This window comes from Loktanella sp. IMCC34160 (genome assembly GCF_004145845.1).
GTDB lineage: Bacteria > Pseudomonadota > Alphaproteobacteria > Rhodobacterales > Rhodobacteraceae > SELP01.
Genome location: NZ_SELP01000009.1, coordinates 55735 through 96463, shown reverse-complemented (window position 1 = coordinate 96463; position 40729 = coordinate 55735). Strand labels below are relative to the sequence as shown.

General features: G+C 64.4%; 48 protein-coding genes and 1 tRNA gene (1 of these 49 cut by a window edge). 16 read left to right on the top strand and 33 right to left on the bottom strand.

Translation table 11 applies throughout. The annotated features are described in order from the left end of the window. Positions 1–226 precede the first annotated feature (226 nt). Entirely contained in the window at positions 227–571 is a 345-nt protein-coding gene (locus EU803_RS18080) for a hypothetical protein (RefSeq protein WP_129685490.1), read from the bottom strand. A gap of 106 nt (positions 572–677) precedes the next feature. Between EU803_RS18080 and EU803_RS18075 the strand changes: the two genes are divergently transcribed. Then, positions 678–1424: an alpha/beta fold hydrolase gene (locus tag EU803_RS18075; protein WP_129685488.1), complete on the top strand. Its 747-nt coding sequence runs from the start codon at positions 678–680 to the stop codon at positions 1422–1424. A gap of 7 nt (positions 1425–1431) precedes the next feature. On the opposite strand, the gene hemA is transcribed toward EU803_RS18075, so the two are convergent. The 10 genes from hemA to EU803_RS18025 form a co-directional block, all read right to left on the bottom strand. Then, positions 1432–2655 carry a 5-aminolevulinate synthase gene (gene hemA / locus EU803_RS18070; RefSeq protein ID WP_129685486.1) on the bottom strand — a complete coding sequence of 408 codons (1224 nt, stop codon included), beginning with the start codon at positions 2653–2655 and terminating at the stop codon, positions 1432–1434. 6 nt (positions 2656–2661) lie between these two features. Next, the gene (locus EU803_RS18065) at positions 2662–3096 is read right to left on the bottom strand and encodes a DUF302 domain-containing protein (protein ID WP_129685484.1); all 435 of its coding nucleotides are present in this window, start codon (positions 3094–3096) and stop codon (positions 2662–2664) included. An 84-nt stretch (positions 3097–3180) separates the two neighbouring features. After that, positions 3181–4452, bottom strand: a complete 1272-nt coding sequence (locus EU803_RS18060; protein WP_129685482.1) for a c-type cytochrome — start codon at positions 4450–4452, stop codon at positions 3181–3183. Then, positions 4436–5707, bottom strand: coding sequence for a sulfite dehydrogenase (gene soxC / locus EU803_RS18055; protein WP_207209241.1), 1272 nt, complete (start codon positions 5705–5707; stop codon positions 4436–4438). Before soxC ends, EU803_RS18060 begins: the two co-directional genes overlap by 17 nt. A gap of 128 nt (positions 5708–5835) precedes the next feature. Next, on the bottom strand, positions 5836–6693 hold the full coding sequence (gene soxA, locus EU803_RS18050) for a sulfur oxidation c-type cytochrome SoxA (protein ID WP_129685480.1): 858 nt from the start codon (positions 6691–6693) through the stop codon (positions 5836–5838). 27 nt (positions 6694–6720) lie between these two features. Further along, positions 6721–7050 carry a thiosulfate oxidation carrier complex protein SoxZ gene (soxZ, locus tag EU803_RS18045; RefSeq protein WP_129685478.1) on the bottom strand — a complete coding sequence of 110 codons (330 nt, stop codon included), beginning with the start codon at positions 7048–7050 and terminating at the stop codon, positions 6721–6723. Positions 7051–7073: 23 nt separating this feature from the next. Beyond that, the gene (gene soxY / locus EU803_RS18040) at positions 7074–7490 is read right to left on the bottom strand and encodes a thiosulfate oxidation carrier protein SoxY (protein ID WP_129685476.1); all 417 of its coding nucleotides are present in this window, start codon (positions 7488–7490) and stop codon (positions 7074–7076) included. Positions 7491–7520: 30 nt separating this feature from the next. Next, positions 7521–7994, bottom strand: coding sequence for a sulfur oxidation c-type cytochrome SoxX (gene soxX / locus EU803_RS18035; RefSeq protein ID WP_129685474.1), 474 nt, complete (start codon positions 7992–7994; stop codon positions 7521–7523). Between the two features lie 136 nt (positions 7995–8130). Then, complete coding sequence (locus EU803_RS18030) at positions 8131–8718, bottom strand: thioredoxin family protein (protein ID WP_129685473.1); 588 nt, start codon at positions 8716–8718, stop codon at positions 8131–8133. A 40-nt stretch (positions 8719–8758) separates the two neighbouring features. Continuing rightward, a complete protein-coding gene (locus EU803_RS18025; protein ID WP_129685471.1) occupies positions 8759–9496 on the bottom strand; it encodes a cytochrome c biogenesis protein CcdA in 738 nt (245 codons plus the stop codon). Between the two features lie 81 nt (positions 9497–9577). On the opposite strand from EU803_RS18025, the gene EU803_RS18020 reads away from it, so the two are divergent. From EU803_RS18020 to EU803_RS18010, 3 genes are all read left to right on the top strand, one after another. Further along, positions 9578–9973 carry a hypothetical protein gene (locus EU803_RS18020; protein ID WP_129685469.1) on the top strand — a complete coding sequence of 132 codons (396 nt, stop codon included), beginning with the start codon at positions 9578–9580 and terminating at the stop codon, positions 9971–9973. Between the two features lie 110 nt (positions 9974–10083). Further along, positions 10084–10419, top strand: coding sequence for a metalloregulator ArsR/SmtB family transcription factor (locus EU803_RS18015; RefSeq protein ID WP_129685468.1), 336 nt, complete (start codon positions 10084–10086; stop codon positions 10417–10419). Between the two features lie 45 nt (positions 10420–10464). Beyond that, entirely contained in the window at positions 10465–11520 is a 1056-nt protein-coding gene (locus EU803_RS18010; protein WP_129685466.1) for a YeeE/YedE family protein, read from the top strand. A 192-nt stretch (positions 11521–11712) separates the two neighbouring features. Here the strand turns inward: EU803_RS18010 and EU803_RS18005 are convergent, their stop codons facing one another. The 4 genes from EU803_RS18005 to EU803_RS17990 form a co-directional block, all read right to left on the bottom strand. After that, positions 11713–15129 carry an efflux RND transporter permease subunit gene (locus EU803_RS18005; RefSeq protein WP_129685464.1) on the bottom strand — a complete coding sequence of 1139 codons (3417 nt, stop codon included), beginning with the start codon at positions 15127–15129 and terminating at the stop codon, positions 11713–11715. Positions 15130–15132: 3 nt separating this feature from the next. Further along, positions 15133–16545: an HlyD family efflux transporter periplasmic adaptor subunit gene (locus EU803_RS18000; protein ID WP_347400090.1), complete on the bottom strand. Its 1413-nt coding sequence runs from the start codon at positions 16543–16545 to the stop codon at positions 15133–15135. A 155-nt stretch (positions 16546–16700) separates the two neighbouring features. Further along, a complete protein-coding gene (locus EU803_RS17995) occupies positions 16701–17399 on the bottom strand; it encodes a tyrosine-protein phosphatase (protein ID WP_129685460.1) in 699 nt (232 codons plus the stop codon). 66 nt (positions 17400–17465) lie between these two features. Then, positions 17466–17744 carry a DUF3572 domain-containing protein gene (locus EU803_RS17990; protein ID WP_129685458.1) on the bottom strand — a complete coding sequence of 93 codons (279 nt, stop codon included), beginning with the start codon at positions 17742–17744 and terminating at the stop codon, positions 17466–17468. A 94-nt stretch (positions 17745–17838) separates the two neighbouring features. Here EU803_RS17990 and EU803_RS17985 point away from each other — a divergent pair, with 94 nt between their 5' ends. Beyond that, on the top strand, positions 17839–19239 hold the full coding sequence (locus EU803_RS17985; protein WP_129685456.1) for a diguanylate cyclase: 1401 nt from the start codon (positions 17839–17841) through the stop codon (positions 19237–19239). A 2-nt stretch (positions 19240–19241) separates the two neighbouring features. Here EU803_RS17985 and EU803_RS17980 read toward each other — a convergent pair whose 3' ends face one another. From EU803_RS17980 to EU803_RS17965, 4 genes are read right to left on the bottom strand one after another with little or no spacing between them, the layout of a single operon-like run. Then, positions 19242–19736: a periplasmic heavy metal sensor gene (locus EU803_RS17980; protein WP_129685454.1), complete on the bottom strand. Its 495-nt coding sequence runs from the start codon at positions 19734–19736 to the stop codon at positions 19242–19244. A gap of 2 nt (positions 19737–19738) precedes the next feature. Further along, the gene (locus EU803_RS17975) at positions 19739–20107 is read right to left on the bottom strand and encodes a hypothetical protein (protein ID WP_129685452.1); all 369 of its coding nucleotides are present in this window, start codon (positions 20105–20107) and stop codon (positions 19739–19741) included. Further along, positions 20100–20705: an RNA polymerase sigma factor gene (locus EU803_RS17970; RefSeq protein WP_129685450.1), complete on the bottom strand. Its 606-nt coding sequence runs from the start codon at positions 20703–20705 to the stop codon at positions 20100–20102. Before EU803_RS17970 ends, EU803_RS17975 begins: the two co-directional genes overlap by 8 nt. A gap of 59 nt (positions 20706–20764) precedes the next feature. Beyond that, on the bottom strand, positions 20765–21301 hold the full coding sequence (locus EU803_RS17965) for an EF-hand domain-containing protein (protein ID WP_129685449.1): 537 nt from the start codon (positions 21299–21301) through the stop codon (positions 20765–20767). Between the two features lie 210 nt (positions 21302–21511). Between EU803_RS17965 and EU803_RS17960 the strand changes: the two genes are divergently transcribed. Together EU803_RS17960 and EU803_RS17955 are read left to right on the top strand one after the other, a co-directional pair. Then, positions 21512–21931: a DUF983 domain-containing protein gene (locus EU803_RS17960; RefSeq protein WP_129685447.1), complete on the top strand. Its 420-nt coding sequence runs from the start codon at positions 21512–21514 to the stop codon at positions 21929–21931. A 15-nt stretch (positions 21932–21946) separates the two neighbouring features. Continuing rightward, a complete protein-coding gene (locus tag EU803_RS17955) occupies positions 21947–22639 on the top strand; it encodes an NUDIX hydrolase (protein WP_129685445.1) in 693 nt (230 codons plus the stop codon). 204 nt (positions 22640–22843) lie between these two features. Here EU803_RS17955 and EU803_RS17950 read toward each other — a convergent pair whose 3' ends face one another. Together EU803_RS17950 and EU803_RS17945 are read right to left on the bottom strand one after the other, a co-directional pair. Then, positions 22844–23749 (bottom strand): DMT family transporter, encoded by a 906-nt coding sequence (locus tag EU803_RS17950; RefSeq protein WP_129685444.1) that lies wholly within the window; start codon positions 23747–23749, stop codon positions 22844–22846. Between the two features lie 21 nt (positions 23750–23770). After that, positions 23771–24709: a fatty acid desaturase gene (locus tag EU803_RS17945; RefSeq protein ID WP_129685442.1), complete on the bottom strand. Its 939-nt coding sequence runs from the start codon at positions 24707–24709 to the stop codon at positions 23771–23773. Between the two features lie 105 nt (positions 24710–24814). On the opposite strand from EU803_RS17945, the gene EU803_RS17940 reads away from it, so the two are divergent. After that, positions 24815–25675, top strand: a complete 861-nt coding sequence (locus EU803_RS17940; protein ID WP_129685494.1) for a helix-turn-helix transcriptional regulator — start codon at positions 24815–24817, stop codon at positions 25673–25675. A 24-nt stretch (positions 25676–25699) separates the two neighbouring features. Here the strand turns inward: EU803_RS17940 and EU803_RS17935 are convergent, their stop codons facing one another. The 5 genes from EU803_RS17935 to EU803_RS17915 form a co-directional block, all read right to left on the bottom strand. Beyond that, on the bottom strand, positions 25700–26455 hold the full coding sequence (locus EU803_RS17935) for an SDR family oxidoreductase (RefSeq protein ID WP_129685440.1): 756 nt from the start codon (positions 26453–26455) through the stop codon (positions 25700–25702). Beyond that, positions 26455–27933 (bottom strand): carnitine 3-dehydrogenase, encoded by a 1479-nt coding sequence (locus tag EU803_RS17930; RefSeq protein ID WP_129685438.1) that lies wholly within the window; start codon positions 27931–27933, stop codon positions 26455–26457. The genes EU803_RS17935 and EU803_RS17930 overlap by 1 nt, the downstream gene beginning before the upstream one ends. A 132-nt stretch (positions 27934–28065) precedes the next feature. Further along, on the bottom strand, positions 28066–28332 hold the full coding sequence (locus EU803_RS17925) for a hypothetical protein (protein WP_129685436.1): 267 nt from the start codon (positions 28330–28332) through the stop codon (positions 28066–28068). A 2-nt stretch (positions 28333–28334) separates the two neighbouring features. After that, positions 28335–28865 (bottom strand): lipocalin family protein, encoded by a 531-nt coding sequence (locus tag EU803_RS17920; protein ID WP_129685434.1) that lies wholly within the window; start codon positions 28863–28865, stop codon positions 28335–28337. Between the two features lie 83 nt (positions 28866–28948). Then, entirely contained in the window at positions 28949–29857 is a 909-nt protein-coding gene (locus EU803_RS17915; protein WP_129685433.1) for a 3-keto-5-aminohexanoate cleavage protein, read from the bottom strand. A gap of 81 nt (positions 29858–29938) precedes the next feature. Between EU803_RS17915 and EU803_RS17910 the strand changes: the two genes are divergently transcribed. Further along, a complete protein-coding gene (locus tag EU803_RS17910; RefSeq protein ID WP_129685431.1) occupies positions 29939–30922 on the top strand; it encodes a GlxA family transcriptional regulator in 984 nt (327 codons plus the stop codon). 192 nt (positions 30923–31114) lie between these two features. On the opposite strand, the gene EU803_RS17905 is transcribed toward EU803_RS17910, so the two are convergent. Both EU803_RS17905 and EU803_RS17900 read right to left on the bottom strand, forming a co-directional pair. Further along, complete coding sequence (locus EU803_RS17905; protein WP_129685429.1) at positions 31115–32155, bottom strand: aldo/keto reductase; 1041 nt, start codon at positions 32153–32155, stop codon at positions 31115–31117. Between the two features lie 66 nt (positions 32156–32221). Beyond that, complete coding sequence (locus EU803_RS17900; protein WP_165352898.1) at positions 32222–32656, bottom strand: DsrE family protein; 435 nt, start codon at positions 32654–32656, stop codon at positions 32222–32224. Positions 32657–32810: 154 nt separating this feature from the next. Between EU803_RS17900 and EU803_RS17895 the strand changes: the two genes are divergently transcribed. After that, on the top strand, positions 32811–34040 hold the full coding sequence (locus EU803_RS17895; protein ID WP_129685427.1) for an MFS transporter: 1230 nt from the start codon (positions 32811–32813) through the stop codon (positions 34038–34040). Here the strand turns inward: EU803_RS17895 and EU803_RS17890 are convergent. Next, positions 34037–35071: an RluA family pseudouridine synthase gene (locus EU803_RS17890; RefSeq protein ID WP_129685425.1), complete on the bottom strand. Its 1035-nt coding sequence runs from the start codon at positions 35069–35071 to the stop codon at positions 34037–34039. The genes EU803_RS17895 and EU803_RS17890 overlap by 4 nt on opposite strands. Between EU803_RS17890 and EU803_RS17885 the strand changes: the two genes are divergently transcribed. Then, complete coding sequence (locus EU803_RS17885) at positions 35071–35370, top strand: DUF6476 family protein (protein WP_129685424.1); 300 nt, start codon at positions 35071–35073, stop codon at positions 35368–35370. The genes EU803_RS17890 and EU803_RS17885 overlap by 1 nt on opposite strands. Before the next feature lie 220 nt (positions 35371–35590). Here EU803_RS17885 and EU803_RS17880 read toward each other — a convergent pair. Continuing rightward, a tRNA-His gene (locus tag EU803_RS17880) sits at positions 35591–35667 on the bottom strand. A 146-nt stretch (positions 35668–35813) separates the two neighbouring features. Between EU803_RS17880 and EU803_RS17875 the strand changes: the two genes are divergently transcribed. Then, positions 35814–35999 (top strand): DUF6324 family protein, encoded by a 186-nt coding sequence (locus EU803_RS17875; protein WP_129685422.1) that lies wholly within the window; start codon positions 35814–35816, stop codon positions 35997–35999. A gap of 70 nt (positions 36000–36069) precedes the next feature. Further along, complete coding sequence (locus EU803_RS17870; RefSeq protein WP_129685420.1) at positions 36070–38139, top strand: hypothetical protein; 2070 nt, start codon at positions 36070–36072, stop codon at positions 38137–38139. Here the strand turns inward: EU803_RS17870 and EU803_RS17865 are convergent. Beyond that, positions 38125–38583, bottom strand: coding sequence for an MmcB family DNA repair protein (locus tag EU803_RS17865; protein WP_129685418.1), 459 nt, complete (start codon positions 38581–38583; stop codon positions 38125–38127). The genes EU803_RS17870 and EU803_RS17865 overlap by 15 nt on opposite strands. A 162-nt stretch (positions 38584–38745) precedes the next feature. Between EU803_RS17865 and EU803_RS18680 the strand changes: the two genes are divergently transcribed. Then, positions 38746–38901, top strand: a complete 156-nt coding sequence (locus EU803_RS18680; RefSeq protein WP_165352897.1) for a hypothetical protein — start codon at positions 38746–38748, stop codon at positions 38899–38901. A gap of 213 nt (positions 38902–39114) precedes the next feature. Here the strand turns inward: EU803_RS18680 and EU803_RS17860 are convergent, their stop codons facing one another. Beyond that, positions 39115–39669: an HdeD family acid-resistance protein gene (locus EU803_RS17860; RefSeq protein ID WP_129685417.1), complete on the bottom strand. Its 555-nt coding sequence runs from the start codon at positions 39667–39669 to the stop codon at positions 39115–39117. Positions 39670–39687: 18 nt separating this feature from the next. Then, positions 39688–40017: a hypothetical protein gene (locus EU803_RS17855; protein WP_129685415.1), complete on the bottom strand. Its 330-nt coding sequence runs from the start codon at positions 40015–40017 to the stop codon at positions 39688–39690. 150 nt (positions 40018–40167) lie between these two features. Here EU803_RS17855 and EU803_RS17850 point away from each other — a divergent pair, with 150 nt between their 5' ends. Both EU803_RS17850 and EU803_RS17845 read left to right on the top strand, forming a co-directional pair. Further along, positions 40168–40617 carry a VOC family protein gene (locus EU803_RS17850; RefSeq protein WP_129685413.1) on the top strand — a complete coding sequence of 150 codons (450 nt, stop codon included), beginning with the start codon at positions 40168–40170 and terminating at the stop codon, positions 40615–40617. Between the two features lie 61 nt (positions 40618–40678). Beyond that, positions 40679–40729: the beginning of an NAD(P)-dependent oxidoreductase gene (locus tag EU803_RS17845; RefSeq protein ID WP_129685411.1), read on the top strand. 792 nt of this gene lie beyond the right edge of the window; 51 of the gene's 843 nt are visible here — the first part of the coding sequence; it begins with the start codon at positions 40679–40681; the stop codon falls past the right edge of the window.

The window sequence follows — 40729 nt, the reverse complement described above, 5'->3', positions numbered from 1 at the left end:
AGACACTTCGCTGTAGGGCAGTGTGTAGTCCTGTTTTGCAGGACAAATCGGCCGGGAATTGGACTGATGTTGCCTGAAGCAGGCCAATCGGCCAAAGCCTCCAATCTCTATCGAACACCTTCTGCGCCCCAAAGCTTTGCAAATACAACAGCTTGACGTGCAAACCCTTAAAAACACATTCCCGCCGGGTTGGCGAGGCCTGTGTGCTCGGCGCCCTTTGGCGGCCCTAGACCAGCCCGCGGGCCCAGAGCGCCCAGATGACCCCGCCCCCGGCCACGAGGACCACCAGTCCGACGAAGGCTGCCCAGTTCAGCAGGGCATCGCGCCGCCGTTGGGACGGGTCGATCTGGCGCAGGTGATCGACGACCACGCGTCGCGCCCGCGCCACATGGTCCATGTCCACCATCCGTGCCAGTTTCCGGTTCCCGATCAACTGGCTGGACTGCTCCAAGAATGTCGCCTCGCGCCGGACCGCGCGCGGCAGAAGCCGCCGGGCCTTGCGCAACTGCGCTTCGAGCGTCTTGCCGCGCACGCGCAACCGTTCGGCCAAGAGGCCGCGGATTTCATCCACTACGGGGTCAAGCGCATTCGGGTCCATAGGCCAGCCATAACCATGAGTCGGCCCTCCCGCTCAATCCCGCTGGCATCCCCGGCCCAAGGCCGCTAATCGTTGTGCCATGTTGAACACGATCCGGCATGGCGCCCCGACCGATAAACCCACCCTGCTGATCGCCCATGGGCTGTTTGGATCGGCCCGGAATTGGGGCGTGATTTCCAAACGGCTGTCCGACGAACGCGAGGTCGTCGCGGCCGATATGCGCAATCACGGGCAAAGCCCCCAGATGGCAACCCATTCCTACCCCGAGCTGGGCGATGACCTTGCGCAGGTGATCGACGGGCGCTGGGACGTTTTGGGGCATTCAATGGGTGGCAAGGCGGCGATGCTGCTGGCCCTGACCCACCCCGAAAAGGTGGGCAAGCTGGTGGTGGCCGATATTGCGCCGGTTCCCTATCAGCACACCCAGACGCACAATATCGACGCCATGCGCGCCGTCGACCTGTCCCGCGTCGGCAGCCGTGCCGATGCCCTTGCCCAGTTGGAAGGGCTGGAACCGGGACTGGCCGAATTCTTCTTGCAATCTCTGGATCTGAAGGAAAGGCGCTGGCGCCTGAACCTTGATGTGCTTGAGGCGGAAATGCCCAAGATCGTGGGCTTCCCCGAGATTGATCTGCCCCCGTTCGAAGGGGATACCCTGTTCCTGTCAGGGGCGAAGTCGGATTATGTGCGGCGGGAATACCGGGACCGGATCAAGGAATTGTTCCCCAACGCCCGCTTTGCCAAGCTGCCCGATGCGGGTCATTGGCTCCACGCCGAAAAACCGCGCGAATTCGAAGCCGCCGTGCGGACCTTCCTGAATATGTAACCCGGCGCTACTGCGCCGCCATCGGCATCCGCGCCAGTTGGCACTGGGTCCACAGCTCGCTTAGCGCGCCGACCAGATGGTCGATATCGGCCTGCGTGTGCACCGGCGACGGGGTGATCCGCAGCCGCTCGGTTCCCTTTGGCACGGTCGGGTAGTTGATCGGCTGGATGTAGATGCCAAAGCGGTCCATCAACACATCCGACAGGTATTTGCACTTCACCGGATCGCCGACCATCACCGGGATGATGTGGCTGGGGTTCGGGATATGCGGGATGCCGATCTCGTCCAGACGGGCGCGCAGATGGGCCACGCGGTCCTGCTGGGTCTCGCGTTCGGTGCGGCTGTCCTTCAGATGCCGGATCGAGGCGCAGGCCCCGGCTGCTACGGCAGGCGGCAGCGCGGTGGTAAAGATGAACCCGCTGGCGAAGGACCGGATGAAATCGCAGAGGTCAGCGGAGGCTGCGATATAGCCGCCGACCACGCCAAAGGCCTTGCCCAGCGTGCCTTCGATGATCGTGACGCGGTCCATCAGCCCTTCGCGTTCGGCGATACCGCCGCCGCGCGGGCCATACATGCCGACCGCATGCACCTCGTCCAGATAGGTCATGGCGTTGTACCTGTCGGCCAGATCGCAGATTTCGCGGATCGGGGCGATATCGCCATCCATCGAATAGACGGATTCAAAGGCGATCATCTTCGGCTGCTCGGCGGGCAGGCTGGCAAGATGCCGCTCCAGGTCTTCCAGATCATTGTGTTTCCAGATGATCCGCTGCGCCTTGGAATGGCGGATGCCTTCAATCATCGAGGCGTGGTTCAGCGCATCCGACAGGATCACGAGACCGGGGATCTTTGCCCCCAGCGTGCCCAGCGTTGCCCAGTTCGACACATAGCCGGAGGTGAACAGAAGCGCCGCTTCCTTGCCGTGCAGATCGGCCAGTTCCCGCTCCAGCAGCACGTGGTGGTGGGTGGTGCCGGAAATATTGCGGGTGCCGCCCGCGCCCGCGCCCACGGTATCCAGCGCATCATGCATGGCGGACAGCACCGCGGGGTGCTGCCCCATGCCAAGGTAGTCGTTGGAACACCAGATCGTGACCGGCCGGACCGCCCCGTCCTTGTGGTTGACCGCTTTCGGAAAGGCCCCGCGTTCCCGTTCAAGATCGGCGAAGACGCGGTAGTTGCCTTCATCCTTCAGCCGGGTCAGCGCCGACCGGAAAAAATTCTGGTAGTCCATCAGTCTTTAGTTCCCCACTGCGTCCTGAACGATGCCGTCCAGCAGGTTCTGGATGACCTGCATGTCGCCTTCGGGCATGTCGCGGAAGCCCATGGTCACCGCCCCGTCCCGTTCAAACACGAAGATCGAATAGGGGCAGTGCATGATGTTCATGAAATCCGCCTCCATCACCTCGCGCGAGAGTTGGGCCGAGCAGAATTGATACACATCGGCATTGTCAAACAGGACCACGTCCGAGCCGACATCTTCGCCGGTGCGGGCCAGCATGTCGCCGGTGTGGCTGACCCAGTCGATGACCAGCCCCCGTTCGATGATCGCGTTTTCCAGCGCGAAGGTGGCATCGTCAAAGCTGCCATCGAAGGGATAGGTCGTTGCCGTGTCGGCAAGGGCCGGTGCGGCAAGGGCGAGGGAAACAACTGCGGCAGATGCAAAAGTCTTCATGGTTGGGATCCTCCCTTTGTCATCCTGCAACTATGCCAAGGCGACGGGGCGCCGCCTTGACATGGATCATGCTGTCCGCGCCGGTTACATCCCGCCTTCCGATTGGATGTAAGCCAAGACCGCGTCGATGTCGGCCTGATCGCGCAGACCGGCAAAGGACATCTTTGTGCCTGCGCGGGCCTGACGCGGGTTGGTCAGGAATTCGGCCAGCGATTCCGCTGTCCAGACCTCGCCTGCCGCGGCGGCATCGGCGAACCCGTTCGAGTAGTTGAAGCCGTCAACACTGCCCACAACCCGGCCCATCAGGCCATTGAGTTCCGGACCGACGCGGTTGGTCGCGCCGTCGCCAACCTGGTGGCAGGCCTGACACTTGCGGAAGACGCCCGCGCCTTCCTCGACCAGCGCCGGATCAAGGGCTGCGGTTTCTTCCGCGGGTTCAGCGGCGGGGGCGGCCTCTTCGGTTGCAGCCTCTTCAACCAGGGCTTCCTCGGCGGCGGGGGCTTCGGCGGCAGGGGCCTCTGCCCCGTCGCCTTCGACCACGCCGGATTCTTCCGGGGTCACGTCCAGCACGCTGGCGCGCATGGTGATCTCTACCGTCTCCTTGCAGTTCTCCATGCAGATTTCCGGGCGCACGAAGGCCGGGAATTCGGTCTCAAGCCGGTCATCCATAAAGAACCCGCCCTCGTTCGGCAGCCGGACTTCGGCGAAGTTTTCATGCGACAGTTCGAAATCGTCTTCGACAAGGTTATTCACGTAAAGAAGATAGGCGGTGATCGCATAGGTTTCATCCGCCGTCAGGCTTTCGGCCTCGCCAAAGGGCATCGCCCGGTGGACATAGTCGAAGACCGTCGACAGATAGGGCCAATACGACCCGATGGTTTTCACCGGATCCTTGTTTTCCAGCGTGTCCCAGCCCCCGGCCAGAACCGGCCAGCGGCCCACGGCCTCGCCAAAGTCGCCGTGGCACATGGAGCATTTCTCGACAAAAACCTCCTCGCCGGTCCAGACATCGCCGGACCCTTCCGGCAGGCCCAGCCCATCGGGGCGCACGTCGAAATCCCATGCGGCCACTTCTTCCGGCAGCGCCTCGCGGCCCAACCCATAACCGCCTTCACGCGATGGCGCGGCGGGTTCGACGATGGCGGCGGCCATTTCAACCGGCGCTTCCATCGGGGCCTCGGCGGTCGCTGTCTCTTCCACGGGGGCCTCTTGCGCCTGTGCCGGCTGCACCGCGATCACGGTGCGCAGCGGCGCGGGGATGTCGACGACGAACTGGTCGGCCATCACATAGGCAAGCGTCAGGATCGAGGCAGCGCCGGCCCCGGCGGGGGCGAAGATCTTAAGAAATTTCGACATTTTCGGCGATCCCTTGTTCGTTCACGTACCAGGTCTGGATACCGTTGTTGTGGTAGATCGAGTTTTCGCCCCGGATGGCACGAAGCTCGTTCTTGGTGGGCTGGACATAGCCGGTGCTGTCATGCGCACGGCTTTGCAGCAGCAGCGGTGTCCCGTCCCAATCGAATTCAAAGTAGAAACGGTGCATCGACTTGTTCAGCGAGGGACCGGACATGCGGGCCTGATACCAGTTCTTGCCGCCGTCGATGGTCACGTCCACGCGCGGGATCGTGCCACGGCCGGACCACGCCACGCCGGTCAGGACGGTCGGTCCGGGGCCATGGGTGATAGGGGCCTGTGGGCTGGGGTTGGTGATGACCGATTTGGCATCCATTTCCCAGGTGAACCGGCGGGCCGTCCCGTTTTCCAGCAGGTCGGTGTATTTCGAGGTCTCTTCACGGGCGTGCCAGGGCTGGTCGCCCACTTCGATACGGCGCAGCCATTTGACCCACATGTTGCCTTCCCAGCCGGGAACGACCAGACGGACCGGGTAGCCCTGTTCGGGGCGCAGCGCCTCGCCATTCATCTTGAAGGCGATCAGGCAGTCGTCCATCGCCTTTTCGATCGGGATCGACCGGTTCATGCCTGCCGCATCCGCGCCTTCGACCATGATCCATTTGCCGTTGGTCTTGACCCCGGCCTCTTCCAGCAGCAGGCGCAGCGGGATGCCGGTATACATGACGTTGTGGATCATACCGTGGGTGAACTGGCAGCCGTTCAGCTGCGCACCGGCCCATTCCATGCCCGAGTTGGCCGCGCATTCGAGGAAGTAGACGTGGTTTTCACGCGGGAACCGCTTCAGGTCTTCCATGGTGAAGACCATCTGCTTGTCCACAAGCCCGTTGATCATCAGCCGGTGTTCGACCGGGTCCACCTCGGCGATGCCGCCGTGGTGCCGTTCAAAGCACAACCCGTTGGGGGTGATGATCCCATCCAACTCGTGCAGCGGCGTGAAGTTGACAGAGGAAATCGGATCGGCGGTCAGCCAGGGCACGGAGCGGCGGATGACATGGGCCTCGTGCTCGGACGGCATCCCATAGGGGTAGGCATCAACACCTTCGCCAAGGAAGGTCCGCCAGGGCTGCTGTTCCACGATGGCCGGGTCGGGCGCGCCCTGCCCCTTGGCAACCGTCGCAACGGCCCCTGCCCCGGCAGCCGCGGCCCCGGTCAGGAACGACCGGCGGGACGGCTTCATACCTTTGAAGATCTTGTCCATCTGTCTTCCCTCTTTGACATGATCGCCGCCCGTCGCCGGATCGGCCTGTCAGCGCAACGTATGCGCATTATTGAATGTTTTCAGGTAAGGAAAGGCCCGCCCAACGCACGTCGGGCGGGCCAGACCGATTAGTTACGAACCGACGGACCTTCGACCGCAAGCCCGTTGCCGCGCGACGCGACATAAAGCTCCAGCGCCATGAACTCCGGGCTGCCGACCGCATAGGTCTCGGCACGGGTGTCACGGACACAACCACGGAAGCGGCCCTGCACACCGTTCAGCTTGGCATTCTTCAGACGGTAGGTCGGGAAACCGTTGATCTGACCCTGGCTAAGGTGATCGGCGCGGATGTAGTTACCGTAGTTGTCTTCGTGACAGTTGGCGCAGGACAATTCCAGCTGACCGGTGCGGGTGTAGTAAAGCTCGCGCCCCTGTTCCCACATATCGGCAACCGGACCGTCGATAGCCACGTTCACGATTGTGCCACGGCCGACCGACGAAATCAGCGCCTCCATGTTCAGCATCGGGGTCTTGTCGAGCCCCCATGCCTCGGCGCCCATCTGTTCGGTGCGGCAGGCGTCGATCTGCATTTGCAGGTTGCGAAGTTCGCCCGCTTCCTCGTTCCAGCGCGGATAGACGGCACGGACGTTAGTCATGGATTCAGCCGCGTCGCCGTGGCAATCCGCACAGGATTTGCCCTCGGTTCCCTCGGCGGTGTTCCAGGCCACCATGGCATCTTCTACGGCCAGCATGCCGGGGTTGTCGAAATCGTCCATTTCCATGGCCTGGGTCTCGTCGGACCGGAACCGCCAACCCGAATAGACCGTCCGCAGCGCCCCATCCAGGTGCGCCGCAGCCGGGGCTTCGGTCACGATGTCGATCTCGCCGTTGATGGTGAGGCTGTCGGCGTCCTGTGCAAGTGCACCCTGTGCCCCCACGATCATGGCCGCCGCCGCGATAGCCCCCCGTAGCATTGTTTTTTTCATGTTGCTCCTCCCTGTGGTGGCCCGGCCTTAGCCGATCGCGATTTCCTTCGTATCGGTGTAGACCGACCCGTCATCGTCAAACCAGGTGAAGGTGAAGGTCCCGGCTTCGGGCACCAGCGACTGGAATTCGAAATAGGGGTTGGTCGAGATCGCGGGCTCCAGGGTCACGTCGATGACGTTCTGACCGTTGAAGTCGCAGGTGAAGCGGTTGATGATCGACCGGGGGATCGGGTTCCCGTCGCCGTCTTTCCGCTGGCCCGATTCCATCGTGTGCGAAATCAGGGTCTTGATGGTGATCGTCTCGCCTGCCGCCGCCGAGCGGGGGACGCGGACGCGGGGTGTAACGTTTTCTGCCATGTCTCTAACTCCCTCTTCTCAGCTCAGCCGCCGCAGCCGCCGATGGTGACTTTCACTTCGGCGCTTGCCTGAACAAAGCTGCCGTCGGCCATCTTGGCAATCGCGATCACGTCCTGCGTGCCGGCCAGACGAATGCGGGTCGACGCCTGCTGTGCCCCGGCCAGCGGGCCGAAGGTGAAGGTGGCGACCGGCGGGGTCGGGTTGCCGGCGGCCAGCACCATGATCGACACGGCGCCGGGGGCGTTGACTTCGATCGGAACGGTGTTGCCGTTTTCGGCGATTTCCGGCGCGGTCAGGGTGATGCCACCCTCGCCCACGGCCGCGCCACCGGTGAAGGCGGCGATGTTGTCTTCAACGGCAGCCGAGGCACGGAACGGCAGCATCGCCGCCGCGGTTGCGCTCATCGCCATCAAGAGCGTGTCTCTACGCGTAAAGGTCATGGTTTCTCCTCTTGCGAAACGTCTTGTCGCTTAGTCCTGAAGGGTCATCAGGTAGGCGACAACATCCTCGATCTGTTGTGCGGTCAAAAGCGGGGTGGTCGGGTCCGACCCGGCCTTGCCGGTAAAGGCGTCGCCGATGCGGATGAAGCCGGTCGACTTGTAGAAGCTTGGCATCATGCTGTCGGGGAAGGTGTTCTTCGCCCCGGCGACGATACCGCGCAGCTGTGCCTCGTCCCAGCGGGACCCGGCACCGTCCAGCGACGGGCCAACCTCGCCGTGGAACGGGTAGTCTTCAAGTGCGGTCACCTGGTGGCAGGCGATGCAATTGCCCAGCCCGCGGCTGGTCATCACTTTTTCGCCTTCCGCCGGATCGCCCGCCACGCCGGTCAGCGATTCGGCGATCTCGCCGTATTCGCCAAAGACGACATCCTCGGGGGCGGTTTCCGCCGTGACCATGCCCGCTGCGATAACCGCTGCGGCCGTAAATGGAATGATGCGCTTCATGGGCCCTCCCTGATCCTCCCTGTGTGCGTCATATCTTGCTTTTGGCATACCGTAGCGCACCGGACTTCAGATTAGCAATCACAAATTCATTTATTTGAATATTGCTGCACTGCGGCGCACTGGCGGATGGCCATGGTTACCCGTCCGACCCGTAGAGTCCACCACCTTCTGTCAGGATACGCGCATGATATTTCTGGAAATTCTCGTCCGTCTCGTATCCATGCTCCAGAACCCAGGTCAGCATGTTGAAGAACATCCCCTTTGACAGGGCACCCGGCACATAGGCCACGGCGACCCGGTTCGCGGGCAGTTCTTCGGTCACCTCTTCAGGGAAGAACAGAATCGTCGGGGTGAACATCAGCCCCCACTTCTGGACCGCCTCTTTCTCGGTCAGAACCTCGCCGTCAAAGTCGGTCACTTCGACGTCGCCGAACATGTTGATCTGGACGAAAAAGAATTCGTCGTTCAGCAGCGCGTCAATCTCGGGCGTGGGATACACCTCTTCGTGCATCTTGGTGCAGTAGATACAGCCACGCTGTTCGATGATGATGGCAAGGCGCTTGCCCTCGACATTGGCCTCGTCCAGATCCTCGCGCAGGTCACGAAAGGTGTCATGCATCCAACCGGTCTTGTGCAGGCCATCGTCGCCCATCGTCGCTTCGGCAGCGCCCTGCCCGGCAAGACCAAGCGCGGCAATCGCCGCAAGGAACGTCCGTCTGAACATCGGGTCTCTCCTCTCCGTTCTGCTGCCCGGCCCGGTGGGATTACCCCAAGCTCCGGAAAACCGGGAAAACTTCGATCAGCCAGTTGCTGATCACATTGACGCTGTTGGTGGCGATCAGGATCGCGAAGACGATCAGCAAAACCCCCATCACTTTCTCAACATAGCCCATCTTGGCGCGATGCCGGGCCATAAATGACAGGAACGGACGCGCGAACAGCGAGGCGATGACGAACGGCAGGGTCATCCCGATGCCGAAGACCGCCAAAAGAAGCGCCCCTTGCGTCAGATCGCCCATCCCCGAGGCCATCATCAGGATCGTCGACAAGACCGGCCCCACGCAAGCCGTCCAGCCAAACCCGAAAGCAAGGCCCATGACGTAGGCCCCCAGAACGGTCGAGGGGTCCGATTTGCTTTCCATCCGCGCCTCGCGCATCAGGAAGCCGATGCGGATAATCCCAAGGAAATGGAGGCCGAACACAAAGATCACCGCCGCGGCCACATAGGACAGCGGCTCTTTCCAGGCCGAAAACGCCTGCCCCAGCGCCGTCGCCCCAAGGCCTAGCAACATGAAAATGGTGGTTACGCCCAGGGCGAACATGACGGCCGAAACGAACAGGCGCCGCTGCGCCCCCGGCGCGATGTCGCCATCGCCACGCAACTCTGCCATGGAAATCCCGGCCATATAGGAAAAGTAGAACGGCACCATGGGCAGGATGCAGGGGGTCAAAAAGGCCAAAAGCCCGGCGACGAAAGCCCCGATGAAGGTCACATCCATGATGCGGCTTGCCCCTTGAGAAATTCACATATTCAAATTATGATAAGTGAAACTGTCCACGTCAATCGAACTTGGGGCCACGCAATGCGAAATGTGATCCGACTGCTTGGGATCGGTCTGGCCCTGTCCGCGGGCGCGGCATGGGCCGAGGTTCGTCTGGTCATGGCCGAACAGGTCGGCTGCGCCTATTGCGAGCGCTGGGATGACGAGATTGCAGAGATCTATCCCAAGACCGGCGAGGGACAGGCGGCCCCGCTTCTGCGCTATGACATTCATTCCGGAACGCCCGCCAGCTTCGAACTGGCCCGCCCGGTCAACTTTACCCCGACCTTCATTCTGGTGGTGGACGGGCAGGAAGTGAACCGGATCGAGGGCTACCCGGGCGAGGATTTCTTCTGGGGGCTTCTGGGGATGATGCTGGAACGGGCCGAGGTGCCCGTTGTTCCGGCCCAGCCCGCAGGTGCAGAGGCCAACGGGTAACAGGCGGTCACAGATGCGCATGGATCGAAACAAAACGCTTCAATCCTGCACAAAGCTGGGGCAAAAGCCCCGCCAAAGTCCCGACCGCCGCACATTGGAGAGGATCTGACATGGGGATCCCGATCATTGATGACCGCATCTGCGAGGAAGACCTCGACAAGATGATGGAAAACGCCACCGAGGCGTCCAACTTCCTCAAGGCGATCAGCCATGAGGGGCGGTTGATGATCCTGTGCCATCTGGCGACCGGCGAGAAGTCGGTGACCGAGTTGGAAGACCTGTTGTCTGCGCGGCAGGCCGCCGTGTCGCAGCAACTCGCCCGGTTGCGGCTGGAGGGGCTGGTGACGCCGCGGCGCGACGGCAAGGCGATCTACTACCGCTTGACCGACAATCGCCCCCGTCAAATAATCGACCTCGTCTACGATCTGTTCTGCGCGGCCGACTGACCATTCGGGTCCGGTGGCGGACGGCATGACCGCGGGGAGGACTGAATGCTCGACATGATTGGTGAAGGGAACGCCGCGGCCCTCGTGGGCCTGCTCGGCGGGGTGATGCTTGGGCTTGCGGCCCGGCTTGGGCGGTTCTGCACCCTTGGCGCGATCGAGGACTATTACTACGGCGACAACGACCTGCGCCTGCGGATGTGGGGCGTGGCCATTGGTGTCGCGGTTCTGGGCAGTTTCGGATTGATGGGCGCGGGGCTTCTGGACGCGGGCGACACCATCTACCTTGGCTTTGCCTTCGCGCCGATCGGGTCCATCGTGGGCGGGCTGATGTTCGGCTATGGCATGGCGCTGGCAGGGAACTGCGGCTATGGCGCGCTGGCCCGGCTGGGCGGCGGCGACCTGCGCAATTTCGTGATCGTTCTGGTCATGGGGATCAGCGCCTATGCCACGATTTCCGGCCCGCTGGCCTGGGTGCGGGTGCAACTGTTCGACCAATCCCCGGCCACGGGCAACCTGCCGGGCATTGCGCATTCGCTGGGCGGCCTGACCGGCCTGTCGCCGGTACTGGTCGGTTGCTCAATCGGGGCGGCGATCCTTGTCTTTGCCGTGGCCCCGGCCCGGATGCGGGACAAGCCCGCCTATATCGGCTGGGGCGCGGTTGTCGGGGCTTCGGTCGTGATCAGCTGGGCCGGAACCCAGTGGATCGCCCGAAATGGGTTCGACGGGCTGCCGGTGGTGTCGCACACCTTTTCCGCCCCGCTGGGCGAGGCGATCTTCTGGACCATGACCGCCAGCGCGCAACCGCTGTCCTTCGGGATCGGGTCCGTGGCCGGGGTCTGGATCGGGGCCTTTGCCGGGTCGCTGATCAAAGGGCATTTCCGCTGGGAGGCCTGCGAAGACCCGCGCGAATTGCGCCGGCAGATTTTTGGCGGCGGGATCATGGGGGTCGGCGCAGTGATCGCGCTTGGCTGTTCCATCGGTCAGGGGCTATCGGCCTTTTCGGTGCTGGCCTGGTCGGCCCCGCTGACCCTTGCGGCAATCCTTGCCGGCGCGGCCATCGGGCTGCGGCACCTGATCGCCGGATTTGCCCCGGCGGATTAGGGATGGTGGGTCAAGACCCACCTTACCCGGGGGCGCTTCGCCCCTCACCTGAAAGCTCATGGCCCCCAGAGGATATTTGGAACCCAAAGAAGAATGGACCGTGAGTCCAGTCCCCTTCTTTGGGTCTGAAATATCCCGGGGTGAATGGCCCGCAAGGGCCAGAGGGGCAGAGCCCCTGATGTAAGGTGGGTTTTAACCCACCGCCCCCTGCCGCCTGCGCATACGCTGCAAGAGTGATACGGTTCCAAGGGTTCTCAGAAGGATCAGGACCATCCCCCCTGCCAGCGCTGCGCCAAACAGCCCCAGCGCCATACCGATCCCCTGCCCCGCCGATGGCAGCAGCGCCAGAACCCATCCCCAGCCAGACTGCCCCATCAGGTAGGGCAGGATCAGGGCCGCCATGAGGGCCGCCGACAGGATCACCGCCAAGACCGCAGGCACCCGGATTGCCCCGCGCGGTGCCCGCAGGGCCCGCCGCGCCGCCTGCCGCAGCCGCTTCACATCCTCCTGACAGGCCAGCAACAGCGGCACCACCAGCAGCACGATCACCATGCCAAAGCCGAGACCATAGACCAGCGTCACGACCGTGGGTTTCAGAAACTCCGCCTGACTGGAGGGTTCGAACAACAGCGGCGCCAGCCCCAGAACCGTGGTCGCGGTTGTCAGGAACACGGCGCGCAGGCGGTCCGATGTCCCTTCGACGATCGCCTGCGCCATCCCCTTGGATCGGGCATATTCGTCAATCGTCGTGACCAGCACGATGCTGTCGTTGATGATGATCCCGACCATCCCCAGCAGGCCGACCACGGAAAACAGGCTCATCGGAATTCCCCAAGCCCCATGTCCATAGATCGCGCCGACAAGGCCAAAGGGGATCACGGCCATGACCACCAGTGGCCGGGTCCAGCTTGCGAAGATCCAGGCCAGCACCAGGTAGATCGCGGTCAGCACGATCACCAGCGAGGATTGCGCGTCGCCAAGGAAATCCCGTTCCTGCTGGCGCAGCCCGCCGGTCGCGCTTTCGACGCCAAATCGGGTTTCCAGCGCGGGCAGGATTTCCTGTTCCAGCGCCTCTTGCACGGCGGCGGCCCGGTCGGCGTCGTCTTCGGAGATTGACCCGTTGACGGTGATCTGCAGGATGCCATTTTCCCGACGGATCGTCGAAAACCCGGTTTCGCGGGTCACGGTCACGATGTCCGCGACGGGCACATAGACCCCGCTGGGCGACCGGACCATGGCCCGTTCAAGGAAGTCGGCGGTGATCTCGCCCTCCGGCAGTTCCACGCGGATCGTCGCCGATCGCGCCCCGTCGGGGTAGGTTGCCGCCTCGATCCCGCCCAGCATGTTGCGCAGCGTCCGGCCAAGGTCTTCGATCCCGAAGCCCAGCGCCTGCCCGCGCGGCGTCAGTTCCAGCACCAGTTCGGCCTTGTCGTAGGCAAGGTTGTCTTCCAGCCCCGACACCTCGGGGAAACGGGCAAGGTCGGTCTTCAGCGCCTCTGCCGCGGCCTTCAACGTGCGGGTGTCCGAGCCGAACAGGCTCACCTCGATCCCGTCGCCTCCCGGCCCCGCACCCCAACTACGGAAGCTGACCGTTTCGGCCATCGGATGCTGGACGATCTCGTCCTGAATCGCCGCGACAAAGGCCGAGGACGCATAGGGCCGCAGGTCCGCGTCGATCAGGTCGATGGATATGGCCCCAAGCTGATAGCTTTCCTTCGTGTCCGCGCCCGACAGCGCCCGGCCGCTGTTTCCGCCGATCTGGGTCGTGACATAGGCCAGCGGGCTGGCACCGTGCTCCGCCTCGAACCGGGCGGCGACGGTCTCTGCCGCGCGCTGCAATTCAACCATCATCGCCACGCTGTCGTCGCGGGTCGCGCCGGGCAGCATGGCGAAATTGCCCGTGACCTGACCCTGTTCGGGGGCCGAGAAGAACCGCCATTGCACGTCACCGCGGATCAGCTGCGACACCTGCAGCGCCAACACCAGAACCACCCCCGCCAGCACCGGATAGCGGGCCCGGATCGCCAGCGTCAGAAGGGGCCGGAACAGGACCCGCCGCACCCAGTCAAAGCCCCGGTTCACCAGCCGCGAGGGCCAGTCGTACCAGGCGGTCTTGCCCCCGCGTACCACGGAATGGGCAAGGTGATTGGGAAGGATGATGAAACATTCCACAAGGCTCGCGGCCAGAACCGCGATCACGGTGAAGGGAATGTCGGAAATCAGGTCGCCGAACCGCCCACCGACCAGCGCCAGTCCGTAGAAGGCTATGATCGTGGTCAGCGTCGCCGAGAGAACCGGGCTGAACATCCGGGCGGCGGCGGTTTCGGCAGCGACCTCGGGGGGCTCGCCCAGCCTGCGTGCCCTGTGGTCGGCGTGTTCACCCACCACAATGGCATCGTCCACCACGATCCCCAGCGTGATGATCAGCGCAAAAAGCGAGATCATGTTGAAGGTCAGCCCGCCCAGATACATCAGCGACACGGCGGTCATCATCGCCACCGGTATACCCGCCGCCACCCAAAGCGCCGTGCGGGCGTTCAGAAAGAAGAACATCAGCGCCAGAACCAGCGCCAGACCCTGCGCCCCGTTTTCCAGAAGGATCCGAAGCCGGGCGGAAATCTGTTCGGCCCGCGCGCTGACAAGGTCGATCGTGACCCCATCGGGCAGGTTGGCCTGCACCTCGGCCGCGACCTTTTCGACGCTGGCCTGAATGCCGATGGCATCGCCCTGCGCCGACCGGTCCACCCGGATCGAAATGGCCGGGTTGTCGCCCACGTAAATGGCAATATCCCGGTCCGCGCCCTCTACCCGCACGCGGGCCACATCGCCCACGGTCAGGGCCGATCCGTCAGGGTTTGTGCGCAGCACGATCCCGGCAATCTCGTCGGCGGATTGCTTGGCCACCCCGGTGCGCAGCCGGGCGTCGGCGGAAACATCCCCCGCAGGGCTGGCCCCGGCCTCCGCGGCGATGGCCGTGGCGATCTGGGCCATGGTCACATCGTGTTCCATAAGCGCCAGCATCGGCACTTCAACCACGGTCGAGGGCGCGGCATAGCCGCTGATCGAGGTCCGGTTGACGCCTTCGTTGAACAGCCGCGCGATCATCTCGTCGCCGAACCGGGCCAGCTGATCCAGCCCCACAGGGCCGGTGATCACCACGTCGGTCACCCGGTCGCGGAACCCGCCCGACCGTTGCACCGGGTCTTCGGCGTCTTCCGGCAGGGTGGACAGCCCATCCAGAACGTCCTGAACGTCCTTTGTGGCCTGATCCATGTCGTAGCCCGGCTCGAAATCAAGGCTGACGCTGGCCCGCCCTTCGGTAGAGCGCGCAGAAGATGACGCAACCCCTTCGACGGTCAGAAGCGCGGGTTCGAGGATCTGGATGATCGCGGCGTCGACGTCGCTAGCCCCGGCCCCGTCCCACGCGACGCTGACGGAAATGCTGTCGGTCACGACGTCCGGGAAGAATTGGGCCCGCATCTTCGGATAGGTCAAAAGCCCCGCCGCGATCAGCAACACCATCAACAGGTTGGCCGCCGTGCCGTGGCGCACGAAATAGCGGAAAATGCCGCCCGCCGCGCCGCCGATGATTCCCTCGGGCCCGCGCATGGGTCAGCCCCCCATCCGGGATTCGATCCGGGCCACGACCTCGGCCGGGACCTCGTCGCCTTCAAGCTGGGACAGAATCCGCGCCTTGGCGTCCTCGGGCATCCGGCTGTCGGTGACAAAGGCCACGATCCGGGCCTTGCGGTCCGGGTCCAGCGCGATCATCTCCGGAGGCGCCGGTTCTTCGCGCGCGGCGCCGGGGCGGTTCGGCGCAACCTTGATCCCCTCGCCCAGAAGCGGCGACAGTTCGGCCACGACCTCGCGCCCGGCAATCGCCCGCGCCTCGACGATCACATGATCGCCCTGGGTCCGCAAAACAGCGGCAGGCAGCCGTTCCAGCCGGTCCTCTGGCCCAAGGACAAGGACGGTTCCATCGGCGGCAACTGCCGTCGCGGGCAAGAGGGCGACGCCGGGCAGCGGGTCCTCGGTCACCGAGACGGTCACGAAATCGCCGGGGCGAAACCCGCGCGGCCGGTCGAGCGAGGCAAACAGCAACCGACCGGTCTGCCCCTCGCCCACCTCTGCGCTTTCGCGGGTGATGGTGCCGCTGGCCGTCAGGTCCACCCCATCGGCGTCCAGTGTGACGGTCAGGGCGGCATTACGCAGTTGCCCGCCGTCATCGATCAGGCGCGCGTATTGGCGGGTCGAGACGCGAAACGCCACCTCCAGCGCGTCGGGATCGACCAGCTGCGCGATCTGTTCATTGGCATTCAAACGCCCGCCAAGGCCCACGTTCACCCCCGACAGGGTGCCGGAAAACGGCGCGAAGATCTCGGTCTCGGCAAGGGTCCGTTCGGCCTCGTCCAGTGCGATGCCGGCACGGTCCAGCCGGGTGGCGGCAAGATCGACACGGCTTTCGGCCTGGGCAATGCTTTGCCTGCGCGACAGGACCGCCGCATTTGCCGAAGACACTGCCAGTTCTGCCGTTTCGACAGCCGCCGCCGTGCCGGTGCCGCGATCCAACAGATCCCGCGACCGCACCAGCGCCTGTTGCCGCAGCTCTGCCTGTTCCTCTGCCGCGGCCAGTTCATCTGCCCCCAGCGCCAGCGCACGGTCGGCATCGCGCAGTTCAGCCTCGGCATCGGCCAGATCCGCCTGCGCCCGCGACAGGGCCGCCTGCGCATCGGTCGGGTCAATCGACAGGATCAGGTCGCCGCTGGCCACGCGCCCGCCATCGGCCAATGCCGGATGGGCGGTCTCGACCGTTCCGCCCACGGCCGCCCGCAGATCCAGCACCCGCTCGCTGCGTAAGGTACCAAAGACTTGCATCTGCGGGGTGATCACAGAAGGCTCCACCGCGATGACATTGACAGCCACAACCCGTTCCCGCCGGGGGAAAGACCGCCCGTCGTCTGCCATCCGCGCCTCGACCGCGGTGCGCACGGTATTCACCGCCACCGCAAGGATCGCGATTGTCATCGACAACAAGAAGATGCCCAGAAGGCTCCGGCCCAGAAAACGCATATCAATCTCGCACGTATGCTTGGGGGCAGTTCGCGCACCCATCCTCGGTTATATGGGCCGACAACGGGATTCCGTCGAATTTTTTCTGTGATCAGGCGTTTGACCTGTGATCAGAAACGCATCCGCTCGCGGATCGTGGTCTTGTCGAACGCGGCCTGCATGGCGGCCCCGTCATATTCCGTCTCGACCCACTCACGGAAGGGGATCGGCCCCTTTGCCAGACGCTCGCCATAACAGTGCAGAATGTAATCCAGCGTCCCGGTCTTGGTCAGTTTGATGTGAAGGAACCGAAACGACAGCTGTTTGCGGGCTTCCTCCAGCGGCGCCTTCATCACATGAAGCAGGTAGACGGCGGCGGCCAGCCCGGTCCGGTCCGCCCCGGACTTGCAGTGGATCAGGGTCGGCGTGTCGAGTGTGTCGAACAGGTCGATCAGCTCCAGAAACCGCTCGCGCGTCGGCGCCCTGCGGGCGGCCATCGGCAGGTCGATCAGGCGCAGGCCCAGCGCGGCGCAGCTTTCGACCTCGAAATGATAGAAGGCTTTGTCGGTCTTGCCCCGCAGGTTCAGGACCGTTGTAATCCCAAGTTCGGCATAGGCGCGAAACCTGTCGTCGTTGGGGTGGTTCGAGCGCCAGAGCAGCGGCGCGACCCGTTCGAAATTATGCCACTTATACCGCAGGATTCCGTGATCGACCCAATCGGCATAGAATTGGGACTTCTTCCGTTCTTCCGGGTCGGTGATGTCGTGCGTGAACTTGGCCCGATAGGAGTCCTCCCACCGTTCAAGCCTGTTCCACAATTTCCGCAACATTGCCGTCCGTCCGTAAAGCCCCCGCCCCAATTGGCGGTTCAGCGGGTGGATTGCAACCGCTTTGCCTCAGGTCCAGTGCATGCCGGCCTCGCCCGCGATGACGTGGCGGGCCCGAAGCGGTGTGTCATAAGGCAATCCGGCGGCATCGCAAAACGCAACCACCCAGGCGTCGTCCATCGTCAGGAAGTCCAGAACCGACCCAAGAAAGGCCGGGTCAGCGGCCTGCGCCCTAAGGTCATCCGCCGACGCCCCGGTCGATCCCAGAAAGACGGGAAAAAGATCATCGTTCGCCGCCAGCCAGCCCAGGGCCTGGATCGCGATTGTCTCGGCACGTTCAGGATTCATTTGCCTTCCTTACGAAAACGGAAACCGTTTCTTAACCATTCAGCAGGACTCTTGGACAAAGGGCAAGCAAGACGCCCGTTGTGAGGATTTTAGGATGTCGGGCCGTATCCTGATAGTTGATGGTGTTGCAACCAATCGTATCGTGCTGAAGGTAAAGCTTCTTGCGGCACAATACGCGGTTGTGCCCCGGTCAGATCCCCAATCCGCGATGCAGGCAGTGCAAACCGACCGGCCCGACCTGATTCTCATCGAAACCAGCCGCCTTTCGGACGAAGTCCGTGGTTTTGTCCAATCCGTGCGCACCGCCCCGTCCACCCGCGCCATCCCAATCATCGCCATGGGGCATTTCAATGGGCCGGCGGACCGGCTGGCCGCGCTTCAGGCCGGGGCCGATGACGTTCTGGAAAAGCCGCTGTCGGACACGCTTCTGCTGGCCCGCATCCGGTCCCTGTTGCGCGCGCATGACGCGGATGCGGAACTGCGCCTGCGCGAGGACACGGAGCGGGCCCTTGGATTTTGCGAAGATCCTGCGGGCTTCGATGGGATTGCCCCCGGCAAGATCGTCCTGATCGCCGATCCGGTGGCCCGGGCCGTGGGCCTGTCGCAGGCGCTTGGCGCAGGGGCGCGGGACCGGGTGCGCGCGCTGGACCCGGACCGGGTCCTGTCCCCCGGCGGGCTGGATGACGTGCCGGATGTCTTTGTCATCGACGCCCGCAACGGTGCCGGGCTGATCGACAGCGGGCGGGTGTTCAGTCTGCTTGCGGATCTGCGCAGCCGCGTGGAAACCCGCCATTGTTCGCAGTTCGTGCTGACTCCGGATGGCGACGACGAAACAGCGGCCATGGTTCTGGACCTTGGGGCCAATGATGTCGCCGGTGCCTCTGTCGGGCTCGAGGAGATCGGCTGGCGCATCGCCCAACTGGCGCAGCGCAAGGCCCGCACCGATCGTCTGCGTGACACCGTGCGCCACGGGTTGCAGGCGGCAGTGACGGACCCGCTGACCGGCCTTTATAACCGGCGCTATGCCCTGCCCCACATCGACCGGATGGCCGACCGCGCCCGCGAAACCGGACAGGACATCGCGGTCATGGTTCTGGACATCGACCATTTCAAGCGGATCAACGACACCCATGGCCACGCTGTGGGCGACGCTGTCCTTGTCGGCGTCGCCGAACGGCTGCGGTCGAACCTGCGGGCGGTCGATCTGGTGGCCCGGATCGGCGGCGAGGAATTTCTGGTGGCCATGCCCGATTGCGACAAGGCCACGGCCCGGATCGCGGCAGAGCGGTTGCGCCGCGCGGTCGAGGCAGAACCCTTTCAACTGAGCAGTGGCGCGACGATCAACGTGACCCTCTCTGCCGGGGTCGCCGTGGCCCATGGCATGTCAGCCGACCTGCCCGACATGACCCGCGTGGTGAATGCCGCCGATCACGCGCTCTTTGCGGCCAAATCGGCCGGGCGCAACACGGTCAGCATCAGCCAATCGGCGGCCTGAACCTAGTCCCGGTCCCGGTCGCCGCCCCGAAACTCCCGCAGTTCCTGTTCCAGCCGGTCGGCGAATGCCGCGCGTTCCGCCGCGGTCATGGACTGCAACTGACCCAGCAGCGCATCCTGTCCGGCCCGCATCCCGGCCGTGGCCCGGTCCCGCTGTCCGGCGAAAATCGCATCAACCGCCGCCGGGTCGAACGGGTCGGCCCGCAGCGCGGCCATGAAATCGCGCATCGCTTCGGCGCGGTCGCGGCGGCTTGGCGGGCGAAGGCCCTCTTGTCCGCGCAGATGGTCCCGCAGTTCGCGGCGATGATGATCGTCCAAGGCGCGGGCGAAGGGCCCCAGCGTCATGTCAAAGCCGCCAAACGGACCGGGCGCGCGGCCCTTGGCAATGCCCCCCACGATGACCCCGGCCACCATCAGGTTCAGCGCCAGTGACACGATCAGCAGGGTCCGCAGGGACCGGCGCATCGGCGGCTTCGGTGTCTTGTCATCCTCGGCCATGATCAGCCCTCCAATCCCAGAATATCGTCCGCCGAAAAGATCGACACGGATACGGATTCGCCCCAGATCGCCGTGCTGAGCCCGTCCAGACCGGCGGGGGGCGCGACGCCGAACCAGACACCGACCGCCGCCGCCGTGGCAAGGCCCGACACGCCGGCCACCCCGCCCAGCGCGGCCCAGAGCCCGGCAAGAAACCCGGGACGGGCCGCCGCGACCGGAACAGGGCGGGACGCTTCAAGTGCTTCGGCCGCATCGCCAAGGATCGCCTGCATCAGCGCCTCGGAAGGGTCGGCCACGCGGGCAGATCGCGCCTCTGCGAACAGCGCCTCGAGCATCCGGTCTTCGGTTTGGGAAAGGTCCTTGTCAGTCATGTCCATACCCCAGTTCATCCTTGCGCCCGGCAAGCAATGCCGCAAGCGCCCGTTTTCCCCGCGCGGTCAGGCTTTCCACGGCCTCCACGCTGATTTCCATCACCTCTGCGATCTCGGGGTTTGACAACCCTTCAAGATGGCGCAGCGCCACTGCCTGTGCCTGCCGGTCCGGCAGCGCGGCCAAGGCATCGCGAAGGGCGGTCATCCGCGCGCCCTCTTGCATCTGCTCTGCCGGGCCGGGACGGCCGTCCTCCGGCTCGGCCACGGCGTCGAAATCCACGGTGCGGCGACGGCGGCGGAGCCGGTCGGTGCACAGGTTGGCAACGACCCGATACAGCCATGTCGTCACCTGTGCCTCGCCCTGACGCCAGTCTGGCGCGATCTTCCACAGGCGCATCATCGCGTCCTGCGCCACGTCCTCGGCCTCGGCCCGGTCACCGCCCAGCATGCGGGTGGCCTGCCCCAGAACCCGCGGCGTCAGCCGCGCGGCCAGAACCCGCGCCGCGCCCATGTCGCCATTTGCAAAGGCGACCAGAAGCGCCCCGTCGGGGGCGGCATCAGGGCTGTTCGTCTCTGGCAGGCGCGCAGCTAGGGTCATGGGCAAGAGTGCTATCCTGTGATTGCCCCGGCGACAATCGCCGCCGGGACAGGGGTGGGTCAGTTTCCGTGGCGGCCACGGCCCTCGCCGCGTCCATGGCCCTGACGGTGTTCGCCCATCTCGGCCATGGCGGTTTCGAATTCCTCGGCGGTCACGACGCCATCTTCATCGGCATCCATGTGGCTGAACATCCGCTCGAAGGGATCGCGCCCCATCCGCCCGCCGGGCTGCGGCATTTCTTCGGCCTGAAGCAGCCCATCCCCGTTTTCGTCGAATTCGCCGATCATCCGGGTCACCCGATCCTCGGCCCGCGCGGTGATTTCGGCCACCATCGCAGCGGTCAGTTCCTCGGGCGACAGGGCGCCATCCCCGTCCGTGTCCTGGGCGGCAAAGCGGTTCGCGGGGGCAGCCTGAAGCTCTTCCAGCGTCAGCGACCCGTCACCGTTGGCGTCCAGCGTGGCAAAATCCATCATCGGGCCCATCTGCGGGCCCATGCCCCGGCCCATACCGGCGCCGTCATGCCCGAACCCGGCGGCATTAGCCCCCGTTGCGACGAAACCAGCGGCGATCGCGGCCAAAAGAAGCGGAGTTTTCATGGTCTTGTTCCTTGTCTGTATCAGGTCAGTCTTATGTGTCGCCCGGCCCTCAACTGCCGAACTTGCCCATAGAACGCGGCGCGGCGTAGGTTCCGTCGCAGGACGTGCATCTTTTTTTCAGTTTGCTTTGCGACAACCCGCCGCAACGACACTCAGGCCAGATTTCTTTAGATCAGGGGCCTTGCCCCCTGTGGGACGAACGGAGGCCCCATGTCCGACCAAGCCACGAATACAAGCGTTGCCAACATCATCGACCCCGACGACCGGCCGACCGGTCCGGCGGTCATGCGCGGATTCCGCCGCCGCTGCCCCAATTGCGGCGAAGGTCGGATGTTCTCGGGCTATCTGAAGGTCGCGGATAGCTGCCCGGCCTGCAAGGAAGAGCTGCACCACCACCGCGCCGACGACGGCCCGGCCTACCTGACGATCCTCGTGGTCGGGCACCTGATGGCGCCGCTGATCCATATCGTCTTTACCCGGTTCCGGCCCGAACCGCTGGTGATGGCGACGATTTTCACGGTTGGCTGCGTGGCCCTGTCGCTCTACCTTCTGCCAAGGCTGAAGGGGGTCGTTGTGGCGATCCAATGGGCCAAGCGGATGCACGGGTTCGGGGCTTCATCCCGGTCCTGACAGACAGGGGACCGGATGACCGACAAGACCGCGATACGCGACGCCGCGACCATCATCCTGCTGCGTGACCGGAAGACCGCGCCGGCGGTGCTGATGGGGCAACGCGGGTCTGGCGCGGCCTTTATGCCGAACAAATTCGTCTTTCCGGGCGGGGCGATCGACGCGGTGGATGCCACCGTGCCCTTGGGTGCGCCCCTACCCCCGGTCTGTGCCGACCGCCTGACCGAAGACAGCGCGCTGCCGCCCGGACAGATCGCCGCCGCCGCGATCCGGGAGCTGTGGGAGGAAACCGGCCATATCCTTGGCACCACTGGCGACTGGCCCGAAGCCGCCCCGCGCGGCTGGCGCGGGTTTGCCGCCACCGGCCACCTGCCCGACGCCGCCGCCCTGCAATTCGTCTTTCGCGCGGTGACCCCGCCGGGCAACCCGCGCCGTTTTGACGCCCGGTTCTTTCTGGCCGACGCCGACCACCTGCGCACCGACCCGGATGATTTTTCCCGGGCCGAGGATGAACTGGCGCATCTGCAATGGGTGCCGCTGGACAAGGCGCGCAGCTTTGATCTGCCCTTCATCACCGAGGTCGTTCTGGCCGAAATCGCGGCCCGGCTGGATGACCCCGGCCCGCCCCAACAGGTGCCCTATTTCCGGCACGAGGACGAGCGGCATTTCATGGAACGGTTGGGCGGCAGGTCGCCTCTCGCGCCCTAGGTTCGGGGGATGGTGGGTTAAAACCCACCTTACGTGTGGGGCTCTGCCCCTCTGGCCCGTTCCGGGCCATTCACCCCGGGATATTTATTGACCCAAAGAAGGGGGGACTCACGGCCCATTCTTCTTTGGGTTCCAAATATACTCTGGGGACCATGAGTTACCATGGTGGGGGGCGAAGCGCCCCCCGGGTAAGGTGATCGCCCCTCAGGCCACCAACACCAGCCCGATGACCGACCCGCCCAGAAGGATTAGCCCGGCCCACTCCCGGCCCGTGATCGCCTCGCGGAATACGAACAGCGAGGCCAGCGCCGAAAGCGCCACTTCCACCTGTCCGACCGCTTTGACATAGGCCACCTGTTGCAGGGCGAAGGCGGTGAACCAGCAGGCCGATCCGATCATTGAAAACACGCCGACAAACCCGGCGACCCGCCATGCGGCAACCACCCGGCCAATTTCGGCCCGGTCCCGCCAGCCAAGCCAGAGCGCCAGTGCCAGTGCCTGACTTGCGGTGACGAAAGACAGGGTCACCAGCGCCCGCAACACGGCGTCCCCTTCGGCCAGCGACAGGGTGGCGCCGCGATAACCCACCGCCGAGACGGCAAAGGCCAGCCCGGACAAAAGCCCGATCCCCGCCGCCGGGTTCACCACCCGCCGCCAGCCGCCCCGCCCATCAGCGCGCGGCGTGTCCGACATCAACAGAACCCCGCACAGCCCGACAAGTATCGCCACGAAAGCCAGCGGCCCGACCCGGTCCCCCAGCCAGAACATGCCGACCGGGATCGACAGGATCACTTCGGTCTTCATGAAGGTGGTTCCGACCGCGAAATTGCGCAGCGAAAACAGCGCCACGACACAAAGCGTGCCAACGATCTGCGCCGCCCCGCCGATTAGCGCCGGTCCGAAGAACCCCGAGGGCAGCTCAGGCAAGGCCTGCCCGCTTGCCGCCGCGTAGGACAGCGCCAGCACGGCAACCATTGGAAAGGAATAGAAGAACCGCGCGAAGGTCGCCCCGACCGTCGACAACCGCGTCGATTTCAGGTGCTTTTGCAGCATGAACCGGATGGTTTGGGCCGTCGCGGCCAGAAGGGTAATCGGGATCCATGCTGTCATGGCCCGCTCTATGACCCGAAATCAGTCCTTGGGCCAGAGCGGATGCGGCACCGGGTCTTTCGCCTTGGACAGGTAGCGGCGGAACACCTCGGCATAAGACCGGAACCGGTAGCCTTCGTTGCGCCGCAGGTAGTGATCGCGGTTGGACCGGTATAGCGCGGGCAGGTCATACCACGGCACCTGCGGGTGCATGTGGTGGACGACGTGCAGGTTATTGTTCAGGAACAGGAAGGCCAGCGGCCCCCGGTCTTCGATGATCACGGTCCGGGCGCGGGCCTTTTCATGGGCCTGATGTTCAAGAAAAGTGCGGATCTTGATCAGCGCCAGCCCGAAATAGGTGGCCAGCAGATAGGCCCAGACCGGCATCGGCGACAGCGCAACCAGCCAAAGCACCAGACCGGCGGCAGGCAGATGCAGCAGCCAGTCGCGCATCACGCTGCGATCTCCCTTGCGGATCAGCCGCAGGTCGCTGGCCATCCACATCACCTGCCCGACCAGCGGCCCGACCGTCAGCCGCCCGGCCAACGTATTGTTGAACCGCAGCAGAGCCTGCACTGCGCCGGTCATCCGGCCCCAGACCGCCGGATCGAGGTAGTTGCTTTCGGGGTCGTCATAGGGGTCGGTCAGGGTCTCGTCATGATGGTGGGCCAGATGGGTTGCCTTGAACCGCCCGTAGGGCACGCAAAGCGACAAGGCCGGGAACATCAGGGCAGCGTTCAGCCAGCCCGCCCGGAACGGGTGCCCGTGGATCGCCTCATGCGTCAGGGAACTGTGCAGCGCGATGGCCACCGCCGCCACCGGCACGGCCAGCCAGAGGGACAGGGGCGCAAGCAGGGCCACCGCCCCGGCCCAGGCCGCGTAGCACGCCGCGACCAACCCCAGCGTCCGCCATTCTACACGCGGCAATGACCGGCCCCGCAAGATGGCTGCCTCTGGTCCCGATGCTGCGCCGCTGTCCATTTCGCCCTCTTATCTTTTGTTATTCTTTGGATAATCGGGTGCCGGTGCCTCGGGCATTCTGAATCTGATTAACTTTTCTAATCAATGGTGATAATATTCGACATCATGGCGAACTCTATCGACAAACGTGACCGCGCTGCCCTGTTTCGGGAAAGGATCGCCCTTGCCATGACCCGTGCCGGCGAAAGCCAAAGCGGGCTGGCCCGCGCCTGTGGCGTGGACCGGTCGACCATTTCCCAACTGCTGAAGGGCGATGGGGCGCGGCTGCCCAATGCGCAGCTGGTGGCGGGTTGTGCGGCGGCGCTGGGGGTCTCGGCCGACTGGCTGTTGGGGCTGTCGGACCGACCGGAACTGGCCGCCGACCTTGTGGCCGCCGCGATGACCATGACCCGCGCCCCCCGCGCCCTGGTGGATGAAACGATCTTTGGCTGGCATCAGGAAGCGGCCGGATACAAGATCCGCCATGTGCCGACCGGCCTGCCGGACATGTTGAAAACCGATACGATGCTGGCCTGGGAATATGGCCCGTCGCTGGGCAAGACGGCGGAACAGGCAATTGGCGCCAGCCGCGACCGCCTGAACTGGATGCGGGCATCGAAATCCGACTACGAGATTGCCCTGCCCCTGCATGAAATCGAAAGCTTTGCCCGCGCCGAGGGTTATTACGGCGGGCTACCCCGCGACATTCGCGCCGCCCAGATCGCCCATCTCCGCGGCCTCTATGTTCAGCTTTACCCCTCGCTTCGGGTCTATCTGTTCGACGCCCGCAGGCTGTATTCCGCCCCTGTCACCGTCTTTGGCCCGCTGCTGGCGGTGATCTACCTTGGGTCGTCCTATCTGGCCTTCCGCGATACGGAGCGGGTGCAGGCGATCACCCGGCATTTCGACGGGCTGATCCGCGAGGCAGAGGTGTCCAGCCGCGAATTCATGAACGAGTTGGACCGGATCGAGGCCCAGGTTGCATAGGCCATGGGCCTGCGCCTGACCGCCTTAGACCTGCGGATCCGGGTTGACCGTATGCCCGTCTACGGCGATCACCTGCCCGGACACCCGCCGCGCCCCGTCCGAGGCAAGGAAGACCGCCATATCGGCGATGTCCCGCGCTTCAACCCAGGTCTTCATCGACACGCCCGCTGCATAGCCGTTGTAGACCTGATCGCGGGTCATGCCCTTGGCCTTGGCCTCGGCCTCCAGCACCCGTTCCATGCGCGGCCCTTCGACCGCGCCGGGCAGGATCGCGTTGGACCTAATGCCAAACGGCCCCAGTTCCATCGCGACCGTCTTCATCAAGCCGATTACCGCCCATTTCGCCGCCGCATAGGGGCTGCGGTTGGGATAGCCATAGATCCCGGCGGTGGAGGAGGTGAACAGGATCACCCCCTGCCCCGCCGCCTTCATCAGGGGGGCTGCGTATTTCGCCACAAGAAAGGCCCCGTCCAGCGTCACCGCCGTGCAGGCCCGCCAGTCGTCCAGCGTGACTTCTTCGATCGGGGCGGTCGGACCTTTGACGCCCGCGTTGGCGCAGAGCACGTCTAGCCCGCCCGCCCCGGCGATCCCGTCGAACAGCGTGGCGATCTGCGTCTCGTCCGCCGCGTCCACGACCCGGCACCGCCAGTTGCCGGGGCAGGATTGCAGCGCGTCAGTGTCCACATCGGTGACCCAGACCTCGTAGCCTGCGGCGTCAAAGGCCTCGGCCATGGCGCGGCCGATCCCGCTGGCCCCGGCAGTAATCAGGACGCGGGGCATTAGCGCACCCCGACAGCCGCGCCCGCCCCTTCGGGGCGCGGCAGGGCCGCATGGGCCCCGGCCACGCGCGCCAGCGGAGCGGCGACAGACGGCCCCGGCTCGCTGGCCTTGCGGGTCTCAAGGCTGACGTGGATCAGCATATGTTCCCCGGTGGCCAGCAGCCGGTCGCCGTCAAACATCCGGTGGAACAGGTGCATCTTCTTGCCCGCCCCCAGAAGAACCTGAGTCTCGACCCGGATGCGCGCCCCGGCGTGTGCCTCGTCGATGTGACGAATGTGGGTTTCGGCGGTGAAATAGCTACCGCCCGTGGCGATGTAATCGGCGTCGCAGCCTACCATCGCCATGAACTTGTCGGTCGCATCCCCGAAGGCCTGAAGATAGCGGGCCTCGTTCATGTGGCCGTTGTAGTCGGTCCAGTCGAGTGGCACCGCGCGGGCCACGGTGACGATGGGCGCGGACAGATCACCCACATCGTCCAGCGTCTCGGGCAGTTGGTCGATCCGGCGGTCCTGATCGTTCAACAGCGCCCCGGCACCCCATTTCTGCGTCTTCAGCCCGCGCATCATGGTGACAAGGTTGTTGTCGCGGATCCGTTCCAATTCGCGGATCGTATGCATCCCCGACTGGGCGTCGGACTGGTCGGCGATCTGGTTGGTCAACTCGTCGGTCAGTTCTGGCACATCCATCAGCTTGGTCCAGGGCCAGGACAGGCAAGGGCCGAACTGGGCGATGAAATGGCGCATCCCGGCCTCGCCCCCGGCAATGCGGTAGGTTTCGAATAGGCCCATCTGCGCCCAGCGCAGGCCAAACCCATAGCGGATCGCGTTGTCGATTTCTTCGGTGGTGGCGATGCCGTCCTTGATAAGCCACAGCGCCTCGCGCCAGACGGCTTCAAGGAAGCGGTCGGCGATATGGGCGTCGATCTCCTTGCGCACATGCAGCGGGTAGCAGCCGATGGCGGTCAGGATACCCTTGGCGCGTTCCACGTCCTCGGGGGCGTTGATGTCCGAGGGGACCAGCTCGATCAGCGGCAACAGGTAGACCGGGTTGAATGGGTGGGTCACGACGATCTGGCCGGGACGGGTGGCGCAGCCCTGCAATTCGGACGGCTTGAAGCCGCTGGTCGACGACCCGATGATCGCGTCGGGGGCACAATGTTCCTGAATGGTCTGGTAGACCTTGCGCTTCAACTCCAGCCGCTCTGGCACGCTTTCCTGAATCCACTCGGCCCCGGCAACGCAATCGGAAATGGTGTCGTGAAAGGTCAGGGTGCCTTCCTCGGGCAGAGCCACGTCGGACAGACCGGGCAGCGACCGGCGTGCGTTGTCCAGCACTTCGCCCACCTTGCGGCCCGCTTCCGGGTCCGGGTCGAACACGCGGACGTCCCAGCCCATCAGCAGGAACCTCGCGGCCCAACCGCCCCCGATGACGCCCCCGCCGATGATCGCGGCGATCCGGTTCTTTGCATGCGCTGCCATATCTCTCCCTTTCACAACGCGAGACCCCCGCCCCCGCCGTACAGGCGGGACCGAAAGCAGACTGGACCCTTGTCCATGAAAGGGGCCGGGCGTGTCAGGCGCGGCCGGGTCCGAAGCCCCCGAAACCCGTGGTCAGGTGTCGGGGTGATTGAATTCTTCGTCCGGGGACACGTTGTTGTGGTTGGTCACGCGCGGATCACAAGCCCACATGGAGCTTCCCGCGTCGTGAATAACCAGCCCGCCAAGGGCGACGCATTCCTGATAGGTCATCGAACGATTGCCAAGAACAAGGTATTCCTTGAACGCCCCACCGCCCGAAGACGGGGCGGCCATTCCACCGCCCGGAACCTCTTCGCAGGCGACCAGGCCAAGGATGCAGACAAGAAACAGCTTCTTCATGGTTACAACTCCTTCAGACGGGACAGATCATACCCGTTGAAGTCGAGAATTTCACGTGCCGCGGCCAGCTTGTCGGCGGAAATCTGCGGGGTGCGGCTCAAAATCCAGCCTGACCGGCCGTCCGGCGCCCCCACAACGGCCACGGTATAGTCCTGATCGACCCACAGCACCCAGTAGTCGGAGGCCACGAAAGGCACCGACGCAAACCGCACCTTGAGCCGCCCCGGCCCGACGATTTCGGCGGTGCCGTCGATGGTGCTGCGGATACTGCCATCTGCGGTCCGGCAGGTATTGCGCACCCCGATCAGCCCGTCGGGGCGGGCAGTGTATTCCGCAGTAACCCCCACGCAACCCTCTTCGAACGGGACCGGGTAACGGGCGACCTCGTGCCAAAGCCCAAGGTAGCGATCTGGCTCGAACAGCGCCTTCGACGCGATGGGGACGCTGGCGTCACGATATGTTTCAAGCGGCACCCCGCAGGCCGTCAGGCCAAGGGTCAAGGCAAGGGCGAGGCCGGAAAACAGGCGGCGCATGGGGTATCCTCCGTTGGGGCAGGTTCCCCGAACGGTAGCACGCCCCTTCACGCACGCCAGTGCCCGGTCCCGCGGTGCCATATCTAGGCCGGGGCCCGCTTGGTCAGGCCAAGCTTCTTGCGGACCTCCTCCGGACCGATGACCCGGGCGCCAAGGTTTTCGATGATGTTGACCGACCGTTCGACCAGTTGTGCGTTGGTCGCCAGAACGCCCTTGTCCAGCATCAGGTTGTCCTCCAGACCAACCCGCACATTGCCCCCGGCCAGAACGGCGGCCGCGACATAGGGCATCTGGCTGCGGCCCAGTGAAAAGGCGCTGAAGGTCCAGTCGTCGGGAACATTGTTGACCATCGCCATGAAGGTATTCAGGTCGTCGGGCGCGCCCCATGGCACGCCCATGCACAGCTGAACCAATGCGGGGCTGTCCAGAATGCCGTCTTTCACCAGTTGCTTGGCATACCACAAATGGCCCGTGTCAAATGCCTCGATCTCGGGCTTGACGCCCAGATCCGTCATCATCCGGCCCATCGCCTGCAACATGCCCGGCGTGTTGGTCATCACGTAATCGGCCTCGGCAAAGTTCATGGTGCCGCAATCCAGCGTGCAAATCTCCGGCAGGCATTCGGCCACATGGGCAACCCGTTCGGCGGCACCGATCATGTCGGTCCCGGCCGCGACGGGCAGCGGGTTATCAGTGCCGCCAAAGACAATGTCGCCGCCCATCCCGGCGGTCAGGTTCAGGACCACATCAACCTCGGCATCGCGGATGCGGTCGGTCAGTTCGCGGTAGTATTCCAGCTTGCGGCTGGGGGCGCCGGTCTCGGGGTCGCGCACGTGGCAATGCACCACGGCCGCCCCGGCCTTGGCGGCGGCGATGGCGCTATCGGCGATTTCCTTGGGGGACCGGGGGACATGCGGGCTCCGGTCCTGGGTGCTGCCCGATCCGGTAACGGCGCAGGTGATAAAGACCTCTCGGTTCATTTGCAGGGGCATCTTGGTCCTCCGATCCTTGATTCTGTCCCAACTATGATACCGCTTGGCAGTCTGCGCTTTCCGTTTTACGCATTGTTTTTGATGAATAGCGCATTCCCCAGTCTTCCCACCGATCGGCCGGTCCGGGTGGGTGTCCTTGTTCTGGACGACACGAACCTTTTGTCCCTTGCCGCGGCAGTGGACCCGATGCGGGCCACGAACCGCTTCGCCGGGCGGCGCGTCTTCGATTGGACCTACCTGACCATGGCGGGCAGCCCGGCGCGGATCACCGCCGGGTTCGATATCCCCGGCGCGGCGGTGGGCACGGTTCCGGTGCCGGACCTTCTGATGCTGGTGGCCAGCTTCAGCCTCGACCGGCAGGATACTCCGGCGCTGCACCGGGAACTGCGGCGGATGGCGCGCGGGCGGGCTGTGATCGTCGCGGTTGACGGGGCGGGCTGGCTTCTGGCCTCTGCCGGGCTTCTGGACGGTCAGGCCGCCACGACCCATTGGGAAGACCTTGACCGGTTTGCCGCCCGGTTCCCGCGCGTGGAAACCGTGCGCGACCGGTTCCGGGTTTCGGGCCGGATGCTGACAACCGGCGGGGCCAGCCCCTGTCTTGACATGATGCTGGCGCTGATCCGGCATCACGCGGGGGCCGACGTGGCTGCGCGGGTGGCAGGCGTGTTCATCTATGACCCCGTTCATGCGGGCGATGCGCCGCAACGGCTGGTGCCCACGCTTGCGCTGTCGCGGCGGTCGCCCCTGATCGCGCGGACCATTGCGGAAATGGAAACCCGGCTTGACGCGCCCCTGCCCATGGACCGGCTGGCCGCGCTCTTGGGTGTGTCGCGGCGGCAGCTGGAACAGAAATTCCGGGCCACATTGGGCCAAAGCCCGCATGGCTATTGGCTGGGCCTGCGGCTGGCCGAGGCGCAGCGGCTGGCCCGCGACACGGATATGGCGGTGCAGGACATTGCGCTGGCTTGCGGGTTCTCAAGCCACGCGGCCTTTGGCCGGGCGTTCAAAGCGGCCTATGGCACCTCGGTCCGCGACATCCGCAGGCTACGCGGCAACTGGCCCTGACGGGCAAAGGCGGGTTGAAACCCACCTTGCAAACGCGCCTTGTCCCCTTCTTTGGGTCAATAAATATCCCGGGGTGAATGGCCCGGAACGGGCCAGAGGGGCAGCGCCCCTTTGACCGCAGGGCCTAATCCCCAAAGTACCTTGGGAAAAATGAGAGCGTGAAAAGTAAGGTGGGTTTCAACCCACCCTCCTTCAGTATGGCATCGGGATCGCCTTGTTGATGCGGTCGATTTCCTTGGTCACCTCGGGCGACAGTTCCATGTCCTTGCCCCTCAGGATATGGGCCAGTTGATCAATCGTCGTCGCCCCGAAGATCGCCGAGATCGGGAAGGGCCGGCTGCGTTGCCAGGCCATGGCCATATGCACGGGGTCCAGCCCGTGATCGCGCGCCAGATCAAGGTAGCGTCCGACCGCCTCGAAGGCGCGGGGGGTCTTGCGGCCGCCAAGATTGCCGTTCAGCGACATCCGGCTATCCTCGGGCACGGCACCGTCCTGATATTTTCCGGTCAGCAGCCCGGTGGCGAGCGGCGAGAAGGACAAGAGCGTCACCTTTTCGTTCACCGCCATTTCGGCCATGTCCGCATCATACATACGGCACAGCAGCGAATATTCGTTCTGCACCGTCGCCATCCGCGGGCCGCCCACCTGTTCGGCCACGTCGATCCAGCGGGTGCAGCCCCAGGCGCTTTCGTTGGACATGCCGAAGGCCCGGATTTTCCCGGCCTTCTGCGCCTGCCCCAGTTTTTCCAGAACCCCGGCCATATGGTCGAGCGTTTTTTGCCGGTCCTGTCCGGAGGGGTCGTAGGTCCAGTTCTGGCGGAACATGTAGGACCCGCGCATCGGCCAGTGAAGTTGATAGACGTCGATATAGTCGGTCTTCAGCCGATTCAGGTTGCCGTCCAGAATGCGCAGGATCGACTCGGGGCCATAGCCCTCTCCGCCCCGGACCATCTGGCTGTCGCCCCCGGCCTTGGTGGCAAGGATGATATCGCCGCGCCGCCCGGTCTTTTCCAGCCAGTCGCCGATGATTTCCTCGGTCCGGCCAACGGTTTCCGCCCGCACCGGGTTGACCGGATACATCTCAGCGGTGTCGACGAAGTTCAGACCATGATCCAGTGCCATGTCGATCTGGGCATGGCTGCCCGCCACATCGGTCTGGGTGCCAAATGTCATGGTGCCAAGGCACCAATCCGGGACCATGATCCCGGATTGGCCAAGTTCGATCTGTTTCATTCGGGGCTCCTTTCCGCGCGTTGGGCCGACCTTAGCCTGACGCGCGGCAGGGGCAAGCCCGACAGGTCAGGGTTTCAGGTAGGAATACCCGGCCTCCTGCAACTCGATCAGTCGCACGACCCCCGACGTCACCATCCCCGCCTCTTCCAGAAGCGGCACTTCGGCCCCGGCGGCTTCGCTCATCTTGCGGTGGGTATTACCGCAGGCCGCAAAACTGATGGTATCACTTTCCAGCGACATCGCGGCAATCCTATCGGCCACCGGGCTGGTATCGGCGCGCAGCATGTGAAGACCCGGGCCATAGGCGACCACCTCGATCACCACGTCATCCCCTTGCGAGGCAAAATAGCTTTGGACGTTCTGCGCGTTGTTCAGCGCGATGTTCATCACCTGCGGATCATTTTCGTTCACATGGATCGCCAGATAATGGGTCACCCCCTCTGCCAAACTCATGAGCGGGGTAAGCGCAAGTGTGGTCGCCAGTGCCAGTTTTCTGATCATCTTGGTATGTCTCCCTGTTGCCGGGCCCGAGGACCCCCGGGTCAGGCTAGCACCCCCGAGCGAAGATTTCATCCTTCACCTTCAAGGCCGTCAAACGACCTGAAATGGCGGAAAAGGGCATGGCGCGGCGAGGATTTCCGGTCATAAAGACCTCATGCGCATCCTGATCTCCTTCGCGGCCCTGTTTCTGTCTGTCGTCCTACTGCAAATCGCCACCGGGGGCGTTGGCCCGCTGGATGCGTTGGTGGGGCTTGGGGCCGGGTTCACGAAACCAGAGGTCGGGTTTCTGGGCTCGGCGCATTTCTTTGGCTTCTTCATCGGCTGCTGGTGGGCGCCACGCCTGTTGGGCGATGTCGGCCACGCAAGGTCCTTTGCGACCTTCACCGCCCTTGGAGCCATCGGCCTGTCGGCCCACGTTCTGGTCACCGATCCCAATTGGTGGGCGCTGTTCCGGGTCGCCAGCGGAATTTGCGTGGCTGGCTGCTATACTGTGATCGAAGCGTGGTTGCAGGCCAAGGTGACCAACGAAAACCGGGGCCGGGCGATGGGGATCTACCGCGTCGTCGATGTGGGCGGGTCGTTCATGGCGCAGGCGATGGTCGGCTGGCTGGCCGATCTGGAAACCTATCTGGCCTATAACACGCTGGTCATCCTGTGCTGCACCGCGCTGCTGCCGATGGCAGTGACCAAGGCGACCCAGCCGGTCACCCCAGCCGCAACCCGGTTGCGGCCTGCGATTTCCTGGCGGATGTCGCCGCTGGCCACGGTGGGCGTTGTGGTGGCGGCCCTTTCGGCTGCCTCATTCCGGATGGTCGGGCCGATCTACGGGCAGGAAATTGGGCTGACACCGGACCAGATCGGCTATTTCCTTGCCTTCTTCGTGTTCGGCGGGGCCATCGCACAGATCCCGATCGGCTGGCTTGCGGACAAGTTCGACCGGCGCTGGATACTGATCTGGCTGTCGGTCGCGGCGGTCCTGTCCTGCGTGGTGACCGTCGGGGTGGCGCATCTGGGCACCGTCTGGGTGATGCTGGCGGCCAGCTTCTTTGGCTTTACAACCTTCCCGATCTATTCGGTCGCCGCCGCCCACGCCCATGATTTCGCCAGCTCCGAAGAACGGGTCGAACTCTCCGCCGCGCTGATGTTCTTTTACGCGGTCGGGGCGATTGGTGCGCCCTATGTCTCGTCGACGCTCATTGTCTGGTTCGGGCCGGCGGCATTGTTCACCCTGATCTCGGTCGGGCATGTCCTGCTGATCGTTTTCGGGCTGGCCCGAATGCGGGCGCGCCCGGCGGAAACCCGGACCCGCTATGTCTATGCGCCGCGCACCAGTTTCGTCATCGGGCGGTTGATGGGACGCAGCCGGGAAAAATCCGACGACTAATCGAGTGTTCCACCGAGGGCGATGACGAGGGCGGCCATATCCTCCGGCATTGGTGCCTCGAACGTCATGTCTTCGCCCGTCACCGGATGGGTGAACCCCAGTTCGGCGGCATGAAGCGCCTGCCGGGCAAAGCTCTGCGCCGCGGCAAAACCCGCCTCTCCCACCGATTTCACCGGCAGCTTGCGCCGCCCGCCATAGACCGGATCGCCGATCAGCCCATGGCCCGCATGGGCCATATGCACCCGGATCTGGTGGGTGCGGCCGGTTTCCAGCCAGCATTCGATCAGGGCGGCAACCGGCGGGGTGCCAAGGGGGTGCAGGATGCGGGCGCGGGTCACGGCATGGCGGCCGCCATCGAAACTAACGGCCTGCCGCTGGCGGTCGGTCCTGTGCCGGCCAAGAAACGACTGGATCTTGAGGATATTGCCCGGTTCGAAACTGGTGCCCTTGATCCCATGAAGGCGCGGGTCATTCTGGTCCGGCACCCCATAACAGACGGCAAGATAGCGGCGGTGCACGCTGTGCTTTTCGAATTGCGCGGCAAGGCCGTGATGCGCCCGGTCGGATTTCGCCACCACCAGAAGGCCACTGGTTTCCTTGTCGATCCGGTGCACGATGCCGGGTCGCTTGGCCCCACCCACCCCAGACAGGCTGTCGCCGCAATGATGGATCAGCGCGTTGACAAGGGTGCCGCCGGGCGTGCCCGGCGCGGGGTGAACAACCATGCCCGCGGGCTTGTTCACCACGATCAGGTCGGCGTCCTCGTAAACCACGTCCAGCGGGATTTCCTCGGCCCCGATATGGCTTTCGCTGGCTTCCTCTACCGTAATATCCACCGTGTCGCCCTCGGTCACGCGATGGCGGGGGTTGGTCACGACCTCTCCATTCAGCCTCACCGCGCCCTCTTCGATCAACTTTGCAAGGCGGGACCGGGACAGGGACGCGCTCTCTGGCACATCCAGCGAAAGCGCCTTATCAAGGCGGGCAGGCGGATCTTCGGAGATCCGGAAACTGACGAGGGTCTCGGGCAATGGATACCCCTTCTGAAGACGGTGAACCCCTGCCGCCGCAGCTGATGTTTCTCAAGCGGCTGGTGACCGGGCTGGCCGTGGTGATGATCGCAGGCTTCCTAGTGCTTATCGCGGCGCTTGTCATCCGGTTGAACCGACCGTTGATCACTTTGCCCGATCAGATCGCCCTGCCAGCCGGGGCAGAGGCGCAGGCCTTTACCCAAGGTGCAGACTGGTTCGCGGTGGTGACAACCGACGACCGGATCCTGATCTATGACCGCGCCAGCGGGGCTCTGCGGCAAACGGTGACGGTCGACTAGGGATCGTGGGTCAAGACCCACCTTACCCGGGGGCGCTTCGCCCCCCGGCCCCCCCGAGGATATTTCCAACCCAAAGAAGAAGGGACGCTGTGTCCAGCCCCCTTCTTTGGGTCAATAAATATCCCGGGGTGAATGGCCCGCAAGGGCCAGAGGGGCAGCGCACCTGCACGTAAGGTGGGTTTTAACCCACCATTGCCGGATGATACTCGTGTTGGGGGGATGGTACCGCCTCCCTGGCTTGAACAGGGGACCTCTGGATCCACAATCCAGCGCTCTAACCAACTGAGCTAAGGCGGCACTGGGCGGGGACTTAGCGCCGCCGAACCACGAATGCAAGGGGCCAAATCCGCCCGGATTTCATTTTCCGCCCCCCTGCCCGGGCTTGCCAATCCGGCCATCCCCGCTGTAGGAGGCGGCAGGTCATCTTAAGGCGGACACACCCAATGGGCATCAATACCGAACGCGACATCGAAGCCAATCTGCAGATCGGCCCGACCACCGAAGGCATGGTGCGTCTGTTCATTCAGGCTGGCGATATGGAGATCCCGATGGACTTCGACCCGGACGAGGCCGAAGAGATCGCCGAGGAAATCCGGGCCGCCGCGCAAACCATCCGCCGCAGCCGCTGACCGCGCCAATCCATTATTTCGCTTGCGCGCGGGCCGGGGCGGCTGCCACCTTCATCGCAGGAGGTGCGTCATGCGCAAGATTGTTCCCAATGCCGAAACCCTTGGTGGGTTCACCTCGGTCCTGTTTGGGGCGTCGGTATTTGCAGCCGCGACCGCTTCGGGTCTGCCGGTTCCGCCCGGGACCGCACAGGTCAGCTTTGGGCTCAGCACGGTTATCGGCCATCTGACCCACCGCCGCCGTTTTCACGCCGAAAAGATCATTGCCGACCTGCGTCGCCAGATCGAGGAAGACTGGACCAGTCACCTTCCCAGCCATGCCGATCCCGGCCAGATCGAAGCGGCGATCCGCGCCTTTGACGAGGTGCTTCCGCTGATCGAGATTTCTTCGGCCGAGGTGGTGGGCCGCAGGCTGGACCCGGCCCGGATGGCCGACCTGTTTCTGGCCAAGGCAGAGGCGGCCCTGCCCGATGTCTATCGCCCGGCATCACGCCATGACGCGGACGCCCGGCTGGCCCGCGCCTTCCTCGCCGATCTGACGGAATCGGCCTATCGCCGGTTGCTGGCCATGCCCGAATTTACCGGCAGCCTTGCCCCGGCGATCTGGTCCGACCTTCTGGGCCAGATGGACCGGGTCGAGGATCAGCTGACCACAGGGTTCGAGGCGACGACCGGGCGGCTCGATACCATCGAGGCGCTGTTGCGGACGGCGTTGGCCACGGGCCAGCAGGCGCAGACCGCCCGGGCCAGCGGCATCACCGATGCGGCGCTGGTGGCCCTTGCGTCGCGCGTGGCGGCGGATGTGCGCGACCCCGAGCAGGCCTTTCGCGAATTGGAACGGGCCGTGGACCTTGCGATTACGGTCCAGACAACGCCGTCGCAGGACACGCCGGCGCTGGGTCAGGTCGCCCGTCTGTCGGCAGAAGGCCAGCACGATGCCGCAGGCGAGGCGATCGACGCGGCCCTGGCCGAGGCGGAAGCCGCCCACACAGCCCGCGTCAAGGCGTTGTTGGAGGCGGGGTTGCAGCAAGACCTGTTGCGCCGCGACCCTGACGCTGCCGCGACCCGGCTGTTCCGGCTGGCAACGGAAGGCACAGTGCCGGGCACGGAATTCGACGCGCTGTCGGCCCTTTGGATGGAATGGTTCAGCCGCGGCCGGGACAAGGCGCTGATCCTTGATCTGGAGGTGGCAGGCGCATTGGCCGTGAAGATGGCCGAGTTTGCCCGAACCCCGGTCCAGCAGGGCACGGCCGCGAACTATGCCGGGATCATCCAGCACACCCTTGGCGAACGTCGCCCGGATATGGCGGCCCTGCACGCCGCTGTTGCTTCCTTTGAAGAGGCGCTTGCGATCTGGGACCGCGCGGACAACCCGACACTTTGGGCCAAGGCGCAGATGAACCTTGCCAATAGTCAACACGCCATCGCCCAACGCGACCCCGGCAACGACCGGCTGAACCGGGCGATCGCCGCCTATGACGCGGCCCTTGCGGTTCGGACCCGTGACAGCGCAGCGTCGGATTGGGCCATGACCCAGATGAACCTTGGCACCGCATTGCGCACGCTGGCCGAACTTGAGGCAAGCAGTGACGCGGCCACCGAGTCGCTTGCCGCCATCGACGCGGCCCTGACCGTCCGCACCCGGTCTGCGGGCGAGCCGGGATGGGCGGTGACACAGTTGAACCGGGCGATGACCCTTCGGGTCCGGGGTGAGTTGCAGCGCGACATCGCGGACCTGCAAGAGGCGCTGTCGGCCCTGCACGAGGTCGTCCCGATCTGCGCCGAGCAGGGGCTGACCTATTATCGGGCGCTTGCGGACCGGGAACGGGGGGCGCTTTGTGCCGATCTGGCCCGTCTGGGCGGCCAATCGGACCTGCTGGCAGAAGCCCGCAGCTTTTTCCAGCGCGCGCTTGACGGGTTGGGCACCGATGGGGCGCCGCTGGACCGGATGGTCGCGACCGCCATGGATGCCTGCGTCGACCAGATTGCGGGCGGGGCAGAGGACGCTGAACGGTTTGACCTTGCCCGCCGGGGGATCGAAGACCGTGGCGAACGGTTACTGCTGCGGGGTCTGGACCGGTTTGCGGGGATCGGCGCGGCGAGTGGTGCCGCCGCCGCTGCCCTGGTGTCAGAACGCCCGTGACCAGGATGGATCGCGGGCCGCGTGCTGTCGCAGGGCGGCGTGACGGGCGAATTTCTGGATCATCACCTTGCGTCGCGCCGGGGCAAGCTTTGCCTCAGGGCCCATGCGGATGATTTCCGCGCCGAAGGGGTCCGCGAGGATCAGGCCGGTGTCATCGGGCAGAAGTTCGGTCGGGAAATCGGCATCAACCGCCCAGAAGAACCGGTCGCACCATTCCAGATAGCCCTGCCATTTGCTATCGGACTGAAAATCGGCGCGTCCGGATTTGCATTCGACCACCCAAATCTCGCCCCTTGGTCCCAGCGCCATCACATCAACCCGCAGGCCGCTGGTCGGCACAAGTTCCTCGACCGTCACAAAGTCATAGCTGAGCATATGGCGGCAGACGCCACGGGCCAGAAGCTGGCCGGGTTTGAGCATGTCGTCGGGTCGGATCTCGGTCATGGGCCAAATATGAACATACCGTGAACACCCGTCAACCTTAACAAAATGTGTCCGGATTGGGATAGGCGCTACAATATCTGCCCGGAAATGGCCTTGAATCCTCCGTTCCTTTGCCATTCGCTCCAATCAAAAGAAGATCAAATCTTATCGGAGCTGCCACTCATGACCCTTCTTCAGCACATCGCCTCGGAAATCACTTTCTTCAATGTCTGTATGAGCCTGATCGCGGTGGGGCTGATAGAACGGGGGCTTTACATGCTGCCGGAAAGCATTGTCGGCGAAGGTGGCTGGCTTCTGGACACCGGCCCGGCTGTCTGACCCCTTGCGGTAGCGCCTCGCGCACCCTACCTATGGTCGCGGCGGGTTTCTGCGCTTCACGTGACCAACGTTGCATTCCAGTGGCCTTAAACAAATCCGAGGGAGCTGGCTCTGTCACGGCCCTGGCCATGTTATCTGGCGCCCACCTGTACATACAGGTCCTCGGGAATCAAACGCCCACGGTTGTCGTGGTGCCCGCCACCTAATTCCTGACTAGACGGATCGCGCAAGGACGACAAAGGATATCCCGGTCGTCAGCGCATTCAGCCCCATCAGCAGACCGATTGCCCATAGCGCCGTTCCCGGCAGGCCCGAAATCAGCATGGCCCCAAGGACGAGCGAGGCCAGACCGGAAAACCCCATCCAGGCCCAACCCTTTCCCGGCCGATGCTGAAAGGCGATGAACATCTCCATCGCGCCCTGAACCAGAAACGCCAGACCGACAAGGAAGGTCAGCCCGACCAGTCCGGTCAGCGGGAAGAAGGCCAGATAGACCCCGACGGCAAGCTGCAGGAAACCGGAAAGGCCCGACCAGATCGCCGATCCCCAGTCCCGCGCCCAAAAGGCGTGATGCAGGGTAAAGCCCCCCGCGACAAGGAATACGACCCCAACCAGAACCTTGGTCGCGATCGAAGCCACAAGCGGGAAGAGAATCGCCAAGACGCCGATCCCGATCAGGATCCAGCCAAGACGCTGGAACCGGTCCCGGCCCGACTTGATCGCGGCATAAAGGTCGGATTGTTTGAACTCTGGCGGAAGGTCGGACATGAACGCCCCCTGTTTGTGCTAACTGCCCGCAGGAGACCCCACCCGGACGGGAATGGCAACCTGTTCGGGCACCGGCGCGCGCCGCCCGCCGCGCGGCTCGTCGTCGTCATCGTCCTCGGCCATGGACATCACCGCAAAGGCGAACTGCACCCCGGCGAAGATCACCCCGTTTGACAGGAAAAGCATCAAAACAGCGATCCAGCCCTTGTCGGACCGGGCCACCAACCCGCCCAGCCCGGCGATATCGAACCACAAAAGCAGGGCCACGAAGACAGCCGACAGGCCAAAGCCAATGGCGACATTTCGGATATAAAGCTTGATCAGGTCAGGCGGTGGATTGGCGAACATGGCGGATCTCCCCTCGGCCCAAGGGTATGCCTTTGCCCGGAAAGGTCCAATTGGGACAAAACGACCCGGCGGAAAACCGCGGAAAGCCGTCGCATCGGCGGTGCCGGGTCCGGACAAACCGGCTAGGCTTAAAGGAAAAGCGAGGGTGTGATGGAGTACGAAACGGTCAGCCCCGGGGAGTTCGGGCGCAGCCTGACGGGTCTTGGGATCAACCTGCTGGTGCGGGACGTTCGGCGCAGCGCCGGGTTCCTGTCGCGGGTGTTCGACATGCGGGCACATCGCATCAGCGCCGATTTCGCGATCATGACCTACGGCCAGCAGGTGTTCCAACTGCACGCCGATGGCACCTATCACAGTCACCCCCTGCCCTCGCTGCTGCCCGAATCCGGGCCGCGCGGCGGCGGGATTACCCTGCACCTGTTCGACACTGACCCTGACAGGGCAGCGGCCCGGGCGGAAGAAGCGGGCGGCATGGTCCTTCAGGCCCCGGCGAACAAGCCCCACGGGCTGCGCGAATGCGTCATCCTGTGCCCCGACGGCTATGCCTGGGGGCCAAGCCGGCATCTGACCCCGGAAGAAGAGGCGGCGACCGGCGGCTAGCCCTTGACCTTTGCCGCCCCGCCCCACAGCGTGGCGCCCGAAAAGATCAAAGGAGTCCCCCATGTTCGGCAAACTCGTCCTGACCGGCGCACGCGGCAATCTTGGCAATGAA

Coding starts and splice junctions, on each gene's coding strand:
- EU803_RS17975 (WP_129685452.1), bottom strand. CDS start 20,107: ATGACTGACAAGGACCTTTCCCAAACCGAAGACCGGATGCTCGAGGCG.
- EU803_RS17945 (WP_129685442.1), bottom strand. CDS start 24,709: ATGGACAGCGGCGCAGCATCGGGACCAGAGGCAGCCATCTTGCGGGGC.
- EU803_RS17985 (WP_129685456.1), top strand. CDS start 17,839: ATGTCGGGCCGTATCCTGATAGTTGATGGTGTTGCAACCAATCGTATC.
- soxY (WP_129685476.1), bottom strand. CDS start 7,490: ATGACCTTTACGCGTAGAGACACGCTCTTGATGGCGATGAGCGCAACC.
- EU803_RS18000 (WP_347400090.1), bottom strand. CDS start 16,545: ATGACAATCGCGATCCTTGCGGTGGCGGTGAATACCGTGCGCACCGCG.
- EU803_RS17955 (WP_129685445.1), top strand. CDS start 21,947: ATGACCGACAAGACCGCGATACGCGACGCCGCGACCATCATCCTGCTG.
- EU803_RS18005 (WP_129685464.1), bottom strand. CDS start 15,129: ATGCGCGGGCCCGAGGGAATCATCGGCGGCGCGGCGGGCGGCATTTTC.
- EU803_RS18010 (WP_129685466.1), top strand. CDS start 10,465: ATGCTCGACATGATTGGTGAAGGGAACGCCGCGGCCCTCGTGGGCCTG.
- hemA (WP_129685486.1), bottom strand. CDS start 2,655: ATGGACTACCAGAATTTTTTCCGGTCGGCGCTGACCCGGCTGAAGGAT.
- EU803_RS17960 (WP_129685447.1), top strand. CDS start 21,512: ATGTCCGACCAAGCCACGAATACAAGCGTTGCCAACATCATCGACCCC.
- EU803_RS17885 (WP_129685424.1), top strand. CDS start 35,071: ATGGATACCCCTTCTGAAGACGGTGAACCCCTGCCGCCGCAGCTGATG.
- EU803_RS17870 (WP_129685420.1), top strand. CDS start 36,070: ATGCGCAAGATTGTTCCCAATGCCGAAACCCTTGGTGGGTTCACCTCG.
- EU803_RS17920 (WP_129685434.1), bottom strand. CDS start 28,865: ATGCGCCGCCTGTTTTCCGGCCTCGCCCTTGCCTTGACCCTTGGCCTG.
- EU803_RS17970 (WP_129685450.1), bottom strand. CDS start 20,705: ATGACCCTAGCTGCGCGCCTGCCAGAGACGAACAGCCCTGATGCCGCC.
- EU803_RS17905 (WP_129685429.1), bottom strand. CDS start 32,155: ATGAAACAGATCGAACTTGGCCAATCCGGGATCATGGTCCCGGATTGG.
- EU803_RS18075 (WP_129685488.1), top strand. CDS start 678: ATGTTGAACACGATCCGGCATGGCGCCCCGACCGATAAACCCACCCTG.
- EU803_RS17850 (WP_129685413.1), top strand. CDS start 40,168: ATGGAGTACGAAACGGTCAGCCCCGGGGAGTTCGGGCGCAGCCTGACG.
- EU803_RS18020 (WP_129685469.1), top strand. CDS start 9,578: ATGCGAAATGTGATCCGACTGCTTGGGATCGGTCTGGCCCTGTCCGCG.
- EU803_RS17935 (WP_129685440.1), bottom strand. CDS start 26,455: ATGCCCCGCGTCCTGATTACTGCCGGGGCCAGCGGGATCGGCCGCGCC.
- soxC (WP_207209241.1), bottom strand. CDS start 5,707: ATGGACAAGATCTTCAAAGGTATGAAGCCGTCCCGCCGGTCGTTCCTG.
- EU803_RS17875 (WP_129685422.1), top strand. CDS start 35,814: ATGGGCATCAATACCGAACGCGACATCGAAGCCAATCTGCAGATCGGC.
- EU803_RS17925 (WP_129685436.1), bottom strand. CDS start 28,332: ATGAAGAAGCTGTTTCTTGTCTGCATCCTTGGCCTGGTCGCCTGCGAA.
- soxX (WP_129685474.1), bottom strand. CDS start 7,994: ATGAAGCGCATCATTCCATTTACGGCCGCAGCGGTTATCGCAGCGGGC.
- EU803_RS17965 (WP_129685449.1), bottom strand. CDS start 21,301: ATGAAAACTCCGCTTCTTTTGGCCGCGATCGCCGCTGGTTTCGTCGCA.
- EU803_RS17895 (WP_129685427.1), top strand. CDS start 32,811: ATGCGCATCCTGATCTCCTTCGCGGCCCTGTTTCTGTCTGTCGTCCTA.
- soxA (WP_129685480.1), bottom strand. CDS start 6,693: ATGAAAAAAACAATGCTACGGGGGGCTATCGCGGCGGCGGCCATGATC.
- EU803_RS18030 (WP_129685473.1), bottom strand. CDS start 8,718: ATGTTCAGACGGACGTTCCTTGCGGCGATTGCCGCGCTTGGTCTTGCC.
- EU803_RS18680 (WP_165352897.1), top strand. CDS start 38,746: ATGACCCTTCTTCAGCACATCGCCTCGGAAATCACTTTCTTCAATGTC.
- EU803_RS17930 (WP_129685438.1), bottom strand. CDS start 27,933: ATGGCAGCGCATGCAAAGAACCGGATCGCCGCGATCATCGGCGGGGGC.
- EU803_RS17860 (WP_129685417.1), bottom strand. CDS start 39,669: ATGTCCGACCTTCCGCCAGAGTTCAAACAATCCGACCTTTATGCCGCG.
- EU803_RS17900 (WP_165352898.1), bottom strand. CDS start 32,656: ATGATCAGAAAACTGGCACTGGCGACCACACTTGCGCTTACCCCGCTC.
- EU803_RS17940 (WP_129685494.1), top strand. CDS start 24,815: ATGGCGAACTCTATCGACAAACGTGACCGCGCTGCCCTGTTTCGGGAA.
- EU803_RS18015 (WP_129685468.1), top strand. CDS start 10,084: ATGGGGATCCCGATCATTGATGACCGCATCTGCGAGGAAGACCTCGAC.
- EU803_RS17855 (WP_129685415.1), bottom strand. CDS start 40,017: ATGTTCGCCAATCCACCGCCTGACCTGATCAAGCTTTATATCCGAAAT.
- EU803_RS17910 (WP_129685431.1), top strand. CDS start 29,939: ATGAATAGCGCATTCCCCAGTCTTCCCACCGATCGGCCGGTCCGGGTG.
- EU803_RS17915 (WP_129685433.1), bottom strand. CDS start 29,857: ATGCCCCTGCAAATGAACCGAGAGGTCTTTATCACCTGCGCCGTTACC.
- EU803_RS17990 (WP_129685458.1), bottom strand. CDS start 17,744: ATGAATCCTGAACGTGCCGAGACAATCGCGATCCAGGCCCTGGGCTGG.
- EU803_RS18060 (WP_129685482.1), bottom strand. CDS start 4,452: ATGTCGAAATTTCTTAAGATCTTCGCCCCCGCCGGGGCCGGCGCTGCC.
- EU803_RS17865 (WP_129685418.1), bottom strand. CDS start 38,583: ATGACCGAGATCCGACCCGACGACATGCTCAAACCCGGCCAGCTTCTG.
- EU803_RS17980 (WP_129685454.1), bottom strand. CDS start 19,736: ATGGCCGAGGATGACAAGACACCGAAGCCGCCGATGCGCCGGTCCCTG.
- soxZ (WP_129685478.1), bottom strand. CDS start 7,050: ATGGCAGAAAACGTTACACCCCGCGTCCGCGTCCCCCGCTCGGCGGCG.
- EU803_RS18065 (WP_129685484.1), bottom strand. CDS start 3,096: ATGAAGACTTTTGCATCTGCCGCAGTTGTTTCCCTCGCCCTTGCCGCA.
- EU803_RS17950 (WP_129685444.1), bottom strand. CDS start 23,749: ATGACAGCATGGATCCCGATTACCCTTCTGGCCGCGACGGCCCAAACC.
- EU803_RS17995 (WP_129685460.1), bottom strand. CDS start 17,399: ATGTTGCGGAAATTGTGGAACAGGCTTGAACGGTGGGAGGACTCCTAT.